Consider the following 48,562-nt stretch of genomic DNA (forward strand, 5'->3'; position numbering starts at 1 on the left):
CCCCTGACCCCCGACCCCCATTTGCCCAATACAGAGGTAGCCCATGAGCGATAACGAATCAGAGCAACCGCTAGCGCTTGAGCTGGCAACGATCTTGCAAGTGCTGCGCGATGGCCGGATCGAATTGCAGGGCTTATTGCCATGGAGCAGTAACTATACCTTTTTAGTTGAAGTCCATGCCGATGACCCAAGCGAGCTGGTGCTAGGGGCGGTCTATAAACCCCAACGTGGCGAGAACCCGCTCTGGGATTTCCCGCAGGGCACGTTGTACAAACGCGAGGCAGCGGCCTTTATGATTAGCCATGCCTTGGGCTGGCATTTGGTGCCGCCAACCGTTACCCGCCAAGGCCCCCACGGCGTTGGCTCGGTGCAATTGCTGATTCACGCCGATTACGAGCAGCATTTTTTTACCTTGAAAGAAGGCCACGAACGCGATTTTCAACGCATGGCTTTATTCGATATTGTGATCAACAACGCCGATCGCAAGGGTGGCCATGTGCTCGTCGATGATGATCAGCGGATTTGGGCGATTGATCATGGCATCTGCTTTCACGATGAATATAAGTTGCGCACGGTGATTTGGGATTGGGTGGGCGAGGATATTCCTGCCGAGGATTTAGCCGACCTCAAGCAATTAGCCCAAGATTTGGAGCCAGATAGCAGCCTGACCGAAGCACTCAACGCCATGCTCTATCCCCGTGAAATCAAAGCCATGCGCCAACGGCTCAGCCGCCTGATCAGCAATGCCAAATTCCCCGCTTCGTATGGGCAGCGCTCAATTCCGTGGCCGCCCGTGTAGACAAGGATGTCCATCTATGGATTTGCTCGATGCGATTCGTTCGCGCCGCACCACCAATGGCCCATTTGAAGATCGCCCGCTCGACCCAGCCCATGTGCGGACTATTTTGGAGATGGCAGCCTGTGCACCTTCGCACTTCAATTCGCAGCCATGGCGCTTTGTCGTCATCCAAGATCAGGCGACACGCATGCAACTCGCCGATATTGCTGGCGAATCGATGCAGAAATTAATGGCTGGTGGCCGCTTCTGGCAACGCTATCGCAAATATTTTCGCTTCTCCAAAAAGGAAGTCGATCAACGAGGCGATGGCATTTTGATCGACAATCTGCCAGCAGTGCTTAAACCGTTTGCCAAATATATTTTTACCGAGCGTGGCGGCGAGTTGATGGCCAAATTTCAAGTGCCCAAAGTGCTTGGCAAGGATGCCCGCAAGTTGGTGGCTGGCTCGCCCTTGATTTTGGGCATTACACTGGATAAAAGCGAATACAAGCCCGACGATCTTTCCGGCATGTACTCGTTGCTTTCGTTGGGCGCAGTGATGCAAACGATTTGGCTAACCGCCACATCACTTGGCATTGGCATGCAGTTTATTTCGACTCCGATGGAAGTTGAAGGTCAGTGGGAGAAAATCACCAAGTTGTTGCAGATTCCCGAGGAACACAGTTTGATGGTGCTGTATCGTTTGGGCTACATTCCCCAAGCAGCCGATCGCCCAACGATCGATTGGACCTCATCGCAGCGCAAACGCACCGCAGCCTTGGCCTATGCCAACCGTTGGGACGAACCATTTGAGCCAACAAACGACGCTTAATTGTAGCTATGAATCCGTTGCAGGCCTTCTTGCAAGGTCGCCGAGGTGCTGATTGTATCCAATTCTAGCCCCAACGAAACCATGGCTTGGGCAACTTCTGGGCGCACGCCAACCAGCATGGTTTCTGCACCGAGCAAGCGTACCGCCCGCACGACGCTAATAAAACCTTGGGCAACTTGGCTATCGACCACCACAACCCCGGTAATATCTAGCACCAAATGTTTGATCGATTGACGCTGCACCGCTTGTAAGGCATTCTCTTGCAGGCGGCTAAGCCGTTCACTATCAAGCGCCCCAACCAGTGGCATCACCAACACTTTGGCCGCCACTGGCAATACCGGCACGCTCATTTCGCGAATCACTTCGCGTTGCTGCTCAATCTCATCAAGCAGTCGTTCTTGGGTGCTAGCGCGTTCTTGCAACTTTACCAGCGCCGTTTCAAGGTCAGCAGTGCGCTCATGGACCTGTTTTTCGAGCGAGGCATTAAGTTCGGCCAATTGACGAGCATTTTGCTCGATGGTGCGTTGGCCTGCCGAAACAGCATCAAACGCCCCGACCGTAATTCTGCTGTTCACAAAGCTAATAATTGCGCCGATAAACGTCATGAGGAGGGCGTGGGTTAATACGCCGCCAGTTGTAGCTACTTGCTGCGTCGTAGGAAAACTCAATTCCAAAACGGCGATCATCGCCCAGATGCCAGCCAAAACAGCCAGAATTTGCCATGGCCGCAGCACAACCCCAGCAATCAAGACCGGAATCAGCAAATAGGCCAAGGTATAGCCACTTTCACCACGCAACATCATGGGAATCGAGACGATGAAGGCCGTTGCGATCACCACAATCCAACCAGCAAACGCCACTTTGCCGCGCCGCGCCAATGGAACGACGACCAGGGTCAAGATAATACCTAAGCCTAAAGCCGCACCTGAGGTTAATGGCTTGGGATTGAAGATTAATGAAGGCAGGGCAATCACCGCAATCACAAAAATTGCACACATCACGCTGATGATAATTTGGCCACGTCGCCGCACATCTTCAAGCGGATGATCAACCTGAGCTAACCACGCTAGTAATGCTTTCATGAAAAAACCCTTTTTGGCTTAATCGGCTAAGCTATTAATTATTGCATCGTCGGAGGAATAACAAGTTGCCCTACTATACCCTAGCCTATTCATGCACGCAAACAGACAACGGTACTAGGCCTAAGCTGTTTTCCATAGTACTTCTATGTAATTTATTAATTTAGCTTTAATTAAATGTTGGGATTTACTAGCAATGTAATTGTTAAAAAATTAACTCAGCAATAGTTGATTATCGTTAGCATCAATCGCCATAATAAAATTGATTTGGCTGCAACTAAACCGCCGCGCTGCCGCCATCAACCAACGATCAGCGTGCTCGCTCAAGGCTGCTTGGGCATGCTCAATTAATAATGCCAATTCGAACGCTCGGCCAACGGTCAATGCCCAACGGCGTGCACCCATTTCAGCAGCAGCCCGATCAAGCGTGCTCTCAGCCAGCCATTGCTCACAATGATCGAGCGCAGTTTGGGCCACGTCAATCGCTTGGCTCAGGCTCGGATCATGGACATTGCTCAGCCACAGGTTGACTTGCTCACGCAAACTTGGCCAAATGCCTGGATCTTCGCTGATGGCGCGCAAACTATCGAGCGCCAAAACATTCGTCGTGCCTTCCCAAATCGACAGCACCTGCGCATCGCGCACGAGGCTTGGCAAGCCAGTATCTTCAACATAGCCAGCGCCACCAAAACTCTCAACAATTTCGCTGGTATGCTGGACTGCTTGGCGGGCAGTGGTTAATTTGGTAATTGAGGTTAATAATCTTAATAATTGACGTTGTTGGGGTGTGCTACGGCCAACTTCATCCAAGCCCAGCAATTCGATTAAATAGAAAGTCAGCAGGAACGCGCCAGCATATTCGGCCTGCAAGCCAGCCAAGGTATCGATATGCAGCGGTTTTTGATTGAGCAGCGAGCCAAAAGCAAAGCGTTTTTGGGCGTAATCTTGGGCTAGCGCCATGCCGCGGCGCATAAAACCGACCGCAGAAACGCTGTTCCAAGTGCGGGTAATTTGCAACATTGGCACAATCGAACGCACGCCATCCTGCAAGCCAACAACCGGAATTGCAGGCGTGCCAAGCAGATTCAGCTCAGCCGTCGGCACTTTGCGGGTTCCCAATTTATCCTTGAGCCGATTGACTTCGATCTGATTGAGCCGCCCATGTTGGTCGCGAGTTTCGACATAAAACAAGGCCAAACCACGCCCGCCAGCGGGATTGCCCTCAGGCCGTGCCAAGGTCAAGGCCATTTGCGAGGTTGTGGCCGAGCTAAACCACTTGCGGCCATACAAGCGCCATGTGCCATCGCTATCCTGACGGGCAATCGTTTCCGAAAGCCCAACATCCGAGCCACCAGTCGATTCAGTCATCCACTGGCCGCTAGTCCAAAATTGCTTGGGGTCGCGGCTGGTCAAATGGGGAATGGCGCGTTCAATCAAGGCCTGATTGCCCGATTGAAGCAAGGTGCGAGCTGCACCATCGGTCATGGCCAAGGGGCAGCTATAAACATCACTCGAAGGGTGGAAGAGATAGGCCAAGGCAAATTGGCAGGTACGCGAATATTCGTGGAATGTTTGCTCGTAGCCTGTTGCGATCAAACCATACTGGGCAGCGATCTGCTCGGCGCGTTGCCAGAGCGGAGTCAATTCAATCTGATCGATACGTTCGCCCCAGGCATTCCACTGGGTCAATTCAGGCTCATTCAAACGATCAGCCAATTGCAATTGATACAATTCATTGGCTGCTAAATCGCCCATTTCGTGCAGCACAGGGCTGATTTGGGCTAAAACATTGGCGGGCAAACGGCGGCGCAGATACAATTGCAGCAGGCGATCGCTTGTATATTGATTGTTGAGCTGTGGTGCTGGCTGATTAAAGGGTGGCATCGTTGCAACTCCCAAAGATTAATAAAACCAACGGTTGCAGCTATTATAGCGCTCAAAGCAGAGGCTATGGGCTATGGGCTTTTGGCTATGGGCTATCTGTACTGGTTCATCACATGAACTCCTTGCTTTTCCACCCTTCCGTCCCGCCAGCGGGAAACGCAGGGGGCTTTCATCCCCCTGCACCCCCTAATATTCGTTTTGGGGATTGTTATTTTTCTTCGAAATTCCCCTTCGCGGTTAATACTTAACCAATCCCCAATCCCCAACAACCAATCCCCACCATCACCCAAGCTTGAGCAACGCAGCCAGCGCCTGCATGCCAGCAGGATGGGCTAACAATAGCTCATGGGCCAATTGATCGTCAGGGCTGAGTTCGTCGCTGATCGTCACTTCACCTTCTGGCAAGCGTTGTTGATCGTGCATCCAATTTGGTTGCCAGTTGCCAAGCCCAGCCACATTTGGCGGAAAGACCAAGGCAGCTTCTTTGATCAACGGCTCCAAAATCGTTGCGTTGCGCCGCAATTGCAGAATAAAGCCAGGCAACCATGGAATCAGCACCGAATCGGGCACGACGCGGAAAATATGGCTCAACAACTCAACCACAAACAAGGCAATCCGTGGAGCGAATTTCAAGGCCAAAATAAAGCCATTCAGGTAAGCCGGCAGCCCTTGCAAACTAAGCGAATCTTCGGTGAGATGCGCGAAAAACTCGCGCATTGATTGAATACTGCGCCGATTGAGCAGCCACTCGGCGACCCACAACAAGCCAAGCTTATCGGGGGCAACCTCGCCCTTGCCAGCCAAGTCAACGCTAATCAGCAATTCGCTGCGCTGGCAGCCAACCGATAAGGCCAAACTTTCGAGCGAAAAGATAAAGCCCAACATGCCAGCAACCGCTTCTGGCGTTGTGCCACGATCGGCGATGGCCTGCGGCAGCAACGAGGCGTAATGGCTGTAGCCTGTTGCCACAAACGATTCGAGCCAAACCGCCAAGCCCTGCGGCGTGGTGCGATAATATTGCACCAAATGGCGAGCGCGGTCGAAAATATCCGGCGCATCTTGCACCCCAGTTTCTTGGATGAGCAAGGCACGGCTGTGAAAACCCAATTCTTCGGTGAAGCGTGGGCTACGCAAATACATTAGGCTGGCTTCGGCGGTGTGCAGGGCTTTGGCTGCGGTCGCATCATCGCCAAAAGCGCGTTGGCGCATACGCTGCTCAAGCACTTGCTCCAGCGTAATGCCTTCGTAGCCAAGCTGAATCACATCGCGTTGATATTTGCCAATCCGAATCTCCCACGATTCTTGCACTGGTTTGCTGCCAAGTTTGCGCTCGCCAATGATTGGCTGAACTACATAATTGCCCAACAAATAATTCAAGCGCCACAATAATTCTGAGCTATCAAGCAAATCGGGGCGTTGGCTAAAATCCATCAAGGCGCGTTGGTTGGTTTTGGCATACAGGTTGATATTCAACGGAGCCAAGCGGTCATAGATATTTTTGGCCAACGGCGGCAACGATTCATAACCAACCGTGCCAACCCGATCGCCGCCCAACAACACGCGGCACAATTGGCTAATATTGCGTTTGCGTGGCGTACGATCTTTTTCCAAACAGGTAATCGCCGCATCTTGAAAATCGTAGGGCGAAGGCTGATAGCGATTGCGAATATTGGCCAACAAATACGAGGTTTCGTAAATTGCAATCGAATCGGCGGTGCTGGCTAAATAGCCATTTTCACGCGCCAAGGCCACGATGCGAGCACACCAATCGAGCAATTGCTCATGGTCGGCTTCGGCAACTTCGGGCGGCTGCTGCAAAAAGTTGGCCAACGCCTGCGGATTGTGGGGTTCGTTTGCGGCAACTGGTGCTTTGGCGCGGCTTGGCTTGGCAGCTTTTTGATCTTTGCCCAGCTGAAATGACTTAACTTGGCCAGCTTTGAGGCTTTTGCGCCATGTCGATTCGGCCAAGGCAATCGTGCCTGGTGGATGATTGAATTGCTGTTCAATCGCCACGAAGCTTGATGGAATCAGGCCAAATAGCCATTGGGTAGCGCTTTTAGCGGGCATGTCGGCCCATTGCTCAGCATTGTTGGTGCCAAATTCAGCCACATCGCTAGCCAAGTGCGCTGCCCCACAGATATACAACGCATCAGCAGGATCGATCGCATGCTCAGCCAAATGTTGCTTGATCCGCGTCCACATATAGCGTTCACGCAGCCGATCGTTGATCACATCCTGCGGTTTGCGGCCAAGTTGGTGAATCAGGCTGCCAACCAAGGTCATCACTTGGCGATAGGTCGAATAATCGGCGTGCAAAATCACCCGCTCGACATATTGCTCCCACCATTCGGTAAAATGGCGCGAGTTGGAGTTTTGCAGCAAATAATGCAAAAAGTCGTCGAAGGTTGGCTCAAGTGTGCCAATCGTCACGCCAATTGATTTGCCATGAAGCTGAGCGGCCTCATCATCGTCGTCAGTTTCGTCTTCGTTGATAATCGGCACTGGTTGCCATTGAAACACGTAATCAACTGGACGATCAACAAAAACCAACTGCGTTTCGGGGTGGGTCAAGGCATAGGCAATCGCCTGATATTCGGCAGACGATTCAGTCAAGGGCGCAATCACGCTAATTGGCAGCGCCTCTGCTGGCACCAACTCGCTTTCAGCAGCAAAGGCCTGAAATGCCACTGGCAATTTACAATCGCGCAAATGGCCAATCAATTCGAGCATATCCTCGCAAAGCTCGATGTAAATCACCTTGGGCTGCTTTTGGTGCAAACGCCGCACCAGTTGCAAGGCCGAAGCAGGCGAGTGATGCGCCACAGGAAAAAGATCAAGCGTTTCGTGTTCGGCGCGCTCAACATCGTGGGCCATGCGCTGAAGCAAGCTTTGCAAGGCGGCTGCATCCTCGGTAAAGGCCGCCGCCGTGGCATTTAATTGCTGGGTAAGTGAATCAAGCATTGGGTTACCCCTCGATGACCTTCATTGCATCCTGACCGCCAGCCATGAAATCGCGCCATTCGCCTTGATGTTTTTCGCTGTGCTTGGCCACCACGCTATGCCAGAATTTGTTCATCACCGAAATATCTTCTGGGCGGCGACGAATCAGCGTGCCAACCAACGAACGGCCAAGAATTTCAGGCGTTAGACGTTGCTCGCCAAAGTAGGTTGAATAGAGTACAGCATCTTCGAGCACGCCAATTTGTTCAGCGGTCGAGAGTGCCGATTCGAGTTTGGCATCGTCGGAGCTAGCACTGGCGCTGGCTTCGCGCAAATCGGCGAAGGTTTGCAACAGCACATCGAGCAAGGTTGGCGATACATCAATGCGCACTTGTTGGCGTTCCAGCACTTCGGCGGTGCGGAATAGAATAATTTCGCGCTCTTGTTTTTTGTTGGTAACCACCGGAATATGCACAAAATTGAAGCGCCGTTTGAGCGCCGATGACAGATCGTTGACCCCACGGTCGCGGCTGTTGGCAGTGGCGATAATGTTGAAGCCTTGTTGGGCAAAGACCACATTTTGCTCGCGCAGCTCAGGAATCGAAATGTATTTTTCGCTCAAAATCGAAATTAGCGCATCTTGCACGTCGCTAGTACAGCGGGTCAATTCTTCAAAGCGGCCCATCGCCCCAAGCTGCATGCTGGTCATAATTGGCGAGGCAATCATCGACTCGCGCGATTGGCCAGCGGCAATCACCATGGCAATATTCCACGAATATTTAATTTGATCTTCGGTTGTGCCCGCCGTGCCTTGTACCACATAGGTTGAATTGCCGCTGACTGCCGCCGCCAGCAATTCAGCCAACCAGCTTTTGCCAGTGCCTGGGTCGCCAATCAGCAGCAAGCCACGATCTGAGGCCAGCGTGACAATCGCCCGTTCGGCAATGCTGGGGTCGCCATACCATTTTTGGGCAATCTCGCGATCGAGTTTTTGGCCGGGCGTGCTGCCCAAGACGAAGGTGCGCACCATTTGCGGCGAAAGCAACCAGCGCGCCGGGCGTTGGCCAGTATCGCGTTCGGCCAAATAACGCAATTCGTCGGCATATTTGAGTTCGGCAGGCAAGCGCAATAATGTATCTGACATGAGCAAAACTCCTTACTAAAGCGTAATAAAATGCTTAATTTGTTCGATCAGTTTTTTGGGACTGCCAGCAAAAATCGGGCGACCCATTTCTTTGAGCTTGGTGCGGAACCAATCGTTGACGCTGAAATAGCCAGAACTGGTGACTGCACCAACCGGAATAAAATGCACACCCGATTCGATTATGGCTTTGATTGAATCCAACAGCACTTGCTGCGAGCCGCCCTCATAAAAATCGGTAATCAAAACCACTGCGGTTTTGCGTGGCTCTAGAATTTTCTCGCTGGCAAATTGCAAAGCTTCGTTGATGCTTGTGCCGCCGCCAAGCTGAGTGCGCAACAATACCTCAAACGGGTCGTGCACCCACGGCGTAAGGTCGAGCATACGGGTATCGAAGGCAATCAAATGCATATCAACATGCGGCAAACCAGCAAAAATTGAGGCCAAAATCGTACATTGCACCATCGCATCGACCATCGAGCCAGATTGATCGACGACGACGATCATGCGCATTGGGGTGCGTTTTTTGGCGGTTTGGCGATAATACAGCCGATCGACATACAAGCGGCCTTCATTGGGATTCCAATTGGTCAGATTGCGCCAAATTGTGCGTTTCAAATCGAGGTTGCGAAACACCCGCTTTGGCGGAACCGAACGATCGATTTTGGCCGAAACTGCCTGCATCACTTGCAAGCGCAACACGTCGGCCAATTCATCGACATATTGCTTGATCAAACGTTTGGCATTATGCAAGGCATTGCCCGAAAGATGGCTTTTATCGCGCAGCAATTGCTCGACCACCGCCATTGATGGCGTAATTTGGGCGGCAAGCCGATTATCTTGCAGCACTTCGCGCAAAGCCATGCGCTTGATCAAATCTTTTTCCAAGCCTTGGATAACTTGGCGCAAATCTTCTTCGGAAAAATCGAAGCCTGAGCCAATGCCTTTGCCACCTTGCAAACCGCCAGGCATTGAACCAGCTTGGTTTGGTTGGCTTTGGCGCAACGCTCCGGGCTGAAGGCCCAAACAGCGCTCAAGATGCGCAACATCCTTAAGCCATTGGGCAAACTCAGCAGCACTAATCGAGCGCTTTTGGGTTTGCGGCCCAAAGACATTCAGCATTAATTTCGAAATAATCAACGATCGGCGCAAGGTCGTTTCATCTTGGCGATCATCAAGCTCGGTCAGGTTGAACTCTGGCTCAAGCTCAGGATAGCGTTGAAAAAGCTGCTCAAGCGAAAGCGTTGGGTGCAAAATCGACTCAGGCAACTCCAAATCGCTGGCAATTTGCTGGCTCATGCCCTCAAGATTTTCTGCTTGTTGGTCGTAGCCAAACATGGTGCTGAGCATACGCCAATAGAGCACTTGGCGACGATTTAATAGCTCGGATTCGTTCATGATTTCTCCCTGAGCAAACGGCTGGCGCGTTCTTTGAGAATGCCAACAGCGTTATTTTTGGGCGCTTTCTTGAAGACTTTGCCGTTTTCAAGCCCAATAAACAAAGGCTTGCCTTTTTTGAGGCTGGTTGCCAATGGCCGCACAAACCATTCGCCAGCATCGAAGCGCAGCAAACCAAACAGGCGTTGCGCAGATTCGAGCACGTCAACGTCGATTTCGCTGCCGCTGATTGCCGCCAGATCGAGCTTGAAACGCTGTTCGCCAACGCTCAAACTAGAACCTTCGCCACTTTGCGCCAATTGATAGTTGCTCAGCACAATTGGCTCGGCCAAATGGATTGGGTGGCGTTGTTCAGGCGCAAGTTGAGTTTGGGCAAGTGGTTGCTTGGCATTCAGGCCAAAATGACGCTCGGCAACTGCCAGCAAATCATATTTATCGCCCAATGTCGCCGCCGCAGCATCCCAGATCAGCTGGCCAGCAGCCAGCAGTTGCTGATTAGTCAAAACCAAAGCCTTGCCAGTGCTCAGACTTTCGAACAACAAATTGGCCTCGGGAAAGAGCAACCACAGTTGATCGTCCTGAATTGCTGCGACTTTATAGGCCGATTGCGTGATCGTGGCCAATTGCGGCGCTGCTTCAGCCTCAAGCACTGCGTAGAGCACCCAACTGACCAGCGTAGCATGCTGCCGCCATTCAAAGCCCAAAGGATAGAGCGTGCCACTGACGCTTTGCATTGGCGGAGTTGCGCTAATGCTGAGGGTCGAAAGCATGGCCCGCGTCCATAAATCGGCCCAGCGAAACAGCGGCAATTGCTCTGGCTGAAGCACCAGTTCGTGCATCCAGCCTGCCAAAAGGGCGGCAGTGCGCAAATATTCTGGGTTGGCTTGAATTTGGGCGAGGGTTGGCGTAAAGGCGTTGATCATTGCTGGCTCAAGCCGAGCAAAGCCCATCACCGCCAAATCCATCAGCCAATGCTGGACACTGCTCAACAATGGCGGGGTCGATGCAAGCGCTGCGGTGGTTGGCAGCGGCTGATCAATCGTTGGGCGGCCAAGTTGCGCCCGCAATTGCAGCGCAAGTTGATCATATTGCGCTGTTTGGAGCGCCGCCCGCGCAACCGCAAGCAAGCCAAATGAGGCTGGCTGAAACACGCCATTGCTCAAATCGGTCGCTACGCTGAGCATTGCTGCTTCGAGCGGTGTGCCACGATAGACTTGGGCCAAGCGTTGTAAGGTAGTTTGATGGGTATGATTGAGATTGGTAAAGCCAGCCAGCAACAGCTGATCGATTGCTTGAATTAATTGATTGCTGGCATGAAATTCAGCTGCAAGCATCACGCGCCCCCTGCAAACCAATCCATCTCCGGCAATGGCAATGCGCTGAGCGGAAGTTCAAGCAATTGGAGTGAGCCAAGAAAACGGCTGAAAATAGCGCCATGGGCTTGGTGAGTAATATGGCCAGCGATCTTAAGCAAATCGCCAATCGTGGTGATGGTAGTCGGATCGTGGGCAGATTGCAGATATTTCAAAATGCCAGGGATGCCAAATTGCTTGATGCCTTCGCCGAGCAAACTGATCAGATGATTGCATGGGCTGCCACGCAAGCCACCACACGGGCGATTGTTGTTGGTGCTACAGTAAAAGTTGAGGCTGCGAGCCTCGAAATAGGCCACATAGACCCGCTGAATATCCGAGCCGCTGGAAATAACGCCTTGCAGCCGACCATCGGCTAGCTCGACAAACGGCACTTCCTTGACATCGCGCTTCGCGGATTTTTGGAAAACTTGGGGTGGGTTAAGCGATGATGGAATCATCAAGCCTCCTTTGCGCTATGAAACACTCGCTTAATACTGTATCAACTCTTACTTCAAGCGCAAGCCTAGCATACCAAGCGCGTGTGACATTAGCAGTCACAGCCACAACAGCCCAAACGGCTGCTTTTAATTGCCGTACCTGCTTTAAAATAAAACAAATTATCGAGTTGAGGTTGCTTGAATGAATACTGATAGCGCACTAGATCGTGCCCGAATTGCCCTCGAAGGTTTATCCATAGGCGATGCGTTGGGTGGTTTTTTTGAATTTGCCCATTCGACAGTGCCTGCGCGCGTGCGTTTGCGCCAAGTTCCCCAAGGCCCATGGCATTGGACTGATGACACCCAAATGGCGGCTTCGGTTTTTTCAGTGCTGCGCCAAACTGCAAGCATCGACCAAGATTTGTTGGCCCAAAGTTTTGCCCTGCACTATGAACGTTCGCGCGGCTATGGCCCAGCTACCAGAGCGATTTTGGGCCGCATTCAGCGCGGCAAAGATTGGCGTGAGGAAGCCCCAAGTTTACATCAAGGCCAAGGCTCGTTTGGTAATGGTGGAGCGATGCGAGTTGCGCCAATTGGCGCGTTTTGGGCTGCTGATTTGGCACACGTTGCCCAGCAAGCAGCGGCTTCTGCCGAAATTACCCATGCCCATCCTGAGGCGATTGCTGGTGCGATTGCCGTAGCGATTGCTGCTGCGTTGGCATGCCAAACGCGCGAAACCACGATTCCTAGCCCAAGCACATTTCTACAATTAATTCAGCCTTGGGTTCCAGCAAGCCAAGTAGCCGAAGGTCTTGCGGCGGCGATTCAGTTTGATGCAACAACCCCAATTGCCACAGTGGCCGCCCGCTTGGGCAATGGCAGCAAGATTTCGGCCCATGATACTGTGCCATTTGCCTTGTGGTGTGCCGCCCAACATTTAAATAATTTTGAGCAAGCAATTTGGTTGACATTGGAAGGCTTAGGCGATTGCGATACAACCTGCGCGATCGTTGGGGGAATTGTGGCTAGTTATGTTGGGATTGAAGGCATACCCGCCGCATGGCGTGCAGCGCGAGAACCCTTGCCAGCCTGGGCATTTGCTGAGGAATTAGCCAAACCCATTGGTTAAATGCTGCAAATCGATTATCATGGGGATGCAGCTATTTACAGTTGAGAAGTAAATGTAAACATTGCAGTTTAGATCTCCATAGAGGAAAACCTATATGACTATAACAATTCCTGATCAGCTCCACTCTATTACCATTCAACAATTACAACTACCAAATAGGACAAAACATGCGTTATTACGAGCAAATATCTGGAATCTTGGAGATCTTAATCCATTTTTAGAGGATCTCTTAAGTATTTCGGGAATAGGTGTATCGTCTATTCCAATAATTGTTGATACCCTTAAAAATCTTATTAAATCTATGACTGACAAAAATACCATTAATTGGGAGGATTACTGGAAATTACAAAACGTAGATCCGGTCATAGTAAAAGAAGATATTATATTATCAGATAAATCACCTATACCTGAAATCATACTAGATGTATCAATTTATAATTTACATCTATCAAAAAAAACTTATGATTTCCTTGTTAATACTAATATTTCATTAATTAGCGACTTATATAGCGATAAAAATAAAAACATAATTTACATAAAAAACTCAAATAGATCAATTATTGAAGAGGTTGAAAATTCTCTATCAAATCTTATAAATTCAATAGATAATAAAAATCAAATTGATTGGAATATTTATTACAAAAAACAGAATATTATTATCATTCCTCAAAAATACAACGTTAAAGAATTTGATTTAAAAGTTCTAGAGTTCATTGAAGAAACTGTTCAATTCATACTAAGTGATTTCAATGATGAGCGTTATTGGCGGATTATCCAACGTAGATTTGGATTGGGGAAAACAAGTAAACTTACACTTGAAGAATTAGGATCAGTTTTTGGCATTACACGCGAAAGAGTTCGTCAAATTGAACTTAAGTGCTTGAGAAAGTTAAGAATATCATTGATAAAAAATGAATATATTCAATCATCATATATAATTCATCAAAATATCATCTCAACCATAAAATCAATTATAAGTATATTTGATATTCAAGATAATAAAATATTACTTGAATCTGATTTATTTAATAAAATCAAATCCATCTTGCCTTATGTTAATGTAAATCATCCTGTAATTTATTTACTACTTAATCTAGCAGAGATGAATCCTATTTATTTCATTGATGATGATTTACTTTCCGTATGGCAGCATATTTCAATGGATATGCAGGATGTTATTCAAAAAGTTGTAACATCTTTGGATACCCTATTAACTAAAGAAGTTGCCGTAGCGATGGATGAATTTGATATACTTTTGAAAATCAATCAAAAATTACCGAAATCTAAAAAGCTCAACTTACCACAGCTTCATCAATTTATAAAATTATGTAGTACGATTGAACAACGTGATGATGGCCTGTTTTGGGGAAAATTTGAATATTTAAAAAGCCGAGGAAATCAAGCCTATCGATTATTAAATGAAGCAAATAAGCCATTATCATTTGTATCAATGACAAGAACAATTAATAGCACACTTATAGCTCATGGACATAAAAAGCTTCAAGAGCAAAATTTTGTCAATCAACTCGTCAATGATGCTCGATTTATGCCAATTGGAAAAACAGGCCAATGGGCATTAAAAGAATGGAATCATATTGACACAACTAGCATTCTCGAATTAATGGAAAAATTTTTACATACCCATAACAAACCAGCTACTGATCAAGAGATATTTGATTATGTTCAGCAACGAAGACCTGCTAGTCGAGGATCAATTGATATCTATCTTGCCAATAACCCTCATATCTTCCGTAAAACCAATCTTAATTATTGGGGACTGACCACATGGAAGGAGACAGAAAATGCCCATATTTGGGATCGTGAAGGAATTGCCGATTTTATTGCTGGGGTTTTCAAACAACATAAAACCCATAACTTAGAACTACGGATTATTCGGGAAGCTCTTATGAACGCTGCTGGAATAACCTCACGTCAAGCACGTGGGCTACTTTTAGGAAATCCAGCCTTACGAACATATCAGAGACCAAAAACTACTACACGCTTTGCAATGTTTCAACCAAACTATAAAGCGGAAATAAACACCAAGCGGTCGATAAATCGTAAGAAAAAGACTATTCGTGAAAATGTTCAGCAGGCAGTTCATGCGTTACTTGAACAGTCACTCAATAAACAGATGCCATTATTTCAACTTATCAAGCAGTTAACTTCGGCTCCTTATAACTTCCATGATAAGACCATGTATCTTTATATTCGTCAAATGGCATCTGTTGAAACAATAAGTATCCCAGAGACAGGTACGAAAGTTTGCCGATTAAAAGATACAAATTCAATTACCTTTTCTCAAATTAATCGGATTCAGGATTCTCAATTAAGAGATAATATCAATCATGCATTAATTAATTTAAATGAAGCTAACGTAGATATAGCATTATTTCAATTAGGACGCGAATTTGAAGTAGTAATAAAAAATTGCTTAATTAAAGGACACAGTAATGGAAAGCTAAACCTAAGCCAAAATTTGGGTAAAGACTCAAAAAAATGGAAACTGGTTGAAATGGTAGATTATGCCAAAAACCAAAATCTTATTACCGATCTTGGGGCCGTGAATTTACTGCGCCAAGAAAGAAATAATAATGCCCATGGATCACGGCCTACATTGAGTGAACGGCAAGCATTGATGAATAGTGCTCCATATCTCGCAGGCTTATACATTGATTATATTATTCATTTTTCTGAGCTTATGGATACATTTTAACAAAATCAAAAAGCATGGGCAAAAATCACCCATGCTTTTTTGAATTAAATTTATTGTTGCTGCTGCATTTGCTGAATTGCCGCCGCCACATCGCCACCCTCAACGACCGACCAGCCTGCAAGCTGCGATGGTTGATCGGCCTGCAGTGGCTCGTCGGCCAAGCGCACTTGCACCGCCACTTCGAGCGTGCTTTGGGTTTCGCCCTTGAAAATGCCATGGGTCGGCGGCACATCGGCGTAATCGCGGCCAATTGCCACCCGAAGATGGCGATCGCCCACCACAACATTGTTGGTTGGGTCAAAGCCGACCCAGCCAAGGCTTGGCAACCACGCCTCAACCCAAGCATGCGAAGCATCAGCCGCCGAACGCACGCTATCATCGGTGCGATGAAACAGATAACCGCTGACGTAGCGCGCCGGAATTTGCAGCGAACGCAAAAGGCTGAGCATAATGTGGGTGTAATCTTGGCAAACGCCGCGTCGCGTCGCCAATGCTTCGTCAATCGGTGAATCAGCACGCGTACTCTGTGGAACATACTCAAATTCATCATAGATTGATTGGGTAATGCGCCGCGCTACGGAAAGCGGATCGTGCTGTTTGTTAAGGCCAATTTGGCTTGCGAAGGCTTGGAGCAAATCGGTTGAACGCACAAATTGGCTTGGGTTGAGATAATCCCAATCGTAGCCATTCAAGGCACGATCTTCGAGCGTTTGCCATGTGCTGAGATCAAGCGTGAGATCGGCGGCAGGCGCTTGAACGTGATTTTCCACATAGGCTTGGGTCACAATTTCTAGCTGGGTGTGGGCACGGGGAATATCAAAATGATGCACCGTATTGCCCTGCGAATCGAGATAAACTAAAACTTTCGATTTGGGCTTGGTGGTTATGTCAAACGAAAGGCAACGTTGGTCGCCCTCGGTGCGTGGCTGTTTGCGAACTTCCATCATGCTTTCGCTAATTGGGTTGCTATAGCGAAAGCGGGTCACGTGGCGAATGGTGTAGTACATAGCACCTGCCAAAATTCAAGCAATCAATCGGTTTCAATTCCAAGGCTGGCCAAAAACCAGTGGGGCAAGGGTTCGCGAGCGCGCAACCAAGGCGGCGGAATACAATCGCGGCCTAAAGTTCCGGCCAAAAGCCCGCCAACAATTGCGGCCATTGAGGTAAAGTTGCCGCCAGCAGCACACACTTGCTCGATCGCTGCTGCATAATCATCACGATAATGCACGGCACACCACAAACACCATGGCACAATCGCTTGGGCGCTATGCTGGTAGCCATTGCTCAAACGCAAGGCAATATGATGCCACATTTGCCGATCGTTCATGGCTGCGGCTAAAGCCACGCGATGTTCAAGGCTGCTGCTCGGCAAATATTGCCCAATTTCATTCAAGATTGCCGAGGGCTGGCGCAACGGCTGATCACGCTCGCGCCAGAGAATTGCCCCAGCCACCGCGACGGCCACCGCACCAGCCACGGCCTCGGGATTGGTATGGGTGGTGAGGGCCGAAAGTTGGGCTTGTTGGGCAACGTGGCTCAGCGGCGCTTCGGCAAAAAACAGCCCCAACGGAGCTGCCCGCATGGCCGCGCCAACCCCAAACGAGCCTTGGCCATCAAACAAATTTTGGGCATCGCTCATCACGGCTGCGCCATCACGTGGTTTGGCCAATAAATGATGCATGGCGGTGCCATAATCGCGAATTGGCGTGTAGCGCAGAGCAAAATCGGCAGCCAAGGCCGCGCTATGCACCGTGCCATAATGCCATAATTGATCAACCAATGAACAAGCCATCAGGGTTGCGTCTGTCCACAGCCATGGTGCTGGCAAAAGGCTTGGTTGCTCGGCGACGGCAAGGCCGGTTTGGACCTGTTGCCAAAGCTGTTGGCCATAGGCTTCACCAACCGATAAGCCCTTTAATGCCGCTAGCATGCGCTGTTGTGCTGCTGTCATGATCATCCTTAAACCAATGCTGTCTCAACCGGATAACTAATAAAGGTCTGATAGACGTTGGTATGAATTTGTTGGCATTGTTGTTGAATGCTAGTCAAATAGCCGCTCAAGCCATCGGCCATAATCTCATCGACTTGGCCATAATCAAGGTTGGCTTGTAAGCGTCCGGCTAAGCGCTTGACCCGATCGCCCCGCCGCCCAAGGGTATTGGCGGCAATCGCTTGAATCGAAACGGCAATTTGATCGGCGGCAAAGCGCACCGAACGCGGCGATTCGGCGTTCAACAATAAAAACTCAGCAATTCGTTCTGGCCGAATATCAGCAGTGTATACATTACAATAGGCCTCGAACGCTGTACAGGACTTTAATAGGCCAACCCAATCTAAATAATTGGCTTGGGCATCGGCAGCGCCGCGTGGCTCGGCAAAATGCACATCAAGCAAAATTGCTGTAGCATTGGCCCGCTCAATAAACTGGCCCAAACGCAGCCAATGCCAACATTCGCCATGGCTCAAAGTTGCGGTGGTAATGCCCTGAAAGAGATGAATGCCCTCTTTCAAGACATTATGTAAAAATTCGTGCGGCTCGTGCCAAAGTTGCTCCATTGTGGTGCGTTTGACTTGCAAATAGACCCGATTGAGTTGCTCCCACATTTCCGAGCTAATTTGTTCGCGCACTTGGCGAGCATTCTCACGAGCAGCGCCAATGCAACTAACCAACGAGCCAGAATTAGTGACATCAAAGGTGAGTGCTTGCACCAAGGCATAGGTTTGGGGAAGGCCGTCATATTGCCAAGCCAAGTAGGTTTGCATGCGCTCCCAGCGGCGTTCGGCGGCGGCTGGCGTTTGGTCGAGCATCAAGGCTAAATTCACATCAAGCAAGCGAGCAGTATGCTCAGTTCGCTCAAGGTAGCGGCCAATCCAATATAGACTATCAGCAACTCGCGATAACATGCGAAGCCCCCAGTTTTTTAATGATGATCCACGAAGAGCACAAAGAGCACGAAGAACGGAACCGCGAAGAACACGAAGAGCGCGAAGGTTAAATTTTTTCGCCACAGATTGGCACAGATGATTGGGATTAGGTTCGTGCCAGCCCAAAACCCGTAGCCCGACCCCCGATCTCTCTGTTGTATGTTCTATGCTCTATGTTCTATGCTCTCATTTCATCCTTTTGATTTCTGACTTCTGACTTTCGTGCTTCATCCCTCATAATTCATCCCTCATCCTTCTAATAAAGCACCCATGTATCTTTGCTGCCGCCGCCTTGCGATGAATTGACGACCAGCGAGCCACGGCGCAAGGCCACCCGCGTGAGGCCACCGGGCACGATGCTAATTTGATCGCCAAACAAAATGTAGGGCCGTAAATCAACATGGCGCGATTCGAGTTGGCCATCGATAAAACATGGAGCTTTGGAAAGCGCAAGCGTTGGCTGGGCAATGTAGTTGCGGGGATTAGCAATAATTCGATCGCGAAACTGAGCGCGTTGTTCAAGCGTGCTATGTGGCCCAATCAACATATCATAGCCGCCCGATTCGCCGACCGCCTTGACCACCAATGAATCTAAATTATGCAACACATGCTGGCGTTGACGATCATCGCTCAGCAAGAAGGTTTCAACGTTGGGCAAAATCGGATCTTGATCAAGGTAAAATTTGATCATCGCTGGCACATAGGCATAAATTGCCTTATCGTCGGCCACGCCTGTGCCCAAAGCATTGGCCAACGCAACATTGCCAGCGCGATAGGCATTCAGCAAGCCAGCAACGCCCAACATCGAATCATGGCGAAAAGCCAAGGGATCGATAAATTCATCATCGACCCGCCGATAAATCACATCGACGCGGCGCAAGCCAGCAGTGGTGCGCATATACACCACGTTGTCGTGGACGATCAAATCGCGGCCTTCGACCAATTCCACGCCCATTTGGCGAGCTAAAAAGGTGTGTTCATAATAGGCCGAATTAAAAACCCCTGGCGTGAGCAACACAATCGTTGGGTCGCTGCGGCCTTGGGGAGCCAACGAACGCAAGGTTGCCAACAACGCTTGGCCATAATGATCGATTGAGCGCACGCCGTAGCTAGCAAACAACTGCGGAAAAACTCGTTTCATCACCAAACGATTGGCCAGCATATACGAAACGCCGCTGGGAACCCGCAAATTATCTTCGAGCACAGCAAATTGGCCGCTTGGCAAGCGAATCAAATCGGTGCCGACAATCGAAATATAGCGATCGCGTGGCACGCTCACGCCGCGCATTTGGCGCGAAAAATGACGACAGCTATAGACCAATTCACGCGGCACAATGCCAGCCTTTAAAATCGTTTCTTCATGATAAATATCGCGCAAAAACAAATTTAATGCTGTTACCCGTTGGGCCAAGCCACGCTCAATCGTATCCCATTCTTTGGCTGTGAGAATGCGCGGCAGCAAATCGTAGGGGAAAATTCGCTCGGTGCCTTCATCGCGCCCATAAACGGTGAACGTAATGCCTTGATTGAGAAACGCCAAATCGGCTGCTTGCTGGCGACGAGCCAACTCATCGGGCGGCAATTCGCGCAAGCGTTCCGCGAGTAGCCGATAGTGCGGTCGCGGCGTGTTTGGGCTAAGCAACAACTCATCGTAAGCGGTTTCGAGCTGATACTGACGAAAAGGGGCGACATCGGGCATAGCGTGCTCCTTGCAGTCGGTTCATCGTTGAAGGGCTTGCGGCATCATCGCCAAAATGGGGGGAAAGAAGATGGTCTATAGTACCGAATCTCAGGCGTTTTCGTCAAGCAGCGAGCTACGTAGGGCCTTGGTAAAGCGCTTTGTTGCGGCGTTATGCCACGAAGATTAAAACTTGCATAGATAGCCTGATCGGTGTAAGGTACAGGCGCGATGTCCAGCACGCGTGGGAGGCTGGCAGTTTCGAGGGTATGATCGTGCCAAGCTTCCAGCAGATTTGGGAACGTGTTTCTTTCTTAGCTGTACTCGACATTCTGCTTGTTGCTGCCTTGATTTTTTGGCTGCTCGGGGTGATTCGCGGCACGCGGGCGGTGCAATTGTTGCGTGGGGTTGGCATTTTGGTGGTGGTTGCCCTACTTGCAGGCTCAACCTTACCGCTCACCACCTTGCGCTGGATCATTCGCGAAGCCCTCAGCCCCGCTCTTTTTGTAGCAATTCCAATTTTATTTCAACCTGAATTACGCCGCGCTTTAGAATCATTAGGCCGCACTGGCGAATGGTTTAATCGTTTTGGCAGCACCAATCGCTCCGAAGTCGAGGAGATGATCAACACGATTTCGCGGGCAGCTAAGCAATTATCTCAACAGGGCATTGGAGCATTGATGGTGATTGAGCGCGACACCGGCTTGCAAGAATACGCCGACCGTGGCGTGATTGTCGATTCGCGCATCTCGGTGCCATTGCTGGTGAATATTTTCTTTCCCAACGCGCCACTGCACGATATGGCGGTGCTGTTTCGGCGCAACCGCATTTTGGCTGCCAACTGTGTGTTGCCACTGAGCGAAAACGTGGTTGGCAGCACCCGCTATGGCACACGCCACCGCGCCGCCTTGGGCATTAGTGAACAATCTGATGCAATTTCGGTGATCGTTTCGGAAGAGACAGGCAGCATTTCGATTACCCACGATGGCCGCATGGTGCGCCACCTAACTGAAGGCCGCTTACGCAAACTGTTAGCAGGCTTATTGCGCGTCGAACTAAGCGAGGAGGAAGAGGCATGAATAAGCTTGCAGGCAGTCCATTACGCGCCTTCGTTGCCGCAGTTTTGGCCAGCATTATTTGGGTTTTCGTCAGTTTCACCGAAAATCCGCAACAAGTTACGCCATTTACCAATTTGCCAATTCGCGCCGAAGGCCTCAGCAGCTCGTTAACCTTGGTCGATGGCGAAGGCCGCCCCATTCCCGTGCCCGATGATGTTGTCAACTTAAGTGTTTCTGGGCCACAAGATACGATTACCCGCATTACCAAGCAAAATGTGCAGCCATTTATTAATGTTGCTGGATTGGAGCCTGGCTCGCATGAAGTTGCTGTCCAAGCACGCAGCATTCCCAGCCGCTCCGATCTCGATTTCCAAAGCTTTCAGCCTGCGACGGTCTTGGTACAAATTGAGCAAATTATTACTGCCTCGCTGCCGCTAACGATTACCACCGAAGGCCAGCCGCCAACCAGCTACGAGGCAAGTTTGCCAATTGCCAGCGTCAATGGCGAGATGATCAAGCAGGTGACAATCACCGGACCAGCCAGCCAAGTGAACAAGGTCGTTGGCGGCGAAATTACGCTGGATCTTTCATCGCAAACCAGCAATTTGCGTACGCGGCGCAATATTACGGCGGTGGATCTTGCTGGGCGCGATGTAGAAGGCGTGACGGTTAGCCCTGAGATTGCAGATATTGAAGTGCGCATTTTATCCAGCAGCGGCATCAAACGAGTGCCAATTATCTACACCACGCTCAATGGGCCACCAGCAGGCTATCGCGCCGATGTGGTGCTTGAACCAGCTTTTGTGACATTAATTGGCAGCGCCCAGCGTTTAACTGAGGTCGAATTTGTCGAAACCCAACCGCTTAATCTGCCAAATGCAACCCAAAGTTACACCGCAACCATCAAATTGCGTTTTCCCATTGGGGTTACGCCGCGCGATGCCCAAGCAGCAGATAGCACCATTGCCACTGTGCGCTTTGTGCCAATTAACACCGAAATTGTGCTGACGCTCCCGTTAGTGCCACGCAATTTGCCTGGCGGCTTAGAGTTAAATTACCAACCACGCCAAATTGAGGTAACGCTGCGTGGCAATGCCCAAAATTTGCAAAACCTCAGCGATTTGGCCTTAGTGCTTGATCTGGCTGGGCGGACTGCTGGCAGCTATAGCATTCAACCAAGCCTCAATCTCCCAAGCGGCGTGAGTTTGGCCAAGCCGCTGAGCGTGATTCAGGTTACCCTCAGCCCAATTAGCATCCCAACCAACGAGCCAGCAAGCCCAACCAACCCGATCAACCCAACCGAACCAAGCGCGCCAGAGGCGACACCTGTCAGCACGCCAACCGTGACCGAACCAATCAGCCCGACCGAGCCAATTAGCCCGACCGAGCCGATTTCACCAACATTAACGCCTTAGTCCAAAGCGCGTTTTTGTAACGCTTGCAATTCCGCCGACGGATCAAGCCCATATTCGGCGAGGGCTTTACGATGCCGCTCGTAAATTGCCAATGCTTCAGGCCGCCGACCTTGATTAATCTCAAGGTTCATAGCCAGCACTACCGCTCGCTCATTCAAGAGGTCTAGTTTCATGGCCTGGTCAAAAGCTTCCCGTGCTTGGTCAAAACGCTGTGCATCATACCATTGAACGCCAATCGCGATCCAAATTTCAGCGCCACGTTGGGCAAGCAGCTTGCGCTCACCCTCAATCCATGGTGCGTAATAGCCAGGCAAAAAGACTTGGCTGGCATAATCAGCAGCAACTTGCAAGCGATCAAGGTTGGTTTCGGAGCCTTGCAAATAGGTATGCTTAATTACCGAAATATCAGCATCGATCTCAGAGAGCGGAAAGCATAAGCGATAGATTGATCCATCATAAACCACACAATCGGGCAGTTTTTTACGGGTGCGCTGCAACATTTTGCGCCAGCCATCATCGCTGCTATCAAAGCCCCAAATTTTTTCGCGCAGTTCATCAGCAGTCATGCCGCTGGGATTCAACAGCAATAAGGCAATTAATAAAATCCCTTGTTTGGGAATCTTCACAGCTGTGCCATGCATTTCAACCCGCGCTTGGCCCATCAAGCGAATAACCAATTTCGGTGCTTGGATAACTGGTAAATTATGATGCAGCACCCGCGCAGCAAACGGCGAATTCCATTCGGTATACGCTTCCTGCACCAATTCTGGCAAATGGCTGGTTAGTGCCGAAAGCAAAATTGGCAAGCCGCTGCGGCCTTCAATAATCAATTCATCAAGCGATTTCCACGCCTGGCGAGCTTCGCCAAGTTCGTGGCGCTGCCAAAATGCCTCGCTCAACAATAGATAGAGCAGACCCTTGGCTAATGATCCTTCGTTATCAAGCCCCGCCAAGGCCCGTTGCAACAGTGGAATCGTGCCATCAATTTTGAGGCTTAAGTTGGCGGCACTGCGCGCCACCGCCAACCATGCCTGATCAAGCGGATTTTGGGCGGTCGTGGTATCGATCTCAAGTAATAAGCGCTGCAATTGATCAAGCGAACTATGACGAGTTGCTTGCGATTCTAAGGCCAAGGCATAGGTCAAAATATGATAATCGACCATATTGCTATTGCGTAATTGCTCACGCGCCAAGCGATAGCGCCCGATTGCACTCGTCCAATCGCGCTCAGCCAGCGCCACATCGCCGAGTGTGACCAACGCGCCATTTGCCGCCCGCTTATCAGCAAGCATGCCGTTGTCGTAGGCTTGTTGGGCATAGCGTGCTGCATCGCTAATTTGGCCTTGATGCAATGCCACCAGCGCCCGCAAATTGAGCGTTTGCGATAAGCCTGCTGGCGCAGCCATTTCTTCCCATAATGAGGTAGCTTGGCGCAAAAGCCGATCAGCCAGCGAATAGCGTCCGGCGCGGGCCGCAGCATTAGCATAATCACCCAAAATCAACCCCAGCAACCGGTTAATGCCCGAGCCTTCAATATAGTTGTAGGCGCGCTCAAAGTTGGCAATTGCTGCATCATCTTGGCCCAAAGAGGCCAAATAAATTGCATGAGTGCGCAAAACCCGCGCTTGATCGTCGGGAGCTAAATCAGGATCGTTCAAATAGGGCTGAATTAAGCTATCAGCTTCACGAATTGAGCCTTGTGCCCGCAACATATCGGCCTTGAGCAAGCGCAACATGCGTTGATCATCTGGCTGTTGATGAATGCCCAAGAGCTGATTGACCAAAATCAAGGCTTTTTCTGCGTTACGCTCGCCAAGATGATAACTCCGCGCCAGCAACCAGCCAACTTTCGGCGCAAGTTGCTGCACCGGAACCTCATGCAATGCCTTCACAAGCTCGCCAAAAAAACGCTGGTTGTTAACAAGATGCAGCTGTTGGATCAGCGTATGGTTGATCACATCCCAGCGTTGCAAACGTTGCATCTGGTGCACAAATGGCACCAATTGCTGCTGCGCGAGATACCATACGCCAGCCTGTTCAAACAACGGGGTCAAATAGCCAGCCGAGGCATGTGAGCGCTTGCGCAAACCAAGCTCAGCCAACGGTTGCAAGCGGAGATTGGATTCAAAGACCAAGCCCGCCGCTTCCCAGCTCAGCAATAAACGGGCTACATCGTCATTCGGCAACAAGCCTTGGAGCAACTCAAGCGAATCGCTGGCTAGCCAAAGCCATGCTTCAAGCAGATTGCGCAGTTGTGCTGGCAGCCGCCCCATCACATCTTGCATCACCCATTCAAGCGACGAAGGCTGAAGCGTGCCAGAGCGATTGAGCGCAAAAATACAGGGTGCAACCCAGCCCTCAGTTAAACCGATCAGCTGATCAGCTTGGGCTTGGGTTAGGCTGAGTTGGCGCTTTTGAGCCAATTCGATCAATTCGGCACTGGTGAAAGCCAGCTCTTTTGCACCGATCACCAGTAGTTGCTGCCGAATGATCCATTGTTGAATCATGGGGTGTTGGGGAATCGAAAGCGAGCTGGCGACGACATGCAATGCCGGATTTTTCAATAAGTCGGCCAGCCATGCATGCTCAGGCAAAAACGCGCCCCAGGCATCCAAAAGCTGGTCAAGGTCGTCGATCAAAATCCAGGTTGGCTGGCGGATAGCTAAAAGTTGCTCAAGCTGTTGCTCGCTGGCTAAGCCAAGTTGCTGCGCAATTGATTGCAGCATCGCATGGGGATCATTGGGCGCTGGATCAAGCCGAATCATCGCATAGGGAGCATTGATGGAATGCTTAAGTGCCTCTAATACGGTCGACTTGCCACTACTCGGCAAGCCAATGATTAAGACTACCCGTGGCTCATGTTGGGTCAAGCGAAGTAAACGTGGGCGTTCAACATAGGTCGGATAAAAACTCATAGCAGTTTCCTCAAGATGTTTGGTACGATGCTACCCCACCAACCATTAAGCAGCACAGCGCCATTGTGCTCAAGCGTTGAGAGGCTAGGTTGTGCCAATTCGTTACCTATGTTCAATAGGATATACCGAGCTATAGAGCACATCTATGCACGTCCTAGGCTATTTCTAGATTGATTCTTGCTGTATCCACTGTATCATAGCAAAAGAATCATTCTGTAGTGGAGCGGTTATGCAACTTATCGCACTTGACCACATCCAACTAGCAATGCCCGCCGAGCAAGAAGCCCAAGCGCGTTGGTTTTATCGCACAATCCTTGGGCTGGATGAAATTGCCAAGCCAGCGCCGTTACAAGCTCGCGGCGGCTGCTGGTTTCGCGGCTCCAACATCGAACTGCACCTTGGAGTCGAAGCCGATTTTCGGCCTGCACGCAAAGCCCACCCTGCCTTTCGCGTAGCCGACCTTGCCCAAGCCCGTGCTGAGTTGCAGGCCGCCGGCATTACGATTGTTGAAGATAGCAGCTTGCCCCATGTACGGCGCTTTTATGCAGCCGATCCCTTTGGCAATCGGCTAGAGTTTGTGCAACTTGGCGACGTTTATTAAGAAGCTTTAGGATTAACCAAAGTATACGCGATTCAGCCATCATGTATACCGTTAATTGCCGAACTTCGCTGCTAGGGATTCCTAGCGCTGGTGTGGGGCAACTACTGGCACAACTTATGCAAACCACAAGCCGACTGATCAAGCTGAATTGATCAGCATTGACCACACCTACATCCGTTCAGCGATGCCCCAAAGCACTCAAATTCTGCCGGTATCTTCTGGTATACTGAACAACGGCGCGGCCCTCGAATGCCCGTGCTGGCCACCGCGCTGAGTGCTGCATTGTTGACACTGCGAGGGTTGCAGACCATGAAAGCAGTTTTAATGGCTGGGGGTGAAGGCTCTCGGCTCCGTCCACTCACGATTAGTCGGCCAAAACCAATGGTTCCCCTGGTTGATCGACCAGTGATGGGGCATATTATTGAGCTGCTAAAACGCCACGGCATCACCGATATTATTATTACTGTCCAGTATCTGGCTAATATTATTCAAGATTTTTATGGCGATGGCTCGGCGTTTGATGTTGATATTTCGTATTCGGTCGAGGAAGTGCCGCTTGGCACAGCAGGGGCCGTCAAATATGCCTCGCGCTTGATCGACGATGATAGCGAGCCAATTATCGTGATTTCGGGCGATGCCCTGACCGATTTTGACCTGACGGCGTTGATCGAAGCCCATAAACGCTCGAATGCCAAGGCCACAATTACTCTGACCCGTGTGCCCAACCCGCTTGAATATGGCGTGGTCATCACCGATGATGCAGGCCGAATCCGCCAATTTCTCGAAAAACCCAGTTGGGGCGAGGTTTTTTCCGATACCGTCAACACTGGTATCTATGTAATCGATCCCAGTGTGCTCGACGATATTCCGCTTGGCGATGCCTTCGATTTTTCCAAAGATTTGTTTCCTGCCTTGTTGCGGCGCGGCGAGTTGCTCTATGGCTATATTGCAGAGGGCTATTGGACTGATGTTGGCACCATCGATGCCTATATGCGGGCTTGCTCGGATTATTTGATGGGCATGGTCAATTTACCGCGCTTGGGCCAAGATCGTGGCGATAATGTTTGGATCGAGGGCGAAGTTGAAATTGCTCCCGATGCCCAAATTCATGGCCCAGTCTTTTTTGGCCATGGGGTCAAAATCAAAGGCGGGGCGATGGTCTTCGGTCCATCGGTCATCCGCGATTACACAATTATTGATTCGCGGGCCACAATCGATCGCTCAGTGATGTGGCGCAATTCATATGTTGGCGAGCGGGCCGAATTGCGGGGAGCAATTGTCTGCAAGCAGTGCAATATCAAAAGCCGTTCATTACTCTTCGAGGGTGTGGTTGTCGCCGATAGCACGATTATCAACGCTGGCGCAGTCATTCAACCAAATGTCAAAATTTGGCCCTCGAAAGAGGTTGAAGAAGGCGCGACCGTCAGCGCTTCGATTATTTGGGGAGCGCAAGGGCGGCGGGTCTTATTTGGGCGCTATGGTATTACCGGCTTGGTCAATATCGACCTTACGCCCGAATTTTGCGCCAAATTGGGGGCAGCCTATGGCGCAATTTTGCCCAAAAATACGATGGTCACGATGAATCGCGATGCCCACTACACCCCGCGCATGCTCAAACGCGGCTTGATTGCAGGTATTCCATCAGCGGGCATTGATGTGCTCGATTTACATTCGGTGCCAATTCCAACTGCACGTTATTTGACCTATGCCCTGAATGCAGCTGGCGGTATGCACGTGCGGCTTTCGCCATTCGATAATCGGGTTGTTGATATTAAATTCTTCGATCATCGTGGGCTAGATCTTGGCAGCGATATGGAGCGCAAGATCGAAAATACCTACTTTCGCGAAGATTATCGCCGCGTTTATCTCGATGAAATTGGCCGCATCACCGAAAACAGCGATTACAACTCGGTCTATATCGATAAATTTATGGAATCGCTCGACCCCAAGATTTTGCCGGAGCTCGAACAACCGTGGAGCATTGTGATCGATTATGCTTCGTCGAATGCGGCCCAAATTCTTGGCCCGATCATGCGGCGCTTGAATGTTGATTTGGTTGAGCTTAACGCCCAAATCGATGAAGATCGCTTGTTCCAAACCGCCGATCAATTCAACGCTGGCATGCAACGGCTGGCGGCAATTGTGCCCGTGATGAACGCTGATATTGGCGTGCGGCTCGATTCTGGCGGCGAACGAATGTATGTAGTTGATGATACTGGCCATCGCTTGAGCGATATTGAATTGCTGGCTGCTGTGACCGCGCTAACCATGGAAGCCAACAGCGGTGGCACGGTTGCCGTACCAGTTACCGCGCCACGTTTATTCGATAAATTGGCCGAGCGTTATGGCGGGCGGATTCAGCGCACCAAAACCGCTTTGGGCGCGTTGATGCAACAAGCAGCCAAATGCAACGAGTTATGTGTGTTGGGCGATGGTGCTGGCAGCCTGATTTTCCCATCGTTCTTTCCAGTGGCCGACGGCCTGTTTGCAATTGTAAAATTGATGGAATTACTGGCGCGGGCCAATATTCCACTCTCGGAAATTCGGCGCTCGTTGCCGCGCTCGGCTATGGCCAACCACAAAGTGCCATGTCGCTGGGAATCCAAAGGCAAGGTCATGCGGATTCTCAACGAACAATATGCTGAACGTTCGCAAGAAAATATCGACGGCATCAAGATTGAGCTTGGGCCAGAATGGGTGCTGATTCTACCCGACCCTGATGGCCCATTTATCCATGTGATTGCCGAGGGAGTCAACGAAGATCAAGCTCGCGTCTTGACCGAAAAGTATGCAGGTTTAGTCATGGGGCTACAGTAGAACAGAGAGCAAAGGATGAGGGATGAGGGATGAGGGATGAAGGCAGAACAAAGAGCATAGAGCATAGAACAGAGAGCATAGATGTAATCATTCATTAGATTGGCCTGGAGCATTCCCTCACCCCAACCCCGCTCCCGTGCGCGGGCGAGGGGCTTTAACAGCGTCATTCGTCGGTGAAAACGGTGCTCCCCCTCGCCCGCGTTCAGTGGGAGCGGGGGCTGGGGGGTGAGGGAACACGATTGCCAATCCAATGAACCATTACATCTATGTTCTATGCTCTTTGTTCTTATTTTCGTTTTCTTGACGGAGACGGTATAATGCGCGATATGGAAGAGCGCATCACGTTAAAAGGCAGCCGTGACGGGCTGCGCTTGATTTTACACCCCACCGCAGCGTGGGAAGAAGTCCTTGAAGCCCTGCGCAAGCAGCTAGCCCAAGGATCATCGTTTTATCATGGCGCAAAATTAATGATCGATGTTGGCGAACGGTCGATCACCGATGTAGAGCTACAGGCAATCTTGGCAATCATGGCCGAACATGATATTGAGCCAGCTGCATTAATCACCATCGCACCAACCAATCGAACTACTGGTCGGCAAGCTGGCGTGGAAACCCGCCACCCCGACAGCCTACGGTCTACTCCTCCACCCGTCGTGCAAGGCGAAGGCTTGTTTTTATGGCGCACCGTGCGTTCAGGCCAAGCAATTAAACATCAAGGCCATGTCGTTGTGGTCGGCGATGTTAATGCTGGGGCCGAAATTAGCGCGCACGGCAGCATCATTATTTGGGGGCGCTTACGCGGCTCCGTCCATGCAGGAGTTGGCGGCAATCAACAAGCGATTGTCTGTGCGCTCGAATTGAGCCCAACCCTCTTGCGGATTGCCGAGAACCTTGCCCGCACACCCGATAATCATCGCCCAACTGGCCCTGAACAAGCCAGCCTTGATGGCGACAACATTGTAGTAGTACCATGGGATGCCCCACGCCGCTAGTGGGCCTTTGAGGATCATGTATGGCACAAGTAATCACAATCACCTCTGGTAAAGGGGGGGTTGGCAAAACCACCACCACCGCTAATCTCGCAACCTCGTTAGCTATGCAAGGCCAACGAGTTGTTGCTATCGATGCCGATATTGGCTTGCGTAATCTCGATGTTGTGATGGGTCTCGAAAATCGCATCGTCTACGATTTGGTCGATGTGGTCGAAGGCCGCTGTCGGACACGCCAAGCGCTGATTAAAGACAAGCGCTTTCCTGATAATTTGTTCTTGTTGCCAGCAGCCCAAACCCGCGATAAAGATGCGGTAACGCCTGATGATATGATTGCCCTCTGCAACGAGCTGCGCCGCGAATTCGATTTTATTCTGATTGACTCGCCAGCAGGCATTGAGGGCGGCTTTAAAAATGCAATTGCACCCGCAGACCACATTTTGATCGTCACAACTCCTGAAATGTCAGCAGTCCGCGATGCCGACCGGATTGTCGGCTTGGTCGAAGCGTATGAAAAAAGCAACCCAAAGCTCATTATCAATCGCATCAAGGCTCGAATGGTTGCTCGCGGCGACATGATGGATACGCCCGATGTGGTAGAAATTTTGGCAATCGACTTGGTTGGGATTGTGCCCGACGACGAGAGTATTGTGGTCTCGACCAACCGTGGCGAAGTGGCGGTCTTAGATCGCGACTCTATGGCCGGAAAAGCCTATAATAATATCGCCAATCGTTTACTTGGCCACGATATTCCCTTCCTTGTGCTCGATGAAAAACAAGGCTTATGGGCCCAATTGGTCAATATGTTTCGGACACGCCGCTAAAATGGCGCTACCTAGCCAACCTTATCTTCCACATGGAGCGGATCTATGGGTTTTTTAGATAATCTTTTTGGTCGCAAGCAACCGACCAGTTCGTCGGTTGCCAAAGAGCGTTTGTTGACGGTTTTAGTCCATGATCGGGTTCATCTCTCGCCCCACGATATGGACGAGATGAAACGTGAGATCATTGCAGTAATCGAGCGTTACGTTGAAGTAACCAACCCAGAGGCCATTGAAGTAACCTTGACCCGTGGCGAAGCTACCGACCACCTCAAGGCCGATATTCCCCTTGGTCGCTCGCGTCAACAATAACGCTATGGCCATGTGGAGGAGATTTTATGTACGTTCAGCCTACTAGCCCGATTCGTTTCTCGCCGCGCGCAAAATTTGTAACAGTCCTTTCGATTGTTATTATTAGCCTGTACTTGGTCAACCAAGCCTGGCATATTATGATTCCCTTCATCTGGGCAATCATCACAGCCTACATTTTTAATCCAGTTGTTACATGGATGCAACGGCGGACCAAAACCCCCCGTTTTTGGTGGGTAATTGTGCTCTACATCATCGGGTCTGCGCTGTTAACATTGCTGGTCAGTAATGTCGTCCCGATCATTACGACCCAAATTAACGATCTTGCCAAGGCCATTCCCGAATGGCTTGAGGATGCAAGTAATTATGTCGAGAAACATGAATCATTAACGATTCGTGGAGTCGAAATTATTAATTTGCGCGAGGCTGAACGTGAAATCTCTGGCGCAATCGCTGCCTTTGCCAAAGATTTGCCAAGTGCTGCACCCAAGTTTTTGTTTGGCATTGCCGAAGGTTTTATTTTAACCTTGGTCTATTTCGTGGTCACGTTCTATTTGCTGCTGCAAGCAGAAACTATCCCCAATAATTTCTATCGCTTGATTCCCGAACGCCATCGCGATGAAATTCGCCAATTGGTGAGCTCGATCGATCGCGTGCTCTCAGCCTACATTCGCGGTCAGTTTTTGCTGATTATCATTATGTCGGTGCTGAGCTATATTGCGCTCTCGATTTTGCAAGTCAAATATGCCTTGATCATCGCAATTGCGACTGGTGTGTTGGAAATTATTCCAATCATTGGGCCCTACTTGGCCACCGCCATCGCGGCCTTGGTTGGTTTGTTCCAAGGCACAACCCCATTTGGCTGGGAGCCGTGGTTGCTGGCATTGGTGATCGTCATTACCTACTTTGCCCTGCGCCAATTCGAAGATCACTTTATTATTCCCAATTTGGTCGGCCACATCGTCAATGTGCATCCGGTCTTTGTGATCTTTGCAATTTTGGCAGGGGGAGCGGTAGCTGGCGGCTTGGGCCTGCTTTTGTCGATTCCAATGGCTGCGGTAGCAAGAATTATCCTGTCATACCTGCATGGCAAACTGGTCGATTCGCCCAACCCGCAAGCCGATTTAGTTGAGCAAGAGGAGAAGTTGCTCGAAAAGCCACCAGTATCTGAACGTCGCGAAGGCCGCCGCAACCGCCGCGAAGCCAAAAAACAAGCAGAAAGCGGCGATATTCAACCATAAGTAGCCAATTGTAGCCAACCATTGAGCCACAGGAGTAAAACCTGTGGCTTTTTGCTGCTTGACACATTGAAACATTTGTTCTATATTTTTTATGTATATTGATTGGATACGGGCCAGCAATGGCTAGGGGTAACCGAGTTCACGAAAGGAATAGCACAATGTTTCAGTCGCTCGAACAACTTGAAACAGGCAGTTTATTTATATTGACCGGCCAATCTGGCGCAGGTAAATCGCACTTAGCTGCCAGCACGCGCCGCAGCGGCACGGTCTGGATTTTGGATACCGAGGGCGCTGCCAAGAATCTTTTGGGCAAGCCTGGAGTCCACAAAGCGATCCAAGCGGTTCAAACACTCTCATTACAACAAATTTTAGCCGCCATGCAAGAGATTTTGCGCATTGGCAAGGCTGGCGATACCGTTGTGCTTGATTCAGTTTCCAAAGTGCTGCAAGCGATGCGTGCCCATGCTCAACAGCGGGCTGGCGCAGAAACCGATCGCAAAACCCAAATTGAGTTTGATGAATATGCTTCTTTCAATCGCAACCTGCAAGCGATTTATACTGGCCTGACCGAGCTAAAACAACATGGCTTCCATGTGATTATCATTGGTCACTTGGCCAAACAATATAGCGAACAAAGCGAAGATCGCAATCATACTGATGTGGGCTTGCGCGTGCTGGCCGATGAGCACATTACCTACGAGGCCGATGCCATTATTCTCGTTGAGCGCGATGGCGACCAACGCCAGATGCGGCCAATCATCAAGCCCCCACGACCATTGCACCTCAAATTGGGCGCAAATTATCCCGCCAAACTGGGCACGCTCTACCCTGAGCTTGCGCTTGATGAAGCCTTTGGCAACAGCCCTGAGCGCACAGGCCGCCCCGTCGATGCCAATGAAGCAGAACGCCGCTTCTTTGCGCGCTATTCCTCGGTCGTTGGCGGCAACAATTGGAACGCCGTGCAACGCTACCTTGGGCGCAAGGATAAAAAGCCAAGCACCATCGAGGGCTGGATCAGCGCCGCCGAACAGGTTCGCCAAGCACCAAACGATCAAGCTATGGCTGCCTAAAATGAGGCTAAGCAAAATCCCTCGTCCAGCATTCAACTAGACGAGGGATTTGAACTATTGTTTTAGCTGTATTGTCTATGTGTAATGGTACATTGGGTTATCAATCGTGGCATTCCCGCACCCAGCCGCTTCTATGGATCGGTTTTCACTGCGCACCACGCATCCGCAGGCTCATCAACGCATGTGGTTTGATCGCGGATTGTCCTTGAGGGGGTGCAGGGGGATTAAAGCCCCTGCGTTTCCCGCTGGCGGGACGGAAGGGTGGAAAATCGCCATGGTAGTTAATGTGATGAACCAATACATCTATGTTCTATGTTCTCTGCTCTTATTGAGCACTTGGCATTTGAACTGGCACTTTCACCGTGATCTTGCCAGCTTTTTCAAAGGTCAACGTCAGATCAAGCGTATCGCCAATTTTGAGATCTTGCTTGATTTCCAGCAACATAATATGGAAGCCGCCTGGTTTTAATACTGCTTCACCATTGGCAGGTACTTCGATTTTCTCGACTTGTTCCATCTTCATCACCTGACCATCGGCAGTAACTGTATGCAACTCGACTTTGCCAGCAACATCGGTTGAAGCGGCAATCAAGTTATCGGCTGCGCCAGTATTGCGAATCGTCATATACGCGGCGCTATTGCTGCCCATCATCGCACCGCCACTCATGCCGCCGCCCATCGTCGGGCTGATTGGCGTAGTTGCCATGGTTGGGGTTTGCATCATCGTTGTCGCAGCAAAAGCGGGCCGCGCAAATGAACCTTCGATCGTTAATGGGCTAGCTGCGCTTTTCGTTGCAGCGCCACAACTAGCCAAAAGCAACACACATAAACCAAGCATAAAGCGTTTCATTAAACGTTTCTCCACTTATTCAACAGCGATGTATTTCAACATCGTTTTAAGATCAGTCGCTAAAAGAGTTGGATCAACATCGTGGTTGGCCATGGCAAACCAGCGCCCTTGTTGATCGATAATATACAAGCCAGCAGTATGATCGATGGTGTATTGCAAGGCCGAATCGGGCAATTCGCGCCGCTGCGCATGCACACCATACTCTTTTTTCACCGCTTCGACCGCCGCCGTTTCGCCATTTAAGCCCAGAATCGTTGAATCGAACAACGAAACATAGCGATCGATCGTCGCCGGATTATCGCGCTCAGGATCGACCGTCACGAAGGCAATTTGAATCTTGTCGCCATCAGCGCCAAGCTGTTTGCGAGCCTGCGCTGAAAGCCCCAAGGCCAAGGGGCAAACGTCAGGGCAAGCAGTAAAGCCAAAAAAGAGAATCACGATTTTGCCGCGTTGCTCAGCGAGGTGAAAATTGGCTCCATGCTGATCAACCAAGGTGAAATCTGGCGCAGCTGTTGGGTTTTCAATTGGGCGAATAATCTGATAGCTGGCCGTGCCACAGCCGCTTAAACTCAAACCAAGCCCAAGCAGCACACATGCCAAAAGCCAATGAGCGTATTTCATAGCACCCATCCTTCGGATTTTAGAAAGTTAAAATTGCAGGAATAGAATAATTAGCCAAGCACGAGGATTCTTGGCGGGGGCGTGATAATTTGCGGATGATAGTTCGGCCAAACACGCTGCACGTGCAGCAAGCGTCGCCATAAACGAGGCGCAAGCACCCAGCTCGCAATTAGCAGCAACACCATTGGATAAACTGCTGCCAAGCCATCAGGCAGTGGAGGCATTGGCTGCGGCGCTGAATCGCTATGCTGCGCGTGCAAATCGCAAACCAACATCGTCGCATGCTCCGCAACAGCAGTTTGGCTTTGCATGCCCGACCACCAGCAATGGGCAATACAGGCAAGTGGGCAAAATAAAGCCAGTTGAATCAGAATGATCCAACTGACTGTTTGAATATGCCGAGGCCAATGCCGCGAGTGCTGGTGCTTCAATGTGTTCATGATAGGGCTACTATAGCATAGCCTGCATGGCACTCAATCAGGCATTAAACCGATCCTTAGTTGAATGCTTTTGGGCGTTTGAAGGTAACGATTAGGCGCGAACTTTGCCCCTGAGCTTGATTAAGATCGACCATGCTCACAAGTTCCCAGCCATCCTTACCAGCTTTATTGAGCATCAAACTAAGTGTGCTTGGGTCAACATTGGGACTCCAAAAGCCACTAACATCGACAAGTTCAATATGATATTCCCATTGTTGCATGACGTAGTTCCTCAAAAAATTTGATTGTAGCGATTGTACGTAGCAAGCTAGCTCGATGTTCCAGCCTGCGCTAGCAAGCGTTTGGCCTGCTGCACAACCTGCTGCACAGTAATTGCGGTCATACATTCGCTAGGCTTGGTTTGGCGTGGACAATGGGTTAACACACCACATGGCGAGCAAGCTATTGCTGCATCAAGCACAACATGGCGTTGCGCATCGCCCCAAGGCCCAAAGCGCCGCTTATCGCCTGGCCCAAACAGATGCACTGTGGGCGTGGCTTGGCTTACCGCCAAATGCAACGGGCCATTATCGACACCCAAAACCACGGCGCAGCGCCCAAATAAGGCCGCCAATTGACCTAAGTTGGCCTGCCCAACCGCATTCAAATGCGGAATCGTCAAATGCTGACGAATGGCCTCCACATCATCGGCATCGGCAGGGCCACCAGTCAACACAATTTGGGCCTGATCAGCCAATTGGGCAGCAACATGCGCCCAACGCTCAGCTGGCCATAATTTAGCTGCGCCACCGCTGCCAGCCTGAATCGCCAGCAATGGTTTTTGAATCTGATGCTGTGCCAGCCAGGCCGCTGCCCAAGCATGTTCCTCGTCACTTGGCACAAAGCGCAATCGGTGATTTTGAGTGTCAACCGAACCAAGCGCAGCGACCAAATCCAAGGCTTGCTGGGTTACATGGGCGTTTGGATTCCAAGCCAAAGCCTTGGTTAAACTTGGTGCAACCAAAGGATGGGCAAAGCCAATCCGTCGGCCACAGCCAGCTCCCAGCGCCAACAAGCCGCCCCACCAATGGTCATCACGCATAACGAAGGCTGTATCAAACTTCATTTGGCGCAAACGGGCAGCTTCCTGCCAGAGCAACCGATAAGGAGCCAAAGCCGAGGGCTGAGCGCCACGCACAAAGCCAGGGAATTCGCAGGTTTCAATTGCATCAAGATCAGGGTTATCAGCCAAGAGGCGCTTGGCCCACGAACCAACCAACACGCTGATGTGGGCTTGGGGTTGGCTTTGGCGCAAAGCACGTAAAGCAGGGGTCAACAACAACACATCGCCCAAATGGTCGGGCTTAATTACTAAAATGCGCTGCGGTTGGGCTGGCGCTGTTCGAGTAAAAACTCCCAAGGCCAGCGCCAAACTGCGCACGATTGTCGAACGAAGCAAAGCTTTCATAGAAGGATGAAGGATGAAGGATGAGGGATGAAAGCCACCATCACAGCACCATAAAACTCCCAGTATACGCCACTTTTATGCAGAAATTTGAAGGATGAACGATGAGCATATTCATTCTTCATCCCTCATCTTGATCAAAACTCCAGCATACGCCATTTTTATGCAGAAATTTGCAAGGATGAGCGATGAAAACCCTCATCACAGTATCAAAAACTCCAGCATACGTCATTTTTATGCAGAAATTTGAAGGATGAGCGATGGGCATATTCATCCTTCATCCCTCATCCTTCATAGCTTAAAACAGCAGGCTCGCTGATTCGCGGGCGACTTGGCGCAAGCGATCAACAACTTCTTTACGGCCTGCTTTTTCCATTTGTTCGGCCAATTCGTTAACTTCCTTAACGAAATCGCCGTTGACCAAGGCCATGTTTTTGCGCAGCAACTTGGTAGCATCGCCAGCAGTTTCAGCGCTCAACAATTGATTGATCAAGCGTTCTTGTGGAGTCATGGCCTCTTGCAACACTTCAGCAGCAGTTTGGCGCAACAGAATCAATTGCTCGGCAATAATTTGCTGATTGGTGCGCATCGCTGCATTCAAGTTGGCATCAATCACCACGAAGAAGGCTTCGCTCAACTCTTTATTCCGCTCAGTCAACAAGGCTCGTGGATCTTCTGCTTGCAAGGCATCGCGCAAAAGACCATTGGCTTTTTCAAAAATTGCTTGCGCTTCTGCATCCATGCGTTCGAGGGTGCTGTAAATATGCTCGCGGCGGGCTTGGGCAGCAGCTTGCTCTGCCTCAGGCAAGGCAGCAATTTGCGCATCCCAAGCTTCGAAGGTTTCATCATCGATCAAGGGGCGATAATTGCTAATCACATCTTCGAGGCTTGCATCATCTGCATCGCGCAAGGCAGCAACCACATCTTCGACAGCTGGCTCTTGCAAGCCTGCGGCAACCGGATCAAAGCCACTCAATTGCATCACTCGTTGGCTCAACTCGCCAATCATTTCGGCACTATCTTCGCGGCCTTGTTGCAATGCTGCTTCGATGTAAGAGTTGAGGGTCAAGAAAAATTCGCCATCAAGTGCAGCTTTATTATCAGCCACCACTTGCGCCAATGTACCTTCAGCTGAATCAAGCAAATTGGCGGCCCGATCGGCTTCGAGAGCTTCGGCGAGTTGGCTTAGCAACTCAACCCGTTGGCGTTGCGCTTGCATCGCTTCTTTGGTAATGCCTTCGCTTTCCAGTAGCGTTTCAATCAACGTTTGCATCGTCATAAAGCGCCGTGGCGTGAGCAAATAGCCGCGCGGAGCATCTGCTGGCAACAATTGCATAGCCACTTTGGAAGCCTCGCCAACGAAGCGTTCTTGTTCTTCTGGTGGCAAGTTTAATTCTTGGGGAAAAAGCGTCCAGAAGAATTTCTTTTCAGGATCATGATAGATCAGCGGTGAGGCCAACATGCCGCCAGCGCCACAATTGGGGCAGACAGCGACATTTAATTGACCTGAAAGCATCGCACCTTTTAATTCGGGCTGCACCCCAACATCAACGTATGTCCAAAGTGCCACCACAAACGGCGTTTGGCAATTTTGACAGCGAATCTGAACCCGCTGTGGCGGCACGACTGGCCGCTGCGGGCCACCTTGGGTGGTTTCGTCCAGCCCTTGTGGTGGATTGGTCATTGAGTGATTCCTTTCAACGAACACGATTAAAAGCCACTATGCATTATACGCGAGGTTGCAGCAGAATACTATTAGTAGGCTGTTGGATTCAATTAACCAAAAACCCCACGCTTGCATTACCAAGCGTGGGGCCTTCAACTATGCTGCTGGTTGCTTATTTGGATGTGATTGGAATATACACTCGGGCTTGCTCAGTGCTAATGCGGGTCGCATACACATTTCGATAACCATCGGCCACCGTACCACCACGGAACACAACAAACGAGCTATCATTGCTGATTCGAAACGGTATGGGGCCACTTAGCGCATCAAAATCTGGATGCCCAGAAACAAATGGCACTAAGCTGTTCAATGCTAAAGGTCGCGCCGAGCCATCAATTGGGGTGCTAAGCAATGCGTGTTGCATAGTATTGCCACTCAAAGCCCGATACACGACTTTTGAGCTATCAGGAGTAATTTCAATCGAAGGAATGTTAACGCGCCCATAGCTATTATTGTTAATTTGAACTTGTGGTTGCGAACCATCAACTGGCACGCTCATTAGGTTGTTGGTTACAAACACAACCCGACTACTATCAGGACTCAAGAAGAAATTATAGTTAACAGGATAATCCTCTTCTGGTTGATCCAAGCGAATTCCAGTCCCACCTACACTTGGAATACTCCATAAACCAGTAAAGCCGGTATAGGTCGCAGCATAGGTGTAGATGACCGTTTGACCATCGGGCGTGATTTGAAAACTTCGCACTTGACCTTCAGGATCAGTATGTTGGCTGCTCAAATTCGTCACAAGGCCATCACTCAAGCGCACTGAATGCAGCCGATGATCAGCCGTAAATGCTGCCATTGTGTCGCCTAGATAAAAAGAATTGATTGCGTTTGATGCAAAAAGTAGCGTTGGGGTAACACTCGTATGGGCAACTGCATATAAGCCAGCAGGGTGGCCGGTTTCTGAAAAGGTAGTCGTGTAGAGAATATGCGTCTGATTGATTTGAGCATATTGATAGATACTGGAGTTCAGAGCGTATTGATCAAGCGCTACTTTAGCCCCAGTTAGCGGATTAACGCGATAGATGATGCGATCAGCCTCATTGGTAGCTTGAATCTCAATTAAGAAAGCTGAACCATCGCTCGCGAAGTAGCCCCCATTGACACTATGCACATTTTCAAACAGCGTTTGATGGTTGCTGCCATCAAGATTTACCGAATAGACCGAATAGACTGACATATTCTGGGCATTTCTGCTGCTTACATGGTAGATGAGTGTGGCAAACTGGGGATTGCGGCTAAACCCGGTAATTTGACTATTTGCAGGCAAATTGAGGCTGAGCAAGCGAGGAGTGCCACCAGTAATTGGCACTGTATACAATTGGCGTTGGCTATCGTTGCTATGGCGAGCAATATAGATCACATTTTTGCCATCAGCACTAAGTTGAAGGCCATAGTCAAGCCGTAAATCTTCGCTTGATAGGGCTGGATTGAGCTTGATACGATCAGTCCCATCAGCATTAATACTATACAGGCTTTGATTGTTATGGCCTGGCTTAAGCCCGCTCACATAGACGATTCGCCCAAATTGCGAACTCAATTCCATGGTTAAAACGGTTTCAGTCTCGGGATTAAGCTGTTGCAGGCCGTTTGGTTGGGGTTGTTGGGCCGCAACACTGCTTAAAAGCCAACTAAGCATTGCCATAATGGCAATAACGCGTAAAAACCAACGTCGCATAGTTCACCTCACTCAAATAAAACGTTTGAGCGGTGCAGGCAGTAGCTTGTTTAAATTAACAGTTGGGATTTATGGGCGAGGTACGACCTTGCTCATCTCATCTGTGCAACACCATGCACGCTCATCGAGAGTGAGTCTACCACAGAGCTTTAGGATGTCAATCACCAATAGTAAGCACCATTTTTGCCATTTAGGCCATCCTTAGGTACCATGGCGAGTATCACACCGATGGGAATCCAAAAATCCCCTCTTGACAATGAAACATTACCCTTGCTCAGCGCGTACCGAGTATAGTGGTGCGAGGTAGAACCGCGTGACAGAGATCAATAGTGAAGAATTGACGCTGGTGCGGGCGACAATTCGTGGCGACCAAATTGCATTTCAACGGATTGTCGAATTGTACCAGGGGCCAATTTTCAACTTGGCCTACCGGATGTTGCACGATGGCCATGAGGCCGAAGATGCAGCCCAAGAAATTTTCATCCGGGCGTATACCAAGCTTGAAACGTTCGATCAAAGCCGCAAGTTTTCTACATGGCTCTTTTCAGTCGCATCGAACTACTGCATTGATCGCTTACGGCGACGGCGACCGATAGTGCCACTTGATGATTTGGCGTTTGCCCTACCAAGTACCGATGATGGCCCTGAACGCTCAGCATTGCGTGGTGAGTTGCGCGATGCCGTCCAGCGTGCCTTAGCCACTCTGCCCGATCATTATCGGCTGGTGGCAGTGCTACGCTACTGGAACGATCTCTCCTATCAAGAGATCGAAAATATTACGGGGCTATCAGAAAGTGCGGTTAAAACCCGGCTCCATCGTGCTCGCAACATGGTGGCCGCTGCGTTGGATAAACAAGGAGCAGAGCTATGACATGCCGTTCGATTCGCGAGCTACGCGCTCAGCAACCAGATGACCCTGACGACCAACAATTGATTTCTCGTCATGTACAGGAGTGCCCAATGTGCCTCGATGAACTTGGGCAATTGCCCGCCGTCTTAGCCGCTCCTAAATCGGCTATTCCACCGCCAAATTTTGCCGCCAGCTTAATGGCAAAATTACCAGCGACTCCTGCGCTTGCAGCAACTCAAGCCCGTAGCCGTGCCTTACGTCAACGTGTGCTGTGGGGTGTGGCTCTGGGCTTCGTCGCATTAATCGTCCTGTGGGGCGGTTATGGGGTCTTGTTCGATAGCTCATTGCCTGCAGCAACCTTTGGCGGGGTTGATTCAAGTGCAGGCCGCGGGGTTATGGCCTTGACCTTAGCAGGGAAGCCGATGGCGGCAACCCTTGGCTTAATTGGCATCCCTTTGCTCCTTGGGGTGCTTGTGCTTGCAGGTGCAGCACTGATGATCTGGCGACGTTTGTTGACCCCTTCACCGGCGCTGCTTGTGGAGGTAGAACAATGAAACGCAATCCACGAGCTTTCTTATTTGGCTGGATCATTCTAGCCCTGATTATTATTGCCTCCCCAACGTTTGTGTTTGCCCAAGCGCTACGTACTGATGGTGATGCCTTGGTGGTTCGCGCTGGCACAACTGAAGGTGGCGACATTGCAACCATCAGCCAACCAATTGTGATCGATGGTGTGGTTGAAGGCGATGTAACCTCGGTCACAGGCTCGATCATCGTCCGTGGCTCAGTCGAAGGCGATGTAGTCAGTTTGTTTGGTAACGTTACCTTCGAAGCAGATTCGATTGCCCAAGGCAATGTGATGGCAGCTACCGGCGAAGTTCAGATGCAATCGGGAGCCGATGTTGCCCAAGCTGGAGCCGTTTTCAATGGCAATCTCAGCGATAGCGGCGCAGCAGCGCTCTTACCAGTCGAAGGCAATCAAACGCTTAACACTTCAACGCGGGTCATTCTGGCAGTGGTTTTGGCAATTTTGGCCACGATTATTGCTAGCTTGTTGAGCTTGATTTGGCCACGCTCATTTGCCAGCGGCGCACAAATTATTCGCTTAGCAACTCAACGCGCGTTGGGCTTGGGCCTCGTCTGGTCGGTGCTTTCGGTGGTGGTGGTTGGGGGCATTGCATTGCTCTTGATCTTCTCGTTGGTTGGCTTGGCAGTCTTGCCAGTGTTATTGCTGATTGCCCAAGTGCCTTATTTGATTGGGCTGGCAGCAATCGCCATGGTGATTGGCCAACAGCTCAAATTACATGGGCCAGCAGCGGTTTTGGTTGGCAGTCTAGCGATTGTGCTACCAGCAATTGGTTTGGCAGCAATCAGCTTGCCCGCCGCGTTTGTCTGGTTCTATCTTAGCTCTGGGGTCGGCATTGGCGGCATGTTCTTGCTGCGCTCGACGGTCGTTCAACGCCATAGCCTTCAGTTCTGAATACAGCAACAACCGATTATCATTTGAGAGGGTTGGTTTGTACCAACTCTCTCTTTTGGCTTAAATGGAGTTGTTATGGTGATTGTGGTTATGGGCGTGAGCGGGGTTGGCAAAACAACGATTGGGCAGCAATTGGCGGCAGCCCAAGCCTGGCAATTTATCGATGCAGACGATCTGCACCCTGAAGCGAATCGCCAAAAAATGGCGAGCGGCCAGCCATTAACCGATGCCGATCGGTGGCCATGGCTGGCGTTGGTGCGCCAACAAATTGAGGCTGCATGCGAGCAAAACCGTAGTTTGGTCTTGGCATGCTCGGCCTTGCGCGCCGAATATCGGGCCTATTTGCAGATTAATCAACAGGTGCATTTTGTGCATTTGGTTGGCGATCCAGCCTTAATTCAAGCACGTTTGCAACAACGCAGCAATCATTTTATGCCCAGCAGCCTGTTAACCAGCCAATTGGCAACCTTGGAAATGCCCAGCAATGCACTGACCCTTAACGTCGATGCTGAACCAAATACGCTTGTTGGGAGTATTCAGCAGTGGATTCGCGGTTTAGAATAGTTGCAGACATAACACGAGGTAGATATGGAGTTTCCCGTGGTTTCTGAGGCTCAGATTCAGGCAATCGCAGGCACAGTCAACTTTGAACAGGGCTTGGAATATTTCGAGCAGGGCATGGTCGCAGCTGTCCAAGCCCATGGCGCAAGCATTCAGGCCTCGGTTGTTGATCATACTAATAGCCACTATCTGGTTATTATCAAAACTTACTCTGTTCAGCAGATTACAATCCAATGCACATGCGCAGCTCAGGCGAGCGAGTTTTGCGCTCACGGCGTGGCGGTGCTGCTCTTTTTGAGCTATTGCCCCGAGCAAGTTCTGCCAGAAACAGCATCCAAGGTGACGCTCGATGAGCTTGAGGCAGGCCAATTGCGCACCTTGTTGCGTGATGTTGCTGAGCAACACCCAGAAGTGAGCGATTTGGTTGACGAGCGGATTGAGCGCCTCGGCTTTTAGCCTAGCAAGAGAAACTTTAACGCAGCGGCGCAGAGACAATCAGGCTATAGGCTGAAGGCTATTTGTACTGGTACATCAGGTTAACCACCACGTGATCCCCTCACCCCAACCCCTCTCCCGTGGCGCGGGCGAGGGGCTTTAATCCCGTGGTTCTGCCGCAATACGTCGTTGAACAATGGGTGCTCCCCTCGCCCGCGTTCAGTGGGAGAGGGGCTGGGGGTGAGGGCATGCTCCGGTTTTCAACTCAATGTACCAGTAGATATCGCCTATAGCCCAAGCACTTACAATATCAAATTATCAATCAGCCGAGTTTTGCCAATGCGCACCGCCAACGAAACCAATGCGCCACGTTGATCGATGCTGGTCAATTCTTGCAAGCTTTGCGGATCGGCAATGCTCACATAATCGACGTTGGCCAATGGCTCTTGGTTGAGGGCTGCCAGCATTAATTGGCGCACTGCTTCTGCATCGGTTTGGCCTGCTGCGTAGGCGGTTTGGGCAGCAGTCAAGGCGCGATAGAGCACTGGAGCCGCTGCCCGTTGCTCAGGTGTAAGATAACTATTGCGGCTGCTCAGCGCCAAGCCATCAACCTCGCGAATGGTTGGTGCAATCACCACGTCAACTGGTAGCGCCAAATCGCGCACAAATTGGCGAATAACCACGGTTTGCTGGGCATCTTTTTGGCCAAAATAGGCTTTGGTTGGTTGCACAACATTGAATAATTTGGTTACAACCGTGGCCACGCCGCGAAAATGGCCAGGTCGACGTGCGCCTTCTAGGGGTGCGGTCACGCCTTCCACATCAACATAGCTGCTAAACCCAGCAGGATACATTTCCTCGACACTTGGCATCCAAACCAAATCACAGCCAGCTTCGGTTAATAACTCAAGGTCGCGCTGGGGATCGCGTGGATAACTAGCAAAATCTTCATTTGGGCCAAACTGGGTTGGATTAACGAAAATCGAGACAATCGCTACGCCATTTTCGGCCTTGGCTTGTTGCACCAAACTCAAATGGCCAGCATGCAAAAAGCCCATGGTTGGCACAAAACCAACATTGGCCCATTGGCGACGAGCCGCCCGAACTTCGTCAATTGTGGTCACGACCTGCATGAATCATTCCTCATCGATAAAACAAACGCTACCAAATATCTTAATTCAATCTGTCGCAAAGTGCCAAATCGTGCATTTTGTAACGGAAATTTTTAATTATTTCCAAATTATTCATAACAATTAATTGCATCCAAAACTTCTTTTTCAGGCTATATCTTGGTTTAGAAACGCTGTTTATGCTATAGACCTGATCGCAATATGAAAAAATTCTAAAAAATTAAGTTGCTTTAATTATTTGAATATGTTAGCATCATGAGCATATGAACAAATTTGCATGCTTGTAGATATATTCCAATGATTGAAATAAGTTTTCATGCATGTAATTTGTTTTACCATGCAATATAAATAATCATTTAATTTGCTTGTTGATATTTTTATTGAGAATTGTTCTTGATCAAATTATCAAGCAAGTGTAATTAATCTTGCATCCTGAGGCTACGATGATTGTTTAATTTATGTTTCATATGCTAGATTGGAACCGGTCTCTTTAGCAATACTATTAATAATCATTTTGGTTTGGCTGCATATAATTCAATTCTGCTTCAATTATTCGTTACTGCCAAGGCTAAACCAAACAAGCTCTTTTTTTAGGTCACACTTTTAATCTTTATTAAGGATTCATCGATGAATCAATTTAATCGGCGTGATTTTTTACGACGTTTAGGCTTTGTTGCCACCGGCATTGCTGCCAGCCAATTGGATCTTTCGCTCGTTGCAGGCCAAAGCACGAGCATCGTTGTTGCCAAAGATGGCAGTGGCGCGCATACCACCGTGCAAGCGGCAATCAACGCTGTGCCCACCAATAACCCCAATCGCGTGGTGATTTTCATCAAAAACGGCACCTACAAAGAAGTCATTACGATTCCCAACAACAAGCCAAAAATTACGCTCTATGGCCAAAGCCGCGATGGCACGGTGTTGACCTATGACAACTACGCCAGCAAAACCAAGCCCGACGGCACAACCTACGGCACAAGCGGCAGCGCCAGTTGCTATTTCTACGCCAACGATTGCAATGCAACCAACCTCACGATTCAAAATAGCGCAGGCAATGTTGGTCAAGCAGTGGCCCTGTATGCCAGCGGCGACCGCCTGAATTTTCGCAATGTGCGCATGTTGGGCTATCAAGATACGCTGTATGCAAATGCAGGGCGACAATATTACAACAACTGCTTAATTCAGGGTGCTGTTGATTTTATTTTTGGCAATGCCACTGCGGTGTTTGATAGCTGCCAAATTGTAAGCAACGGCCAAGGCTATATCACCGCTCACTCGCGGACGGCCAGCAGTCAAACAACTGGCTATGTCTTTACCAATTGCAGCGTCACTGGCTCCAGCAATACCTTGACCTACCTTGGCCGACCGTGGCGACCATATGCGCGGGTGATTTTCCTCAATAGTAATCTTGGCTCGCATGTACGGCCAGCAGGTTGGGATAATTGGGGCAATAGCGCCAACGAAGCAACCGCCTATTACGGCGAGCAAGGCAACACTGGCGGCGGTGCAAGCCTCAACAATCGCGTTGGTTGGATGAAAAAACTCACGAGCCAACAAGCCCAAAGCTTCAGCACTGCCACCTTTCTGAATAACGATGGCTGGCTAACCACCTCTGAACAATACCTGAGTGGCTTGATCCAAAGTGGTTTTCCTGGCACAACCCCAAATCCAACCCCAGCCCCAACCGGCTATTTCAAGTTGATCAATCGCCAAAGCGGCAAGGCGCTCGATGTTGCCGCCAAATCGACCAGCAACGGTGGCAATGTACAGCAATGGGCCGATAACGGTGGGGCAAATCAACAATGGCAAATCGTTGATGTTGGGAGCGGTTTCAAGAAAATTATTAATCGCCATAGTGGTTTGGCGCTTGAAGTAGCTGGTGGATCAAAAGCCAGTGGCGCAAACGTGCAGCAATGGAGTTATGGCGGCACGGCGCATCAGCAATGGCAAGTGCTCGACGCAGGTGGCGGCTATTTCTATGTCGTCAATCGCAATAGCCAACAAGCGCTTGATGTAGCGGCAGGCTCCGGCACGGATGGAGCAAACGTGCAGCAATGGGGCTATACAGCTGGCGCTTGGCAACAATGGCAGTTGATCGCGATTTAAGAACATAGAACAAAGAGCATAGAACATAGTAAGTAGGGGTCAGGGGCTAGGGGTCAGGGGTCAGAACATAGAACAAAGAGCATAGACCATAGGGATCGGGGATCGGTCGTTGGGGATCGGAACGTTTAACCACAAAGAACAAAACTAGAATAATCATATTTCTGCTTTGTTCTCCGGCTCCCCAATTCCCGACAACCAACCCCCAATCCCTCATACAAGGAGTTTTACCATGAAATTAACCACCGCTCGACGCTGGATTATTGCAAGCGGATTAGCGACCGCTCTGATTGGTGCCATCAAAAGCCCAATTACCAACGCTCAAGCTGGCCTCAGCTGCCAAGTCAATTATGCAATTACCAATCAATGGGGCAGCGGCTTTCAAGCAGATGTGGTGGTGCGCAACACTGGCACCAGCGCCGTCAACGGCTGGACTGTGGCTTGGAGCGCACCCAGCGGCCAACAAATTACCCAAAGCTGGAATGCGACCGTGACGCAAAGTGGTAGCCAAGTCAGCGCCAAAAACGTCGATTGGAATGCTAGCATTGCCGCTGGTGGCAACCAAAGCTTTGGTTTTACCGCCACGACAACTGGCAGTTTGGCCGTGCCAAGTAGTTTCGCGGTTAATGGCGTAGTTTGTGGTGGTGGCGTTAGCCCAACCGCGACATCGCCAGTAGCCACGGCAACCCGCACACCAGGGCCAACTGCAACCCGTACACCAGGGCCAACTGCAACCCGCACGCCTGTCGCCACGGCGACGGTTGTGCCGACGAATCCGCCAGTGAGCAATGGCCTAATTGGTTGGGCCACGGTTTCGGGCGCAGGCTTGAGCACAACCACTGGTGGCGCAGGCGGCAGCACGGTAACCGCAGCCAACTTTAGCGAATTGCAAAATTACGCCAAATCAAGCTCGCCAATGATTATTAAATTCTCTGGCAAGCTGCAAGGCACGCTCACAGTGGCCTCGAATAAAACCATCATTGGCAGCAACGGCGCGTTGATTCAAGGCAATGTGAAAGTTTCAAATTCACAAAACATCATTTTGCAAAATTTCGCGATCAACGGCAATAGCTGTGCTAGCTACGACGAATGCCGCGCTGGCAACGATGCCTTGGGCATTAGCAATTCACACCACGTTTGGGTTGATCATCTGACGATCACCAATGGCCAAGATGGCAACTTCGACATCAATAATGGCTCGGATTTCATCACCGTTTCGTGGAGCAAATTCGGCTATACCACCAACAAAGAACATCGCTTCTCGAATTTGATCGGCAGCTCAGATGATTCTGGCTCAACTGATAGCGGCAAATTGAACGTGACCTTCCATCATAACTGGTGGTTTGCAGGCGCAATGCAACGTATGCCACGCACGCGCTTTGGCAAAATTCACGTCTTCAATAACTTATACACTGCCACAGGCAACGATTACTGTGTAAGCTCAGGCTATCAATCCAAATTGTTGCTCGAAAAGAACGCCTTTATTGGGGTTAACACGCCACATCGCTTGCACGAAGGCGATCTCAAGGCAGTTGATAATCTCTACCAAAATACGACTGGCGATCGGATTAGCACTGGCGTAGCCTTCACCCCGCCATACAACTACAACGCCGAACAAGCTAGCACTGTCAATAGCTCAGTTCAAGCTGGGGCTGGGGCGAAGTAGTTGATTGGGGGTCGGGGATCGGTCGTTGGGGATCGGGCAATAGA

General features: G+C 50.1%; 40 protein-coding genes. 20 read left to right on the plus strand and 20 right to left on the minus strand.

Annotated elements, in window-relative coordinates:
- The first annotated feature begins 43 nt into the window (after positions 1-43).
- Both C5S61_RS16000 and C5S61_RS16005 read left to right on the plus strand, forming a co-directional pair.
- Positions 44-799 carry an SCO1664 family protein gene (locus C5S61_RS16000; protein ID WP_110516373.1) on the plus strand — a complete coding sequence of 252 codons (756 nt, stop codon included), beginning with the start codon at positions 44-46 and terminating at the stop codon, positions 797-799.
- Positions 800-815: 16 nt separating this feature from the next.
- A complete protein-coding gene (locus C5S61_RS16005; RefSeq protein ID WP_110516375.1) occupies positions 816-1,610 on the plus strand; it encodes a nitroreductase family protein in 795 nt (264 codons plus the stop codon).
- Here C5S61_RS16005 and C5S61_RS16010 read toward each other — a convergent pair.
- The 7 genes from C5S61_RS16010 to C5S61_RS16040 form a co-directional block, all read right to left on the minus strand.
- On the minus strand, positions 1,607-2,692 hold the full coding sequence (locus C5S61_RS16010; RefSeq protein ID WP_110516377.1) for an STAS domain-containing protein: 1,086 nt from the start codon (positions 2,690-2,692) through the stop codon (positions 1,607-1,609). The genes C5S61_RS16005 and C5S61_RS16010 overlap by 4 nt on opposite strands.
- A 210-nt stretch (positions 2,693-2,902) precedes the next feature.
- A complete protein-coding gene (locus C5S61_RS16015; RefSeq protein WP_110516379.1) occupies positions 2,903-4,573 on the minus strand; it encodes an acyl-CoA dehydrogenase family protein in 1,671 nt (556 codons plus the stop codon).
- Between the two features lie 282 nt (positions 4,574-4,855).
- A complete protein-coding gene (locus C5S61_RS16020) occupies positions 4,856-7,534 on the minus strand; it encodes a DUF5682 family protein (RefSeq protein ID WP_110516381.1) in 2,679 nt (892 codons plus the stop codon).
- A 4-nt stretch (positions 7,535-7,538) separates the two neighbouring features.
- A complete protein-coding gene (locus tag C5S61_RS16025) occupies positions 7,539-8,657 on the minus strand; it encodes an ATP-binding protein (RefSeq protein ID WP_110516383.1) in 1,119 nt (372 codons plus the stop codon).
- Between the two features lie 15 nt (positions 8,658-8,672).
- Entirely contained in the window at positions 8,673-10,052 is a 1,380-nt protein-coding gene (locus C5S61_RS16030; RefSeq protein WP_110516385.1) for a VWA domain-containing protein, read from the minus strand.
- Positions 10,049-11,386, minus strand: a complete 1,338-nt coding sequence (locus C5S61_RS16035; protein ID WP_110516386.1) for a hypothetical protein — start codon at positions 11,384-11,386, stop codon at positions 10,049-10,051. The genes C5S61_RS16030 and C5S61_RS16035 overlap by 4 nt, the downstream gene beginning before the upstream one ends.
- A complete protein-coding gene (locus C5S61_RS16040; RefSeq protein ID WP_110516388.1) occupies positions 11,386-11,865 on the minus strand; it encodes a hypothetical protein in 480 nt (159 codons plus the stop codon). Before C5S61_RS16040 ends, C5S61_RS16035 begins: the two co-directional genes overlap by 1 nt.
- 181 nt (positions 11,866-12,046) lie before the next feature.
- Here C5S61_RS16040 and C5S61_RS16045 point away from each other — a divergent pair, with 181 nt between their 5' ends.
- Positions 12,047-12,973, plus strand: coding sequence for an ADP-ribosylglycohydrolase family protein (locus tag C5S61_RS16045; RefSeq protein WP_110516390.1), 927 nt, complete (start codon positions 12,047-12,049; stop codon positions 12,971-12,973).
- Between the two features lie 94 nt (positions 12,974-13,067).
- A complete protein-coding gene (locus tag C5S61_RS27500; RefSeq protein ID WP_110516392.1) occupies positions 13,068-15,689 on the plus strand; it encodes a sigma factor-like helix-turn-helix DNA-binding protein in 2,622 nt (873 codons plus the stop codon).
- A 50-nt stretch (positions 15,690-15,739) separates the two neighbouring features.
- On the opposite strand, the gene C5S61_RS16055 is transcribed toward C5S61_RS27500, so the two are convergent.
- The 4 genes from C5S61_RS16055 to C5S61_RS16070 all read right to left on the minus strand — a co-directional run bounded on the left by C5S61_RS16055 (position 15,740) and on the right by C5S61_RS16070 (position 20,313).
- Positions 15,740-16,696 carry a transglutaminase family protein gene (locus C5S61_RS16055; protein WP_110516394.1) on the minus strand — a complete coding sequence of 319 codons (957 nt, stop codon included), beginning with the start codon at positions 16,694-16,696 and terminating at the stop codon, positions 15,740-15,742.
- A 23-nt stretch (positions 16,697-16,719) separates the two neighbouring features.
- Positions 16,720-17,640 (minus strand): ADP-ribosylglycohydrolase family protein, encoded by a 921-nt coding sequence (locus C5S61_RS16060; protein ID WP_164689548.1) that lies wholly within the window; start codon positions 17,638-17,640, stop codon positions 16,720-16,722.
- An 8-nt stretch (positions 17,641-17,648) separates the two neighbouring features.
- Positions 17,649-18,593 (minus strand): alpha-E domain-containing protein, encoded by a 945-nt coding sequence (locus C5S61_RS16065; protein WP_110516398.1) that lies wholly within the window; start codon positions 18,591-18,593, stop codon positions 17,649-17,651.
- A gap of 277 nt (positions 18,594-18,870) precedes the next feature.
- Complete coding sequence (locus tag C5S61_RS16070; protein ID WP_110516400.1) at positions 18,871-20,313, minus strand: circularly permuted type 2 ATP-grasp protein; 1,443 nt, start codon at positions 20,311-20,313, stop codon at positions 18,871-18,873.
- A gap of 254 nt (positions 20,314-20,567) precedes the next feature.
- Here C5S61_RS16070 and cdaA point away from each other — a divergent pair, with 254 nt between their 5' ends.
- Together cdaA and C5S61_RS16080 are read left to right on the plus strand one after the other, a co-directional pair.
- Positions 20,568-21,371, plus strand: a complete 804-nt coding sequence (gene cdaA / locus C5S61_RS16075) for a diadenylate cyclase CdaA (RefSeq protein WP_110516443.1) — start codon at positions 20,568-20,570, stop codon at positions 21,369-21,371.
- Entirely contained in the window at positions 21,368-22,765 is a 1,398-nt protein-coding gene (locus C5S61_RS16080; protein ID WP_110516401.1) for a CdaR family protein, read from the plus strand. Before cdaA ends, C5S61_RS16080 begins: the two co-directional genes overlap by 4 nt.
- Here the strand turns inward: C5S61_RS16080 and C5S61_RS16085 are convergent.
- On the minus strand, positions 22,762-25,680 hold the full coding sequence (locus tag C5S61_RS16085; RefSeq protein ID WP_110516403.1) for a BTAD domain-containing putative transcriptional regulator: 2,919 nt from the start codon (positions 25,678-25,680) through the stop codon (positions 22,762-22,764). The genes C5S61_RS16080 and C5S61_RS16085 overlap by 4 nt on opposite strands.
- A 229-nt stretch (positions 25,681-25,909) precedes the next feature.
- Between C5S61_RS16085 and C5S61_RS16090 the strand changes: the two genes are divergently transcribed.
- The 7 genes from C5S61_RS16090 (at position 25,910) to C5S61_RS16120 (ending at position 33,528) form a co-directional block, all read left to right on the plus strand.
- Positions 25,910-26,281, plus strand: a complete 372-nt coding sequence (locus C5S61_RS16090; RefSeq protein ID WP_110516405.1) for a VOC family protein — start codon at positions 25,910-25,912, stop codon at positions 26,279-26,281.
- A 309-nt stretch (positions 26,282-26,590) separates the two neighbouring features.
- Positions 26,591-29,098: a mannose-1-phosphate guanyltransferase gene (locus C5S61_RS16095; RefSeq protein WP_110516407.1), complete on the plus strand. Its 2,508-nt coding sequence runs from the start codon at positions 26,591-26,593 to the stop codon at positions 29,096-29,098.
- A gap of 317 nt (positions 29,099-29,415) precedes the next feature.
- Positions 29,416-30,090 carry a septum site-determining protein MinC gene (minC, locus tag C5S61_RS16100; protein WP_110516409.1) on the plus strand — a complete coding sequence of 225 codons (675 nt, stop codon included), beginning with the start codon at positions 29,416-29,418 and terminating at the stop codon, positions 30,088-30,090.
- Between the two features lie 20 nt (positions 30,091-30,110).
- Positions 30,111-30,911: a septum site-determining protein MinD gene (minD, locus tag C5S61_RS16105; protein ID WP_110516411.1), complete on the plus strand. Its 801-nt coding sequence runs from the start codon at positions 30,111-30,113 to the stop codon at positions 30,909-30,911.
- A 45-nt stretch (positions 30,912-30,956) separates the two neighbouring features.
- Positions 30,957-31,220 (plus strand): cell division topological specificity factor MinE, encoded by a 264-nt coding sequence (gene minE / locus C5S61_RS16110; RefSeq protein WP_054535003.1) that lies wholly within the window; start codon positions 30,957-30,959, stop codon positions 31,218-31,220.
- A 26-nt stretch (positions 31,221-31,246) separates the two neighbouring features.
- Positions 31,247-32,458 (plus strand): AI-2E family transporter, encoded by a 1,212-nt coding sequence (locus C5S61_RS16115; protein ID WP_110516412.1) that lies wholly within the window; start codon positions 31,247-31,249, stop codon positions 32,456-32,458.
- A 158-nt stretch (positions 32,459-32,616) separates the two neighbouring features.
- The gene (locus C5S61_RS16120) at positions 32,617-33,528 is read left to right on the plus strand and encodes an AAA family ATPase (protein ID WP_164689549.1); all 912 of its coding nucleotides are present in this window, start codon (positions 32,617-32,619) and stop codon (positions 33,526-33,528) included.
- Between the two features lie 325 nt (positions 33,529-33,853).
- On the opposite strand, the gene C5S61_RS16125 is transcribed toward C5S61_RS16120, so the two are convergent.
- The 7 genes from C5S61_RS16125 to C5S61_RS16155 form a co-directional block, all read right to left on the minus strand.
- Positions 33,854-34,378 (minus strand): copper chaperone PCu(A)C, encoded by a 525-nt coding sequence (locus tag C5S61_RS16125; RefSeq protein WP_110516416.1) that lies wholly within the window; start codon positions 34,376-34,378, stop codon positions 33,854-33,856.
- Between the two features lie 15 nt (positions 34,379-34,393).
- Entirely contained in the window at positions 34,394-34,999 is a 606-nt protein-coding gene (locus C5S61_RS16130) for an SCO family protein (protein ID WP_164689551.1), read from the minus strand.
- A 50-nt stretch (positions 35,000-35,049) separates the two neighbouring features.
- On the minus strand, positions 35,050-35,439 hold the full coding sequence (locus tag C5S61_RS16135; RefSeq protein ID WP_110516419.1) for a hypothetical protein: 390 nt from the start codon (positions 35,437-35,439) through the stop codon (positions 35,050-35,052).
- A gap of 56 nt (positions 35,440-35,495) precedes the next feature.
- Positions 35,496-35,699, minus strand: coding sequence for a DUF4177 domain-containing protein (locus C5S61_RS26900; protein ID WP_164689552.1), 204 nt, complete (start codon positions 35,697-35,699; stop codon positions 35,496-35,498).
- A 47-nt stretch (positions 35,700-35,746) separates the two neighbouring features.
- Positions 35,747-36,886 carry a glycosyltransferase family 9 protein gene (locus C5S61_RS16145; protein WP_110516423.1) on the minus strand — a complete coding sequence of 380 codons (1,140 nt, stop codon included), beginning with the start codon at positions 36,884-36,886 and terminating at the stop codon, positions 35,747-35,749.
- A gap of 295 nt (positions 36,887-37,181) precedes the next feature.
- Positions 37,182-38,567, minus strand: a complete 1,386-nt coding sequence (locus C5S61_RS16150; RefSeq protein WP_110516425.1) for a CpXC domain-containing protein — start codon at positions 38,565-38,567, stop codon at positions 37,182-37,184.
- 154 nt (positions 38,568-38,721) lie between these two features.
- Positions 38,722-40,293: a TolB-like translocation protein gene (locus tag C5S61_RS16155; RefSeq protein ID WP_110516427.1), complete on the minus strand. Its 1,572-nt coding sequence runs from the start codon at positions 40,291-40,293 to the stop codon at positions 38,722-38,724.
- Between the two features lie 313 nt (positions 40,294-40,606).
- Between C5S61_RS16155 and C5S61_RS16160 the strand changes: the two genes are divergently transcribed.
- From C5S61_RS16160 to C5S61_RS16180, 5 genes are all read left to right on the plus strand, one after another.
- Positions 40,607-41,164 (plus strand): sigma-70 family RNA polymerase sigma factor, encoded by a 558-nt coding sequence (locus C5S61_RS16160; RefSeq protein WP_054534994.1) that lies wholly within the window; start codon positions 40,607-40,609, stop codon positions 41,162-41,164.
- Positions 41,161-41,697 carry a hypothetical protein gene (locus C5S61_RS16165; RefSeq protein WP_110516428.1) on the plus strand — a complete coding sequence of 179 codons (537 nt, stop codon included), beginning with the start codon at positions 41,161-41,163 and terminating at the stop codon, positions 41,695-41,697. Before C5S61_RS16160 ends, C5S61_RS16165 begins: the two co-directional genes overlap by 4 nt.
- Positions 41,694-42,623 carry a bactofilin family protein gene (locus tag C5S61_RS16170; protein WP_110516430.1) on the plus strand — a complete coding sequence of 310 codons (930 nt, stop codon included), beginning with the start codon at positions 41,694-41,696 and terminating at the stop codon, positions 42,621-42,623. The genes C5S61_RS16165 and C5S61_RS16170 overlap by 4 nt, the downstream gene beginning before the upstream one ends.
- A gap of 75 nt (positions 42,624-42,698) precedes the next feature.
- Complete coding sequence (locus tag C5S61_RS16175) at positions 42,699-43,187, plus strand: gluconokinase (protein WP_110516432.1); 489 nt, start codon at positions 42,699-42,701, stop codon at positions 43,185-43,187.
- Between the two features lie 36 nt (positions 43,188-43,223).
- The gene (locus C5S61_RS16180) at positions 43,224-43,640 is read left to right on the plus strand and encodes an SWIM zinc finger family protein (RefSeq protein ID WP_110516434.1); all 417 of its coding nucleotides are present in this window, start codon (positions 43,224-43,226) and stop codon (positions 43,638-43,640) included.
- A 281-nt stretch (positions 43,641-43,921) separates the two neighbouring features.
- On the opposite strand, the gene panC is transcribed toward C5S61_RS16180, so the two are convergent.
- Positions 43,922-44,752 carry a pantoate--beta-alanine ligase gene (gene panC, locus C5S61_RS16185; RefSeq protein ID WP_110516437.1) on the minus strand — a complete coding sequence of 277 codons (831 nt, stop codon included), beginning with the start codon at positions 44,750-44,752 and terminating at the stop codon, positions 43,922-43,924.
- A gap of 624 nt (positions 44,753-45,376) precedes the next feature.
- Here panC and C5S61_RS16190 point away from each other — a divergent pair.
- Both C5S61_RS16190 and C5S61_RS16195 read left to right on the plus strand, forming a co-directional pair.
- A complete protein-coding gene (locus C5S61_RS16190) occupies positions 45,377-46,855 on the plus strand; it encodes a pectinesterase family protein (protein ID WP_110516439.1) in 1,479 nt (492 codons plus the stop codon).
- 229 nt (positions 46,856-47,084) lie between these two features.
- Positions 47,085-48,518: a cellulose binding domain-containing protein gene (locus C5S61_RS16195; protein ID WP_110516441.1), complete on the plus strand. Its 1,434-nt coding sequence runs from the start codon at positions 47,085-47,087 to the stop codon at positions 48,516-48,518.
- The last annotated feature ends 44 nt before the right edge of the window (positions 48,519-48,562 follow it).

Source organism: Herpetosiphon llansteffanensis, assembly GCF_003205875.1.
GTDB lineage: Bacteria > Chloroflexota > Chloroflexia > Chloroflexales > Herpetosiphonaceae > Herpetosiphon > Herpetosiphon llansteffanensis.

What these genes read in the sequence shown, in the direction of transcription:
- C5S61_RS16000 (WP_110516373.1), top strand. Translation starts at nt 44, where the DNA reads ATGAGCGATAACGAATCAGAGCAACCGCTAGCGCTTGAGCTGGCAACG.
- C5S61_RS16005 (WP_110516375.1), top strand. Translation starts at nt 816, where the DNA reads ATGGATTTGCTCGATGCGATTCGTTCGCGCCGCACCACCAATGGCCCA.
- C5S61_RS16010 (WP_110516377.1), bottom strand. Translation starts at nt 2,692, where the DNA reads ATGAAAGCATTACTAGCGTGGTTAGCTCAGGTTGATCATCCGCTTGAA.
- C5S61_RS16015 (WP_110516379.1), bottom strand. Translation starts at nt 4,573, where the DNA reads ATGCCACCCTTTAATCAGCCAGCACCACAGCTCAACAATCAATATACA.
- C5S61_RS16020 (WP_110516381.1), bottom strand. Translation starts at nt 7,534, where the DNA reads ATGCTTGATTCACTTACCCAGCAATTAAATGCCACGGCGGCGGCCTTT.
- C5S61_RS16025 (WP_110516383.1), bottom strand. Translation starts at nt 8,657, where the DNA reads ATGTCAGATACATTATTGCGCTTGCCTGCCGAACTCAAATATGCCGAC.
- C5S61_RS16030 (WP_110516385.1), bottom strand. Translation starts at nt 10,052, where the DNA reads ATGAACGAATCCGAGCTATTAAATCGTCGCCAAGTGCTCTATTGGCGT.
- C5S61_RS16035 (WP_110516386.1), bottom strand. Translation starts at nt 11,386, where the DNA reads ATGCTTGCAGCTGAATTTCATGCCAGCAATCAATTAATTCAAGCAATC.
- C5S61_RS16040 (WP_110516388.1), bottom strand. Translation starts at nt 11,865, where the DNA reads ATGATTCCATCATCGCTTAACCCACCCCAAGTTTTCCAAAAATCCGCG.
- C5S61_RS16045 (WP_110516390.1), top strand. Translation starts at nt 12,047, where the DNA reads ATGAATACTGATAGCGCACTAGATCGTGCCCGAATTGCCCTCGAAGGT.
- C5S61_RS27500 (WP_110516392.1), top strand. Translation starts at nt 13,068, where the DNA reads ATGACTATAACAATTCCTGATCAGCTCCACTCTATTACCATTCAACAA.
- C5S61_RS16055 (WP_110516394.1), bottom strand. Translation starts at nt 16,696, where the DNA reads ATGTACTACACCATTCGCCACGTGACCCGCTTTCGCTATAGCAACCCA.
- C5S61_RS16060 (WP_164689548.1), bottom strand. Translation starts at nt 17,640, where the DNA reads ATGACAGCAGCACAACAGCGCATGCTAGCGGCATTAAAGGGCTTATCG.
- C5S61_RS16065 (WP_110516398.1), bottom strand. Translation starts at nt 18,593, where the DNA reads ATGTTATCGCGAGTTGCTGATAGTCTATATTGGATTGGCCGCTACCTT.
- C5S61_RS16070 (WP_110516400.1), bottom strand. Translation starts at nt 20,313, where the DNA reads ATGCCCGATGTCGCCCCTTTTCGTCAGTATCAGCTCGAAACCGCTTAC.
- C5S61_RS16080 (WP_110516401.1), top strand. Translation starts at nt 21,368, where the DNA reads ATGAATAAGCTTGCAGGCAGTCCATTACGCGCCTTCGTTGCCGCAGTT.
- C5S61_RS16085 (WP_110516403.1), bottom strand. Translation starts at nt 25,680, where the DNA reads ATGAGTTTTTATCCGACCTATGTTGAACGCCCACGTTTACTTCGCTTG.
- C5S61_RS16090 (WP_110516405.1), top strand. Translation starts at nt 25,910, where the DNA reads ATGCAACTTATCGCACTTGACCACATCCAACTAGCAATGCCCGCCGAG.
- C5S61_RS16095 (WP_110516407.1), top strand. Translation starts at nt 26,591, where the DNA reads ATGAAAGCAGTTTTAATGGCTGGGGGTGAAGGCTCTCGGCTCCGTCCA.
- minC (WP_110516409.1), top strand. Translation starts at nt 29,416, where the DNA reads ATGCGCGATATGGAAGAGCGCATCACGTTAAAAGGCAGCCGTGACGGG.
- minD (WP_110516411.1), top strand. Translation starts at nt 30,111, where the DNA reads ATGGCACAAGTAATCACAATCACCTCTGGTAAAGGGGGGGTTGGCAAA.
- minE (WP_054535003.1), top strand. Translation starts at nt 30,957, where the DNA reads ATGGGTTTTTTAGATAATCTTTTTGGTCGCAAGCAACCGACCAGTTCG.
- C5S61_RS16115 (WP_110516412.1), top strand. Translation starts at nt 31,247, where the DNA reads ATGTACGTTCAGCCTACTAGCCCGATTCGTTTCTCGCCGCGCGCAAAA.
- C5S61_RS16120 (WP_164689549.1), top strand. Translation starts at nt 32,617, where the DNA reads ATGTTTCAGTCGCTCGAACAACTTGAAACAGGCAGTTTATTTATATTG.
- C5S61_RS16125 (WP_110516416.1), bottom strand. Translation starts at nt 34,378, where the DNA reads ATGAAACGCTTTATGCTTGGTTTATGTGTGTTGCTTTTGGCTAGTTGT.
- C5S61_RS16130 (WP_164689551.1), bottom strand. Translation starts at nt 34,999, where the DNA reads ATGAAATACGCTCATTGGCTTTTGGCATGTGTGCTGCTTGGGCTTGGT.
- C5S61_RS16135 (WP_110516419.1), bottom strand. Translation starts at nt 35,439, where the DNA reads ATGAACACATTGAAGCACCAGCACTCGCGGCATTGGCCTCGGCATATT.
- C5S61_RS26900 (WP_164689552.1), bottom strand. Translation starts at nt 35,699, where the DNA reads ATGCAACAATGGGAATATCATATTGAACTTGTCGATGTTAGTGGCTTT.
- C5S61_RS16145 (WP_110516423.1), bottom strand. Translation starts at nt 36,886, where the DNA reads ATGAAAGCTTTGCTTCGTTCGACAATCGTGCGCAGTTTGGCGCTGGCC.
- C5S61_RS16150 (WP_110516425.1), bottom strand. Translation starts at nt 38,567, where the DNA reads ATGACCAATCCACCACAAGGGCTGGACGAAACCACCCAAGGTGGCCCG.
- C5S61_RS16155 (WP_110516427.1), bottom strand. Translation starts at nt 40,293, where the DNA reads ATGCGACGTTGGTTTTTACGCGTTATTGCCATTATGGCAATGCTTAGT.
- C5S61_RS16165 (WP_110516428.1), top strand. Translation starts at nt 41,161, where the DNA reads ATGACATGCCGTTCGATTCGCGAGCTACGCGCTCAGCAACCAGATGAC.
- C5S61_RS16170 (WP_110516430.1), top strand. Translation starts at nt 41,694, where the DNA reads ATGAAACGCAATCCACGAGCTTTCTTATTTGGCTGGATCATTCTAGCC.
- C5S61_RS16175 (WP_110516432.1), top strand. Translation starts at nt 42,699, where the DNA reads ATGGTGATTGTGGTTATGGGCGTGAGCGGGGTTGGCAAAACAACGATT.
- panC (WP_110516437.1), bottom strand. Translation starts at nt 44,752, where the DNA reads ATGCAGGTCGTGACCACAATTGACGAAGTTCGGGCGGCTCGTCGCCAA.
- C5S61_RS16190 (WP_110516439.1), top strand. Translation starts at nt 45,377, where the DNA reads ATGAATCAATTTAATCGGCGTGATTTTTTACGACGTTTAGGCTTTGTT.
- C5S61_RS16195 (WP_110516441.1), top strand. Translation starts at nt 47,085, where the DNA reads ATGAAATTAACCACCGCTCGACGCTGGATTATTGCAAGCGGATTAGCG.